At 43.0% G+C, this 57,671-nt stretch carries 42 protein-coding genes and 1 CRISPR repeat array (2 of these 43 cut by a window edge); of the genes, 28 read left to right on the top strand and 14 right to left on the bottom strand.

The genetic code is table 11. The features are described from left to right. Positions 1–1,964 carry the 5' portion of a calcium-translocating P-type ATPase, PMCA-type gene (locus ACHZBG_RS00795; protein ID WP_320127530.1) on the bottom strand. 652 nt of this gene lie to the left of the window's left edge, so the window shows 1,964 of its 2,616 coding nt (coding positions 1–1,964); the start codon lies at positions 1,962–1,964; its stop codon lies off the left edge, out of view. Between the two features lie 18 nt (positions 1,965–1,982). Further along, a complete protein-coding gene (locus ACHZBG_RS00790; protein ID WP_320127529.1) occupies positions 1,983–2,702 on the bottom strand; it encodes a TetR/AcrR family transcriptional regulator in 720 nt (239 codons plus the stop codon). Between the two features lie 700 nt (positions 2,703–3,402). Between ACHZBG_RS00790 and cas9 the strand changes: the two genes are divergently transcribed. The 5 genes from cas9 to ACHZBG_RS00765 all read left to right on the top strand — a co-directional run bounded on the left by cas9 (position 3,403) and on the right by ACHZBG_RS00765 (position 14,068). After that, positions 3,403–6,711: a type II CRISPR RNA-guided endonuclease Cas9 gene (cas9, locus tag ACHZBG_RS00785; protein ID WP_320127528.1), complete on the top strand. Its 3,309-nt coding sequence runs from the start codon at positions 3,403–3,405 to the stop codon at positions 6,709–6,711. 10 nt (positions 6,712–6,721) lie between these two features. Further along, positions 6,722–7,657, top strand: coding sequence for a type II CRISPR-associated endonuclease Cas1 (gene cas1, locus ACHZBG_RS00780; RefSeq protein WP_320127527.1), 936 nt, complete (start codon positions 6,722–6,724; stop codon positions 7,655–7,657). Positions 7,658–7,668: 11 nt separating this feature from the next. Continuing rightward, complete coding sequence (cas2, locus tag ACHZBG_RS00775; RefSeq protein WP_320127526.1) at positions 7,669–7,977, top strand: CRISPR-associated endonuclease Cas2; 309 nt, start codon at positions 7,669–7,671, stop codon at positions 7,975–7,977. 66 nt (positions 7,978–8,043) lie between these two features. Then, a CRISPR array of direct repeats spans positions 8,044–9,266; the repeat unit is 36 nt; unit sequence ATCAAAGAATATCAGAGATAGCGGTCAACCTGCAAC. Between the two features lie 525 nt (positions 9,267–9,791). Continuing rightward, entirely contained in the window at positions 9,792–11,144 is a 1,353-nt protein-coding gene (gene brnQ, locus ACHZBG_RS00770) for a branched-chain amino acid transport system II carrier protein (RefSeq protein WP_320127525.1), read from the top strand. A gap of 239 nt (positions 11,145–11,383) precedes the next feature. Continuing rightward, a complete protein-coding gene (locus tag ACHZBG_RS00765; RefSeq protein ID WP_320127524.1) occupies positions 11,384–14,068 on the top strand; it encodes an EAL domain-containing protein in 2,685 nt (894 codons plus the stop codon). A 20-nt stretch (positions 14,069–14,088) separates the two neighbouring features. Here the strand turns inward: ACHZBG_RS00765 and ACHZBG_RS00760 are convergent, their stop codons facing one another. The 7 genes from ACHZBG_RS00760 to trpB are packed head-to-tail and all read right to left on the bottom strand — an operon-like array spanning position 14,089 to position 20,549. Beyond that, positions 14,089–14,697 (bottom strand): phosphoribosylanthranilate isomerase, encoded by a 609-nt coding sequence (locus ACHZBG_RS00760; protein ID WP_320127523.1) that lies wholly within the window; start codon positions 14,695–14,697, stop codon positions 14,089–14,091. Next, positions 14,694–15,476, bottom strand: a complete 783-nt coding sequence (gene trpC, locus ACHZBG_RS00755) for an indole-3-glycerol phosphate synthase TrpC (protein WP_320127522.1) — start codon at positions 15,474–15,476, stop codon at positions 14,694–14,696. Before trpC ends, ACHZBG_RS00760 begins: the two co-directional genes overlap by 4 nt. A 1-nt stretch (position 15,477) precedes the next feature. Then, positions 15,478–16,491 (bottom strand): anthranilate phosphoribosyltransferase, encoded by a 1,014-nt coding sequence (trpD, locus tag ACHZBG_RS00750; RefSeq protein WP_320127521.1) that lies wholly within the window; start codon positions 16,489–16,491, stop codon positions 15,478–15,480. Then, positions 16,488–17,066 carry an aminodeoxychorismate/anthranilate synthase component II gene (locus tag ACHZBG_RS00745; protein ID WP_320127520.1) on the bottom strand — a complete coding sequence of 193 codons (579 nt, stop codon included), beginning with the start codon at positions 17,064–17,066 and terminating at the stop codon, positions 16,488–16,490. Before ACHZBG_RS00745 ends, trpD begins: the two co-directional genes overlap by 4 nt. Further along, the gene (trpE, locus tag ACHZBG_RS00740) at positions 17,063–18,538 is read right to left on the bottom strand and encodes an anthranilate synthase component I (protein WP_320127519.1); all 1,476 of its coding nucleotides are present in this window, start codon (positions 18,536–18,538) and stop codon (positions 17,063–17,065) included. Before trpE ends, ACHZBG_RS00745 begins: the two co-directional genes overlap by 4 nt. 57 nt (positions 18,539–18,595) lie before the next feature. Next, a complete protein-coding gene (gene trpA, locus ACHZBG_RS00735) occupies positions 18,596–19,372 on the bottom strand; it encodes a tryptophan synthase subunit alpha (RefSeq protein WP_320127518.1) in 777 nt (258 codons plus the stop codon). Further along, on the bottom strand, positions 19,365–20,549 hold the full coding sequence (gene trpB, locus ACHZBG_RS00730; protein ID WP_320127517.1) for a tryptophan synthase subunit beta: 1,185 nt from the start codon (positions 20,547–20,549) through the stop codon (positions 19,365–19,367). The genes trpA and trpB overlap by 8 nt, the downstream gene beginning before the upstream one ends. A gap of 618 nt (positions 20,550–21,167) precedes the next feature. On the opposite strand from trpB, the gene ACHZBG_RS00725 reads away from it, so the two are divergent. From ACHZBG_RS00725 to ACHZBG_RS00695, 7 genes are all read left to right on the top strand, one after another. Next, positions 21,168–22,289, top strand: coding sequence for a hypothetical protein (locus ACHZBG_RS00725; protein WP_320127516.1), 1,122 nt, complete (start codon positions 21,168–21,170; stop codon positions 22,287–22,289). 401 nt (positions 22,290–22,690) lie between these two features. Beyond that, positions 22,691–23,524 (top strand): ABC transporter permease, encoded by an 834-nt coding sequence (locus ACHZBG_RS00720; RefSeq protein WP_320127515.1) that lies wholly within the window; start codon positions 22,691–22,693, stop codon positions 23,522–23,524. After that, a complete protein-coding gene (locus ACHZBG_RS00715; RefSeq protein WP_320127514.1) occupies positions 23,517–24,317 on the top strand; it encodes an ABC transporter permease in 801 nt (266 codons plus the stop codon). Before ACHZBG_RS00720 ends, ACHZBG_RS00715 begins: the two co-directional genes overlap by 8 nt. Positions 24,318–24,347: 30 nt before the next feature. Next, the gene (locus tag ACHZBG_RS00710) at positions 24,348–25,358 is read left to right on the top strand and encodes an ABC transporter ATP-binding protein (RefSeq protein ID WP_320127513.1); all 1,011 of its coding nucleotides are present in this window, start codon (positions 24,348–24,350) and stop codon (positions 25,356–25,358) included. Positions 25,359–25,429: 71 nt separating this feature from the next. Beyond that, entirely contained in the window at positions 25,430–26,494 is a 1,065-nt protein-coding gene (locus tag ACHZBG_RS00705) for an ABC transporter substrate-binding protein (protein WP_320127512.1), read from the top strand. Positions 26,495–26,496: 2 nt separating this feature from the next. Beyond that, a complete protein-coding gene (locus tag ACHZBG_RS00700; RefSeq protein ID WP_320127511.1) occupies positions 26,497–28,188 on the top strand; it encodes an adenine deaminase C-terminal domain-containing protein in 1,692 nt (563 codons plus the stop codon). Then, a complete protein-coding gene (locus ACHZBG_RS00695) occupies positions 28,185–29,507 on the top strand; it encodes an amidohydrolase (protein ID WP_320127510.1) in 1,323 nt (440 codons plus the stop codon). The genes ACHZBG_RS00700 and ACHZBG_RS00695 overlap by 4 nt, the downstream gene beginning before the upstream one ends. A gap of 81 nt (positions 29,508–29,588) precedes the next feature. On the opposite strand, the gene ACHZBG_RS00690 is transcribed toward ACHZBG_RS00695, so the two are convergent. After that, positions 29,589–29,867: an RNA-binding protein gene (locus ACHZBG_RS00690; RefSeq protein ID WP_320127509.1), complete on the bottom strand. Its 279-nt coding sequence runs from the start codon at positions 29,865–29,867 to the stop codon at positions 29,589–29,591. Positions 29,868–30,358: 491 nt separating this feature from the next. Here ACHZBG_RS00690 and ACHZBG_RS00685 point away from each other — a divergent pair, with 491 nt between their 5' ends. The 8 genes from ACHZBG_RS00685 to ACHZBG_RS00650 all read left to right on the top strand — a co-directional run bounded on the left by ACHZBG_RS00685 (position 30,359) and on the right by ACHZBG_RS00650 (position 42,980). Beyond that, the gene (locus tag ACHZBG_RS00685) at positions 30,359–31,606 is read left to right on the top strand and encodes a DNA repair exonuclease (RefSeq protein ID WP_320127508.1); all 1,248 of its coding nucleotides are present in this window, start codon (positions 30,359–30,361) and stop codon (positions 31,604–31,606) included. Next, positions 31,603–35,058, top strand: a complete 3,456-nt coding sequence (locus ACHZBG_RS00680) for a hypothetical protein (RefSeq protein ID WP_320127507.1) — start codon at positions 31,603–31,605, stop codon at positions 35,056–35,058. Before ACHZBG_RS00685 ends, ACHZBG_RS00680 begins: the two co-directional genes overlap by 4 nt. A gap of 187 nt (positions 35,059–35,245) precedes the next feature. Beyond that, positions 35,246–35,854, top strand: coding sequence for a TetR/AcrR family transcriptional regulator (locus ACHZBG_RS00675; protein WP_320127506.1), 609 nt, complete (start codon positions 35,246–35,248; stop codon positions 35,852–35,854). 21 nt (positions 35,855–35,875) lie between these two features. Next, positions 35,876–37,159 (top strand): MFS transporter, encoded by a 1,284-nt coding sequence (locus tag ACHZBG_RS00670; protein ID WP_320127505.1) that lies wholly within the window; start codon positions 35,876–35,878, stop codon positions 37,157–37,159. A 265-nt stretch (positions 37,160–37,424) separates the two neighbouring features. Beyond that, entirely contained in the window at positions 37,425–38,954 is a 1,530-nt protein-coding gene (locus ACHZBG_RS00665; RefSeq protein WP_320127504.1) for a PucR family transcriptional regulator, read from the top strand. A gap of 116 nt (positions 38,955–39,070) precedes the next feature. Then, positions 39,071–40,336, top strand: coding sequence for a cytosine permease (locus tag ACHZBG_RS00660; RefSeq protein ID WP_320127503.1), 1,266 nt, complete (start codon positions 39,071–39,073; stop codon positions 40,334–40,336). Continuing rightward, positions 40,336–41,427 carry a DUF917 domain-containing protein gene (locus ACHZBG_RS00655; protein ID WP_320127502.1) on the top strand — a complete coding sequence of 364 codons (1,092 nt, stop codon included), beginning with the start codon at positions 40,336–40,338 and terminating at the stop codon, positions 41,425–41,427. Before ACHZBG_RS00660 ends, ACHZBG_RS00655 begins: the two co-directional genes overlap by 1 nt. Continuing rightward, entirely contained in the window at positions 41,427–42,980 is a 1,554-nt protein-coding gene (locus ACHZBG_RS00650) for a hydantoinase/oxoprolinase family protein (RefSeq protein ID WP_320127501.1), read from the top strand. The genes ACHZBG_RS00655 and ACHZBG_RS00650 overlap by 1 nt, the downstream gene beginning before the upstream one ends. Before the next feature lie 216 nt (positions 42,981–43,196). On the opposite strand, the gene ACHZBG_RS00645 is transcribed toward ACHZBG_RS00650, so the two are convergent. Beyond that, positions 43,197–44,534 (bottom strand): C1 family peptidase, encoded by a 1,338-nt coding sequence (locus ACHZBG_RS00645; RefSeq protein ID WP_320127500.1) that lies wholly within the window; start codon positions 44,532–44,534, stop codon positions 43,197–43,199. Positions 44,535–44,691: 157 nt separating this feature from the next. Between ACHZBG_RS00645 and ACHZBG_RS00640 the strand changes: the two genes are divergently transcribed. Next, the gene (locus ACHZBG_RS00640; RefSeq protein ID WP_320127499.1) at positions 44,692–45,279 is read left to right on the top strand and encodes a methyltransferase domain-containing protein; all 588 of its coding nucleotides are present in this window, start codon (positions 44,692–44,694) and stop codon (positions 45,277–45,279) included. 36 nt (positions 45,280–45,315) lie between these two features. After that, positions 45,316–46,044 carry an HNH endonuclease gene (locus tag ACHZBG_RS00635; protein WP_320127498.1) on the top strand — a complete coding sequence of 243 codons (729 nt, stop codon included), beginning with the start codon at positions 45,316–45,318 and terminating at the stop codon, positions 46,042–46,044. A 71-nt stretch (positions 46,045–46,115) separates the two neighbouring features. On the opposite strand, the gene feoB is transcribed toward ACHZBG_RS00635, so the two are convergent. From feoB to ACHZBG_RS00620, 3 genes are read right to left on the bottom strand one after another with little or no spacing between them, the layout of a single operon-like run. After that, on the bottom strand, positions 46,116–48,296 hold the full coding sequence (feoB, locus tag ACHZBG_RS00630) for a ferrous iron transport protein B (RefSeq protein ID WP_320127497.1): 2,181 nt from the start codon (positions 48,294–48,296) through the stop codon (positions 46,116–46,118). A gap of 29 nt (positions 48,297–48,325) precedes the next feature. Continuing rightward, positions 48,326–48,547 carry a FeoA domain-containing protein gene (locus tag ACHZBG_RS00625; protein WP_320127496.1) on the bottom strand — a complete coding sequence of 74 codons (222 nt, stop codon included), beginning with the start codon at positions 48,545–48,547 and terminating at the stop codon, positions 48,326–48,328. Positions 48,548–48,560: 13 nt separating this feature from the next. Beyond that, on the bottom strand, positions 48,561–48,773 hold the full coding sequence (locus tag ACHZBG_RS00620; RefSeq protein WP_320127495.1) for a FeoA family protein: 213 nt from the start codon (positions 48,771–48,773) through the stop codon (positions 48,561–48,563). Between the two features lie 662 nt (positions 48,774–49,435). Between ACHZBG_RS00620 and ACHZBG_RS00615 the strand changes: the two genes are divergently transcribed. From ACHZBG_RS00615 to mglC, 6 genes are all read left to right on the top strand, one after another. Next, positions 49,436–49,828, top strand: a complete 393-nt coding sequence (locus tag ACHZBG_RS00615; protein WP_320127494.1) for a (deoxy)nucleoside triphosphate pyrophosphohydrolase — start codon at positions 49,436–49,438, stop codon at positions 49,826–49,828. A 2-nt stretch (positions 49,829–49,830) separates the two neighbouring features. Next, positions 49,831–52,800, top strand: a complete 2,970-nt coding sequence (locus tag ACHZBG_RS00610) for a DEAD/DEAH box helicase (protein ID WP_320127493.1) — start codon at positions 49,831–49,833, stop codon at positions 52,798–52,800. A gap of 205 nt (positions 52,801–53,005) precedes the next feature. Beyond that, on the top strand, positions 53,006–54,223 hold the full coding sequence (locus tag ACHZBG_RS00605) for an ROK family transcriptional regulator (RefSeq protein WP_320127492.1): 1,218 nt from the start codon (positions 53,006–53,008) through the stop codon (positions 54,221–54,223). Between the two features lie 197 nt (positions 54,224–54,420). Beyond that, positions 54,421–55,461 (top strand): galactose ABC transporter substrate-binding protein, encoded by a 1,041-nt coding sequence (locus ACHZBG_RS00600; protein WP_320127491.1) that lies wholly within the window; start codon positions 54,421–54,423, stop codon positions 55,459–55,461. A gap of 441 nt (positions 55,462–55,902) precedes the next feature. Continuing rightward, entirely contained in the window at positions 55,903–57,405 is a 1,503-nt protein-coding gene (locus tag ACHZBG_RS00595; protein WP_320127490.1) for an ATP-binding cassette domain-containing protein, read from the top strand. A 12-nt stretch (positions 57,406–57,417) separates the two neighbouring features. Beyond that, positions 57,418–57,671: the beginning of a galactose/methyl galactoside ABC transporter permease MglC gene (mglC, locus tag ACHZBG_RS00590; RefSeq protein ID WP_320127489.1), read on the top strand. 766 nt of this gene lie beyond the right edge of the window; the window shows 254 of its 1,020 coding nt (coding positions 1–254); it begins with the start codon at positions 57,418–57,420; its stop codon lies off the right edge, out of view.

Raw genomic sequence — 57,671 nt, 5'->3', positions numbered from 1 at the left:
GCTTCAACGATGGTTGCAAAGTTGTCGTCAGAGAGAGTCATTGCCGCAGCTCCTTTTGCCACATCGGTACCAGTGATGCCCATGGCACAACCGATGTCTGCTGCCTTGAGGGCGGGAGCATCGTTTACGCCATCGCCAGTCATGGCCACTACCTCTCCCTTTTCTTGCCAGGCGCGAACGATTCGTATTTTGTCCGACGGGGTGACACGGGCATAGACACTGATTGACCGGACCTGCTTCTTTAGCTCTTTGTCGCTCATCTGTTCCAATTCTTTTCCCGTAATTGACTTTTCATCCGCATTGAGGATACCCAGTTCCTTGGCGATTGCCCCTGCGGTGATGACATGGTCGCCGGTGATCATGACTACCTTGATGCCTGCTTGTTTGCAAAGTTTGACAGCCTCGGCCGCTTCCTTGCGTGGGGGGTCGATCATTCCTACCAGTCCCATGAAGGTCAGTCCCGATTCAAGTTCTTCGCTTGTTACCTTTGCTGGTACTTTATCGATTTGCTTGTAGGCAACAGCGAGAAGGCGAAGGGCTTTTGCACTTAGGGTATCTACTTGGGAACGAGCATTTTCTATATCGCCTGAGGTACACCGTTCGCAAAGCATGTCGAAAGCTCCTTTTACGATGACGATATTCTTTCCGTCGATGGAGTTGACCGTAGTCATGAGCTTTCGGTCAGAATCGAAGGGAATGGCTGCAAGGCGAGGACAACGCTCAGTCAGTTCGTCTTGGTCAATGCCATTTTTATGGGCACCGACAATTATGGAAATTTCCGTTGGATCTCCCATATGGCTTTCTTTTCCATCGACGAATTCTACCTTTCCATCACAACAAAGGGTTGCATAGGAAAGAAGAGTCCTGATGCTTTCGGAGTTTTCTGATGAAATGTCTTCCAGCGCATTGCTTTTGCTGTCATAGGCTTTGGTCAGTGTCATGCGGTTCTGCGTCAAGGTGCCTGTCTTGTCTGAGCAAATGACTGAGGCACTACCCAGGGTTTCGACTGCAGGGAGCTGGCGCACGATGGCATTGTGTTTTGCCATACGCTGGACTCCGATTGCGAGGACGATGGTTACGATCGCCGGAAGGCCTTCAGGGATTGCAGAGACAGCAAGGGAGACGGAAATCATGAACATGTCCAAGATAGCCATCTTGTCCAGGATCCCAATGCCGAAGATTACTCCACAGGCTGCCAGGGCCCCTATTCCCAGATATTTGCCAAGTTGGGCAAGTTTGAGTTGTAGGGGAGTCGTCTTGTTGTCATCAGCGTTTTCCAGTAGGTTTGCAATTTTTCCCATTTCGGTTTTCATGCCGGTTTCAGTTACCACGGCTTTTGCTGACCCATAGGTAATGCTGCATCCAGCATAGAGCATGTTGAAACGATCTCCGAGAGGTGAATCGGAAGCAACCGTGGCCTCGCTGTCTTTCTCTGCGGCTAAAGATTCCCCGGTGAGGGCAGACTCATCGGATTTCAGATTCGAGGATTCAATGATCCTTGCATCAGCCGGGTTTATATCGCCTGCTTCAAGGATGATGATATCACCTGGAACTAGCAGGGACGCTTCAATAATGGATTCCTTGCCGTTTCGTATTATCCGGGAATGAGGAGAGGAAAGAGTTTTTAGAGCATCCAAGGCTTTCTCTGCCTTGTTTTCTTGCATAACCCCGATGACAGCATTCAAGATGACGATGAGCATGATTAAAAGGGGTTCGAAGAATCCTTCTTTCTCATGGAGGGCGATACCAAAGGAAATGATAGCTGCAATGATAAGGATGATGATCATGACGTCCTTGAATTGCAGCAGGAAGCGTTGAAAATTCGATTTCCGTTTCTTCTCCCTGAGGACGTTCTTTCCGTATTGTCCAAGGCGTTCCTTGGCCTCGGAATCGGAAAGGCCTGTCTTGGCATCTGTGCCAAGAGAAGAGAGTATATCAGAGAGTTTGTCGAAATGTGGTATCACAAAAGTACCTCCAAATGGTTAGTTGTTTGCGTTATGCAAAAGCAGATCTGTTCCGGATACAAAGGCCATAGTGTTGGTGTGGCATGAGCGTAGGAAACTGTCGATGAGTGTCTGGTTTTCTTTGTTGCTTAATGTCTTGTAATCATCAAGATAGGCAGCAAAATTTACGATAGGAATGATGGTGAAAAAGAATTGATGAAGAGTCATTTCGCTGGTATAGGTAAAATCCTGGTCAGCTTTGTAAATGGTTTTGTAGATTGTGTTTTGATCATCTTCCTGTATTACCTTTAGAAATTTAAAGAGCCCGTTGCTATATTTACTATCGTTTTTCAAGGATTCAAGCATCAAAATACGCAAGACAGCCTTCTTGTCTATGGCATAATGCAATACCGATAGATAGTAATCCTCCAATCTTTCTATAAACTCGTCCAGACTTTTCTTGTCAATGAACCTGAGGCAATCAGTGAGGATATCCAATCGTTTTGAGCTAATCATCTCAACCATGGTTTCTTGGACAAATGAAAGAGTTAAATCGGTCATTCCTGCAAAGAGTGAATCGATTGCAGTATCGAGAATTTCCTCTTTGTTCTTGAAATAATAGTAAATCAGGGCTTTGTTTACTGTAGCTTCGTGGGCTATCAAGTTGACACTGGTCCCGTCGAACCCTTTTTGGGAAAATAGTTCAATTGAAGTCGTGAGAATTCGTTCCCTTGTTTCCGGTCTTTGGTTTTTGTTCATACCCATTCCTTGTTAACTAACCGTTCGGTTAATATACATGCCAGTGACACTACTCGTCAAGGGTGATGATCAGGAGGGGAGGCTATTGTTCTCATGAAAAAAGTATTGATATCCTATTTATCAATACTTAATAATTGATTTTGATTTTTTTGGTTGATCTAGGAAAATTTTGTACTAATATCAGTATTTTCAAGAAAATACATGGTGCCATGGTTTCTTCATCGTTACTAAAAATTGGATATTTTGGTAATAGAAAAGTTTAGGTTCTTTTGTATTATAAGTTAAGGATATTGCTATTATCATGAGAACCTGTTTGGACTGGTTCATAAGCCGCTAGACCAGGCTTGTTTACAAAAAAAAGAATGGCCGAAGCCATCCTTCTCATTTTGTGACTGTCATAAACAGTCTTGTTAGCAAGTTTCGACCGCTATCTTTGATATTCTTTAAATTAACCATAGTTTACCTTTTTTATTCTGTCAAGAAAGAATCTGGTGTTTTATCCTCATTTCATAGAACCTCCTATATTTTAATAATAAGGATTCATGGTTTCTGAGTTTTGGAAGTATGGATATCTAAGAAAAAGAGACTTAGCCTTTTCTATAATTTCGTTAGAGAAACCTTATTTATCACTGCAAGTGTTGATGTTGTGTTACAATTTATAACGATTAGTTAACGATTAAAACTTGAGGAGTGTTTTGGTATGCAAAAATATCGGTTGGGACTTGATACCGGGACTAATTCAATAGGTTATTCAGTTATTAGCCTTGGGGATAAGAATGAGCCAAAAGACATTTTGGACATGGGCGTCAGAATTTTTTCTGATGGACGCAACCCCAAGGATAATCAACCACTGGCTGTTGCCCGCCGATTGGCCAGAGGGGCAAGAAGACAACGAGACCGAAGGCTTCAACGAAAGAAATTGTTATTGAACCAATTGATTAGAGATGGACTATTTCCTGAGAATTCATCAGAGCGTCAGGGCCTGAAGGAAATGGATCCCTATCGGCTTAGGAAAAAGGCACTTGATTATAAACTATCGGCGTATGAACTCGGGAGAGCTCTGTTTCAATTAGGGACTAGAAGGGGATTTAAAAGTAATCGAATTACGGATGAACCGGAGAAAAATAAAGTTTCAAATTCAGAAAAACTTTCCCAAACTGATAAAATCAGTCGATTGGAAGAGGAAATCGTAAGTAATCATTGCAGGACACTTGGTGAATATCTCAATTTACGAATTGAGAGAAACCAGGGGATTCGTTTTCGTAACGGAGAATTTGATTGCTACCCATCCCGTGAATTGTATCAAAAAGAGTTTTGGGAAATAAAGAGGAGTCAGTGTTTGGAGTTCCCTGATGTTGACTGGAATCAGATAGAGAAAATTATTTTTTTCCAAAGGCCTCTTAGAAAACAGGAAAGAGGAAAATGCCAGTTTTATACCGATGAGGATCGCGCCTATTCCATATTACCTTCTGCTCAAAGATTTCGAATAGCAAGTGAAGTCAATAATTTGAAATTTTCTGATCTGGATGGCAATACGTTTACCCTGAGCGATATTGAAAAAGATTCATTGATTGATTTATTACAATACTGCAGAACCATGAGTTTTGGAAAAATTAGATCAAAATTATCGATTGACCTTGCTACGAAATTTAATCTTGAAGATGAAAGACGAAGTGGCATGCAGGGGAATGAAATATCGGTTAACATGCGGAATGCCGAGTGTTTTGGTCCTGCTTGGGATGTTTTGTCGATTGAAACCCAAGATGAAATTATTGAGACTTTGCTAGAATCGGAAACCAATGAAGAAGTGTTTCAATATCTCGATATTTTTGGGCTTACTCCTGAGCAGAAACAGAAAATGGCTTCCATGAAATTGGGGAAAAAGATAGGCAAATTATCGGCTCATTTTATGCTAGATTGTACCTTGTTAATTGAAAAAGAACATATCAGATATGACGAAGCTGTTGCAAAAATGCATTTCAATCATAGCTATAATCCAATTATCGATTTGAGAGGGAGTTTACCCTATTATGGACAGATATTGACTGATACGGTTCTCGGTGCAAATTCTGAAGCCCCTGAATCTGATCCTGAGATAAAGTATGGGAAGATAGCAAACCCAACAGTTCATATTGCACTTAACCAACTGAGAAAAGTTGTAAATGCCGTGATTGTTGAGTATGGGGCGCCGGAACAGATTGTCGTCGAATTATCACGCGATATAGCTGATAGCGCTGAACTTCGGCATGAACATTATGTTAAGCAAGCTGAGAGAGAAAGAACTAATACAAAGATAACGGAATTGTTAAAACAAGAGCCATTCAATCTTTTGCATCCATCAGCATGGGATATTAAAAAATATAAATTATGGGAAGAGCTCCGCGATAAGCAATTAGTAAGTCGATGCCCGTATTGTGGAGAGGTCATTCCTGCCAGCAAGCTGTTTGCTGAAGAAATTGAAATTGAACACATCCTTCCCTATTCCAGGACCCTTTTGGATTCAATGAGCAATCTGACGCTTTCCCATCGAAAATGCAATCAGACAAAGAAAGAATTGACTCCATATGAGGCATTTGGACATGACCCTGATGGGTATATCTGGAAAGAGATTAAAGATAGAGCTGATAATTTGCCAGCGAACAAACGGATTAAATTTACGCAGGATGCGATGGACGATTTTGAAAACGATAGTAATTTCATTGCACGGCAATTAAATGACAATCGTTATATGTCGAAGGCTGCATGTAAGTATCTATCCTGTGTTTGTTCCCAAAATTCTGTTTGGAGTATTACTGGTCATGATACCAGTTTTTTACGTGCTCGGTGGGGACTGAATACCATACTTAACAATGAAGGAAATTTTAAAAACAGAAATGATCATCGACATCATGCGATCGATGCCTTGGTAATTGGCCTAACTGATCGGAGCCTGCTTCAAAAGCTTGCCGATATCAACAAGAATCGTACAGGAATTTCCTTGGAGACTCCCTCCTGTCCCTTTCCTTATGAGTCTGTTCTGAACCATGTGAAGGATATAGTTGTCTCGTTTAAGCCAGATCATGGATATGAGGGCCGGATATTCAAAGAAACGGCTACAGGTTTGAAAATGAAAAGGACGTATAAGCCTCTTTCATCTTTAATGGAGGCAGAGGTTCTTTTTTTGGAAAACGAGAAATTGAAATTGTATTTTACTGGCTGTATTGAGAAGGGTTCGTCGTTTAGAAAAGTGAAAGATCAGTTGATGAAGGATTTCAAGGAAAAACTATCGGGGGATGACCCAAAAGTGATAGTTCTGGTCCCCACATGGGTAACAAGAGTAAAATTATCTGAATTATCTAAACAGGATATAGAGGCCCATAGAGTATTTAATTCAAAATTAGAGAAACTGATTTATGAAAGAACCTTTGAACACCTCGACGATAAGAAAAACTTGAAAGGTGTACTTGAGAGCTTGTCAAAAGAATTGAATATCAAACGTGTCAGATATGTACCCAAAACTCAACTCTATTCACAAATACAATCAGTTCCGAATAAATGGTATGAGAAAGATGGGGTGTGTTTCATGACTGTCTGGGCAATTCCTGCTCACAAGGGAGCAAAGAAAAAGGTTTTCAAGGGACAATTCATTAGCTACCAAGAGGCTTATGATTTTAATTCAGGGAAATTGAAATTCTTTCCAAAACCGCATCCTGCCGCTAAAAAAATAATGACTATATATAAAAATGATGTGGTAAAAATAACGAACAAGGATGGAGTGAGCTATCTTGCAAGAATTGCAGGTTTTTCTACACAAAACGACAGTATGGATATTCAACCAATTTGGGCTGCCTCAACAATCGGTGAGTGGAGAATCTCTGCAAATTCACGAGTTTCAAAAGATTTGCCCATTTGGAAAAACGTCCATGCTGATGGACAGAATTTTGTTCGGGTAAATTCACTTTTGGGGAATAATTCTCTTGAGGTTCTGCGAATTTCTCCAAATGGGAAAATATTAAAACACGGAGAGTAGGAGAGCAAAGATGGTCAGGAAAGTTGTTGAGATATCAAAGGATGGATTGTTTTTAAGTCTTGAACGAGGCTTTTTGATTGTATCTGAAGGTTCTCAGCGACTTGATGCCGTGCCTCTTTCTGATATTGCGGTTTTACTAGTTACTGCCCAAGGTACCTATTTCTCAAAGCATATATTGCTTGCGCTGACTTCGAATGGGGCAGCAATTATCCTATGCGGAAAAAGCTTTAAACCTGAAAGTATAATTTTGCCTCTGTTTGGAAATTATGAATTTTCAGGAAGGCTAGATACTCAAATTGCAGTTTCAATGCCCTTGAAAAAACAATTATGGAAAACAATCATTCAAGAAAAAATCAAGAATCAGTCTTTTGTTTTGCAGATGTTTGGCAAGGATTCAACTGCCCTATTACTTGAGAACTATTCAAACCAAGTTTTGTCAGGAGATTCGAGCAACCGTGAGGCGATTGCTGCCAAGGCCTATTGGAACGCTCTTCTTGGAGATGATTTTATTCGTGATCCCAATCTTCCCGGAATAAATAGTTTCTTGAATTATGGCTATGCCATTTTAAGGGGAATCATTGCACGAGCGGTTTGTTGTGTGGGATTGCATCCCTCTCTTGGTATTTTTCACTGTAGCAAGGTTGATAACTACCGTTTGGTCGATGATTTGATGGAACCCTTTCGACCACTTCTTGATTGTTTGGTTATCCAATTACCTGAGGCTATCGTTGGAGAAGAGCTGACACCCAAACTCAAAAAGAAAATTTATCAGATTGCCTGGACGGATGTAATTGTCGAGAAGGGGAAATCGCCCTTAATAAAAGCAGTTGAGTATTATGCTTATTCTCTCTATCTCTCGTATAAGGAGAAGCGAAATATTATATGTATTCCAGCATTACAAAGAAACGCAAATCTACTAGACCAAAGCTCTCCTTTACCTTTTTAAGTGGATACCGAATGATGTGGATGTTTGTGTTGTTTTATTTACCAGTCGTTGAAAAAGAGGATCGCAAGGCTGCTACTGATTTTCGAAAATTTCTTCTTGATGAAGGATTTTCGATGTCTCAACTTTCAGTATATTCGAAGCTTCTTTCAGGGAAAGAAGCGGTTGAACAATATTCTCATAAAATATGGAAAATTCTTCCAACACAGGGAAAAGTTGATATTATTTGCATTACCGATAGACAATATGAAAATATAATTTCTTTTAGTGGTAGAACAAAATCTGAGCCAAAAATGGTAAATAAACAGTATTTACTCTTCTGAAAAGGGCATATTTTTCCTATGTTTCGTAGTATAATTTATTTTGATAAAATAAATTATAAAACTTCTATCAAAGAATATCAGAGATAGCGGTCAACCTGCAACTTAGCAGGGGAGCGCAAACATTGGTTGTTCATCAAAGAATATCAGAGATAGCGGTCAACCTGCAACCATAGCCGACGTATCCCGAAAGCCGAATGAATCAAAGAATATCAGAGATAGCGGTCAACCTGCAACGGATGAGTTAGTAGCTTATAGTCTTGCATTATCAAAGAATATCAGAGATAGCGGTCAACCTGCAACAAATAAATAATAATATATAAAAAACAAATAATCAAAGAATATCAGAGATAGCGGTCAACCTGCAACAAGACATACCGTTGCCCGAATTTGCACAGGATCAAAGAATATCAGAGATAGCGGTCAACCTGCAACGGGTTGGTGAGACACGAGACAAACAGTATTATCAAAGAATATCAGAGATAGCGGTCAACCTGCAACAGCTACGGCCATAGATAATTTGGCTGATGATCAAAGAATATCAGAGATAGCGGTCAACCTGCAACTAGAGAATACCACCACTTTTTGTTGCTTCGATCAAAGAATATCAGAGATAGCGGTCAACCTGCAACTAGAGAATACCACCACTTTTTGTTGCTTCGATCAAAGAATATCAGAGATAGCGGTCAACCTGCAACCCGCAACTACTACGGCACAAGAAATCAAGTATCAAAGAATATCAGAGATAGCGGTCAACCTGCAACCGAACTTCAAAATGTTCCTTCAAGGATTCTATCAAAGAATATCAGAGATAGCGGTCAACCTGCAACAAATCTCATTCGTATACCGCTTCCCGTTCCATCAAAGAATATCAGAGATAGCGGTCAACCTGCAACGAACCTGCTGTTCCATTCACGTGTTTATGGATCAAAGAATATCAGAGATAGCGGTCAACCTGCAACCCAAGGCCCTGCATCACGATCTTTGGGATCATCAAAGAATATCAGAGATAGCGGTCAACCTGCAACATATCAGAGCTTCCAACTACTGCGGCAGTGATCAAAGAATATCAGAGATAGCGGTCAACCTGCAACTCGTATACCGTATACCCAACATATGCCAGAATCAAAGAATATCAGAGATAGCGGTCAACCTGCAACACATTTGTCCCGTTCTTTACTTCGGTTCCCATCAAAGAATATCAGAGATAGCGGTCAACCTGCAACCCGCATCGGTCACGATGCAAGGGACTGTCTATCAAAGAATATCAGAGATAGCGGTCATTCAATAATTGATGTGTCACTGTTTCATGTGTAGTGATAATCTATGGATATCAATTGTTGTTATAAACAAATTGTCTCACTATTTATCAATATTGATAAATTCACGTATTGGAGCTAGCTCTTCAAGGTTCTCTTGATTCATCGCTTAACACTTTTTTTCATTGGATCAGATTTTTCAAATTAATTTTCCTTTGGATAGATTGAAGATGATTAGTCGAGAATCTTCAGGTCGTTGTTATTTTCTTTGCTTTCTCTGAAAAATTGGAATCCATCCTAGGAAACTTTATAAAAACTTGCAATTTCTTCAATGATCAAGACACAGCTGTTTTTTAAGAGACAGATATAAAAGAAATATTGCCAGCTGAGATACTGACCTCTTTGTTGAAGACCTGGAAAGTTGCTGAGGTGCTAACAATTGAATAAAGCAGATCTTTTATAATGGAAATTGTTATCGATACATCATAAATCACTTGCATTTTGCTGTGCTTAGATGTAGGAAAGACTGGTTGCTTACGTTGTAAGGGAGTGGTTTATATGGAAAAGAAGCTTTCTCTTTCTTCCTATGTGTTGGTAGGATCTTTGCTTTTTGGTTTATTCTTTGGTGCCGGGAATTTGATATTTCCTGTACACATGGGACAAGAGGCAGGATCTTCTGTTTTTATTGCCACCTTGGGTTTCCTTATTACTGCCATAGGGCTCCCTTTTCTGGGTGTCGTAGCCATAGGAGTCTCGCAAAGCTCTGGTCTCTTTGAACTCTCCAGTAGGGTACATGCGATCTATGGGTATGGTATGACCCTCTTGTTGTATTTAACCATTGGGCCTTTCTTTGCTCTTCCCAGAACCTGCACGGTATCCTATGAAATAGGTTTTTCCCCTGTTATACCTGAATCCTACAGAACATTGGGACTTCTTATCTTTACTCTTTTATTTTTCTTGGCAGCCTTGTTTTTCTCTCTTCGCCCCAGCCATATCCTCGATTGGGTTGGAAAGATTCTCAACCCTCTCTTTTTGCTCTTCCTTGCCTTTCTTGTCATTGCCAGTTTCGTGCATCCTATGGGAATTGCTTCAGGCGCCGAAGTTCAGTCCTCATATACAACGACTCCCTTTTTCAAGGGATTTCTGGAAGGCTATAATACGATGGATGCCTTGGCCTCCCTGGCCTTTGGAATAATTGTGGTCCAAGCCTTGAAGAACCTCGGAGTAACCAGTTCAAGAGGGCTTGCCTTGGGAACCATCAAGGCAGGGGCCGTGAGTATAGTCCTGATGGGCTGTATCTATGCCTGTCTTGCCTATATCGGCTCTACCAGCCTTGCGCAATTTTCCCTTTCCTCCAATGGTGGCATTGCACTATCTCAAGTAGCCAAGTATTACTTTGGCTCTTGGGGAAGCCTCCTGTTGGCTTTGATCGTAACCTTTGCCTGTTTGAAGACAGCCATTGGCTTGATTACTGCATGTGCAGAAACCTTCAAGACTATATTTCCCAAGTTGCTCGGATATAAAGGATATGTAATCATATTCACCGTTGTTTCTGCCTTGATTGCAAATGTAGGACTTACCGAAATAATTTCCCTTTCCATTCCTGTTCTTATGTTTCTCTATCCCTTGGCTATTTCCTTGATAATCCTGGGACTGCTTTCTCCCTTGTTTCACAATCGACAATGTGTATATGTCCTGACGACCGGATGTGTTTTTTTGGTAAGTATCGGAGCCTTCCTGCAGGCATTGCCTGCTACCTTTGGTCAAATACCTATAGTGCAAGGTGCTTTGTCTTTCTTTCACACCTATGTTCCTTTTTTTAGCTTGGGGATGGGATGGGTTGTGCCTTTGCTAGTAGGTTTGAGTGTTGGCTGGTTGATTTCCTTGGTAACCAAACCAAAAAAGAAATGACTAAAACTTAAGGCTTGTTGGCATTTGAATCAAGGGTATGTACTTATTATATATTGTGATAGATCCTTGAAAATCCTTTGATTAACCCTTGGGTAACCATATACAAGAAAAGTTTATTAAACTCTTAATCTTGACAATGAGATGATTATCATCAAAGAATTATATATAGGGGAGTTTGTTATACCAATAGTTTTCGCCAATAGATGGAGTACAAAAGACAAGGGGGATATCAGCCTTCCATGCAAATAAAACTAAAGGACCTCAAGAGAATTTTGTTGGGTTTGGTTTTTTTTATCATTCCCTTGGAGTTCTTTTTTATCTTTGCCTATACAATCTATGCCAACTCCGTCGAGCGAGAGGCTTATTCACGGATTGTCTCCGAACAGGAAAAAGGCATTTATCTTGTTGCCAATCTTCTGGAACAAAATTTTGCGCACTACATATCAGATTTACAGGTTGTGTTCAATTCAGCTGAATTCTCTTCCTATATCCAAGATTCAAGCGAAGCCAACAGGGAGAATGTAGAACAATTATTTTTACGGATAGGCTCAATGAAAGATGATATCAAGCAGATTCGTTTTTTGGATAAAGAGGGCAAAGAAACAATTCGCGTGAACCGAGAGGGGAACCTTGTATTGGCTGTACCGAAGACTGAGTTGCAGGATAAGCGTGCGAGTGTATATTTCCCAATTATCAAGACATTGGCTCCCCATGAGCTCTATATATCAAACATGGATCTTGCAGTCGAGAAAGATACGATTGTTGAACCGTATGAGCCCATTCTTCGCCTCGGTTATCCTGTATACAAGGGAGAAGAATTCATTGGGACTGTCCTTATAAATTTTGATGGATATCATCTGCTTTCTTTTTTCCCCGATTACCAAACTTCACTCTTGAAAAATCTTTCCCTTGGCCTGATTGACTCCAGTGGTTCCTGGATGGTTAAAGACAAGGAGTATATATTTGGCTTCCATTATAAAATCGATAAAGAGAATAATCTTTTTCTTATGGAGCCTGCCTTCAAGAATGCCCTTGCCTCAGTAAGCGAAGGGGCTCTTGAAGTGGGAAATCTTCGATATGCCTTCCATACTGTTACACCTGTTTTGGATTCCTCCATCCCCTGGTATCCAGGTGGAGATCGGTTTTGGACCGTGGTAAGCTATTTTGACAAAACCCTGATTCCCATCCTGGACAGCAATTACTTGTTGACCAATCCCCAGATTGAATGGATTGCTGTAGCACTTATCTTTATCCTCGGCGTGCTCTATTTATATTTTTTTTCCCAACGAAAAAATGATAGATTGCAATTGATGATAAGTTCCATCGTTTCAAATTTTGCCCATGATGGAATTATTGTTACCGATAAGGATCAAAGAATTACCTTTTGCAATAAGGCCTTTGAGCACTTGGTTGGGTATACCCAGGACGAACTCATAGGGAAGACGCCCAAGATATTTTCCTTTGAAACTTTTTTGGCTAATAAAAAGAATTTTACCGGGCTCTCTTACTTCACGAAAAAGAGAGCGATTTGGGACAAAAATCGTGAGGGCAACTATTTTTTGACCAATTTGGTCGTTTCGGAAGTTAAGGGAAATAAAAAGACTCCTGAATTCTACGTGGGCTTCTATACCCAGGTTCGGCAGAATTATTGCGAGAAAATTGATTTTACCTTACCCGAGAATGAAATTTATTCACAACCTATTTTCTTCTTGAAAGAAAAGATAAAACGAGAAGAGCCAATTTTTTGTATTTTGTTGCAAATTATGAATTATCCAGATATCGAAGCAAAGTATCTTCCCGGAGAACAATATGAATTCATGAATTTCATGCTGAAAGAATTCTCAAAGTTTGTTGGGAACAGTGATCCTATTGTCGTCTATTCTCCTGATACGTATCTGTTGACTATCACAGATTGCCAGACTCCCCGGGAAGTTGAATTAAAACTGGAAAATATGCTGTCAACGTTTGAGAAACCGATAGCGTTTGGTTCCCTGCAATGTGATGTACAGATAAGTTGTGGCGTTTCAGGATATCCTCAATGTGGTGGCAATCCTCAGGAACTACTCAATAATGCTTGCTTGGCAAAACAGTTATTGAAGAATGATAGCCCTGTCAAATATCAGTTTTTCAATCAGGAAGTGCATGCCTTGTTTATAAGGAAGCATCAGATTCTGGGGTCCATTTCTGCTGCCTTTGCGAATAAGGAACTACAATTGTACTTTCAGCCTCAAATCGAGATTTCCACAAACAAGATTATTGGAGCAGAAGCTCTTATCCGTTGGAATAGCCCTCAATTGGGTTCTGTCTCACCTGGTGAATTCATTCCCATATTGGAAGAAAACGGTCTCGTCGCCATGGTCGGGAAGTTTGTAATCAAGGAAGCTGTTCAATTTCTCTCTGACTATGGAAGTAAATTGCAGCAATTGGATACATCCTTTAGGCTGGCAATAAATCTTACGGCAGAGGAACTATCCAACCCCTCTATCATCGATTTAATTGGAAATGAACTGGAAAGAATGCAAGTTCCCGCTTCCTTGCTATCTGTGGAACTTACCGAACGATCATCCATAGAAAACTTCAAGAAAGCTGGGCAAGTAATCGATAAGCTTCAGCAAATGGGACTTTCGATTGCGATTGACGATTTTGGTACAGGATTTTCTTCCTTGGTCTATCTTTTGGAGTTATCGATGGATAAGATAAAGATTGATCGTGCCTATATCATGAATTACCGAGAAGCCGAAGCTGTTACCATCATCAAGACTATTATTCGTATGGCTGAAGAACTGAGGATTCCTGTACTTGCAGAAGGTGTGGAGACAGAAGAACAGCTGCAATTCCTCAAATCCGTTGGCTGTGCCCAGTATCAAGGGTTCCTTTATTCCAAAGCTGTTCCGGCAGAAGATTTCATGCAATTGTCTTTCTAGATACCTATATCCCTTATGCTTTATGTATAGTTCCTAGCATGGGCTATGCTGACAGCCTCTTTCATGAGAGACAGGTCTTTGCGTCCATCCTTTTCCAAACCGCTACTTAGATCAACACCAAAGGGGTCGGTTGCCCTTATTGCTTCTCCAAGGTTGCTTGGGTTCAAGCCCCCTGCTAAAAAAAAGGGTGTAGGGCAGTGTTTTGTAAGCTTCCAATCGAAGGTCTGTCCTGTGCCCCCTTTGCCTGTGTCAAGGAGAAGGTAGTCTGTATCAAAGTTTGTAAGCAGAGAATATTGACCCGTTTCTTGCATGTTGATGGCTTTGATGATGGGTGCTTGGATTTGTTTCCTCAATTCCTGAATATATCGAGCGTCCTCATCTCCATGAAGCTGTACTAAGGAAATGATACCTTCCTGAACGATACGTACGATTGTCTCTATCGTTTCATTGACAAAAACTCCGACAGAACGAATTTTGGGGTTGAGCTCTTTGTTCATTTCCCAAGCCAATTCAGATGATATCCTTCGTTTGCTCGGTGCAAAGACAAATCCTACATAATCTGGCATGGCTTCGTTCGCATAGTCAATGTCCTGAAGGTCCATCAGACCACATACTTTGATTTTTGTCATCCCTTGAATTCCTGTATCAGGGCTCGCTTGTCTTTTGCTCGCATCAAGGTCTCTCCAATCAAGACGGCATCGACTCCATGTTGGCGAAGGATTGCCGTATCTTCCTTGTTTCGTATTCCGCTTTCGCTGATAAACACAACGGAGGGAGGAACCAAATCCCGTAGTCGTATACTTGTTTCGATATCGACCTGAAAAGTTTTCAGATTCCTATTGTTTACTCCGATGATCGAGGAACCCAAGGCCAATGCCCGTTTGACTTCATATTGGTCATGGACTTCCACCAAGGCATCCAGTTGCAACTCATTGCAAAGGGCAAGATAATTGGCAATTTGCCAATCTGAAAGAAGGGCACAGATAAGAAGAATTGCCGAAGCACCCAGAAGCTTTGCCTCATAGAGTTGGTAAGGCTTCACCGTGAAGTCTTTTCTGAGCACTGGGACGGAAACCTTTGTTGCTATAGTCGAAAGATGTTCATCACATCCCAAGAATCTTGAAGGTTCGGTCAGTACACTGATGGCATCGGCCCCTCCTTCTTCATATTCCCTTGCAATCTCGAGATAGGGAAAATACTCGGCAATGGCCCCTTTGGACGGAGAGGCTTTCTTGACCTCGCAAATAAGGGAGAGTCCTTTTTTTTGCAGGGCCTTTCGAAAGGCAAAGGCTTCCAAGGGCGATGAGAAAACCCTTGCCTGTTCCTTTATATTCTCCAGGGGGATGTCCTTTTCTCTTTGCTGGTACCTTACTTCTGTTGCCTCTGCCAATTCCTGGAGAATATTCACCTTACACCTCGTTGGAAAGACGGATGAAGGCTTCAAGTTTTTCTTTTGCCTTTCCGCTATCTATTGCTTGGGTTGCCAAAACAAGGCCTTCTTCAATGGAAGCCACCTTCTTGGCGATATACAGCGCACAGGCAGAATTGAGTAATACTACATCTCGTTTGGGTCCTTGGAGCTCACCGTTCAGTATATTCCTGGTAATAGTTGCGTTTTCAAAGGCATCTCCACCCAGAAGATCTGCTTTGTTGCAACGTACCATGCCGAATTGTTCAGGGGTGATTTCGTAATTTGTAAAGGCATGATTTCGCACCTCGCAAATCGTAGTGGGGCCGCACATGCTTATTTCATCCAGTCCATCCTGCCCATATACCACCATTCCGTCGGTAACCCCAAGATTTGCCATAACCTGGGCAAGTGGTTGTACAAGATTTTCGTCAAAGACCCCCATGAGTTGCATGGTTGCCCCTGCAGGATTTGCCAAGGGCCCAAGTATGTTGAACACCGTCCTGATTCCCAGTTCCCTTCGAATGGGGGCCACATATTTCATGGCTATATGATAGTTCTGGGCAAACAAGAAACAGATGCCGATGGTGTTGAGCAGTTCCTTGCTTTTAGCGGCACTGACTCCAATATTTACTCCCAGGGCTTCCAGTACATCGGCCGAACCACATTTTGAGGAGGCAGCCCTGTTTCCGTGTTTTGCAATGGGTACTCCACAGGAACTGATGACTATGCTGCTGGTAGTGGAAATATTGAAGGAATTCGATTTATCTCCGCCAGTACCCACGATTTCCAGAACAGAGAGATTGTGGAGCAACCGAATGCAGTGCTGGCGCATGCCCTCGGCGCTTCCTGTTATTTCCTCAATTGTCTCGCCCTTGAGAGAAAGGGCAGTCAGAAAACTGCTCATCTGTACTGGTGTTGCTTTTCCGTCCATGATTTCGTTCATCACGTCTTTTGCTTCTTTGTAGGGCAGGTCATGTCCCAGACTTAATTCCTTGATAGCTTCCTTGATCATTGTATCCCTCCGATTCGTAAAAAATTGGCAAGTATCTTGTTCCCTTGGGGGGTCATAATGGATTCTGGATGAAATTGCACTCCGTATACCGGGTATTCTACATGTTGTACAGCCATTATCTGACCATCATCACTAGTACTGGTAATTATCAAAGAGGATGGCATGGTGTCGTCGATGGCAGCCAGCGAATGATACCTTGCTGCCAGAATCGTATCCTCCAGGCCCTCGAAAAGTGGACAGGTTCTTTCGATATGCAACTTCGATTGCTTTCCATGCATCAGGTGTCTTGCATGTGATACCGTTGCCCCGTAGGCGACACAAATGGCCTGGTGTCCAAGACATACTCCCAATATGGGAATCGTGGGTCCCAATTTTTGAATCGTCTCAATGCAGACTCCTGCATCCTCACATTTTCCGGGGCCCGGAGATATGATGATTCGCTCAGGTTGCAAGTCCTGTATCTGTAAAACAGATAATTCATCATTGCGTATTACCCTGATATCGGGATTCATGGAACCAACCAGTTGGAACAGGTTATAGGAAAAACTGTCATAGTTGTCTATCAATAAAATCATTGCAATCCTCCCGATACTGCTTCAATGGCTTCTGTAACCGCTTTAGCCTTATTGATGCATTCCTGATATTCACTCTTTGGGTTGCTATCGGCAACGATACCTGCGCCGCTTCTGACAAAGACTTTTCCATTTTTTTTATAAGCTATGCGAATGGCTATGCAGGTATCCATGTTTCCGCTAAAGGCAATATAGCCGATCGCACCTCCATAGATACCTCTCTTATTATTCTCCAAGGTGTTTATAATCTCGCAAGCCCTGAGTTTAGGGGCCCCGCTGAGCGTTCCGGCCGGTAGTATCGCTTCAATGGCATCCAAGGCATCCTTGCCCTGTTTCAACATTCCCCTTACAGTGGAACCAATATGCATGACATGGCTGAAATGCTCTACGGTAAGATATTTTTCAACAACTACCGAGCCAAATTCGCTTATCTTGCCCAAGTCATTCCTGCCCAGGTCTACAAGCATATTGTGCTCGGCCAGCTCTTTTTCGTCACAAAGCAACTCTTTTTCGAGCTGGGCATCTTCCAGTTCATTTTTCCCCCTGGGACGGGTTCCCGCCAAAGGAAAGGTATGCAATATTCCCTCCTGCAAGTTGACCAAGGTTTCTGGGGAAGCTCCCGCGATCTCGACGTCACATCCACTGAAATAGAACATATAGGGAGAGGGGTTTGTGGTGCGAAGATATCGATAGGTATCGAGCAAACTTCCTTCGAAGGGGGCACTGAGCCTATTGGAAAGTACCACCTGGAAGATGTCGCCTTCATAAATATGGTTTTTTGCCTTTTCTACCATTGTACAATAGGTTTCTTCATCAAATAGGTTTTCCATGGGACCGAGCAACCGTCCTGTCTGGTGGGTTGTCGCCATCTTTGAGGTAATGAGATTTTTCAAGGCTTCCAATTGCAAAATTGCTTTTTGGTATCCGGTTTCCAAATCCTTGGTTTGCATATTGGCAATCAGAATGATTTTTTGACGGTAATTATCAAAACAGATTACCTTGTCAAAAAGCATTAGGTCAACATCCTTGAATTGTTCATTATCCTCAGCATCCAGAATGAGGGAGGGCTCACTATATTTAAAATAATCATAGGAAAAATAGCCTACAAGTCCACCGGTAAAAGGAGGAAGGGAAGGCAGGATGATGCTTCTGTGTTTTTGGAGGATAGAACGGATTTCTTGGCTGGGAGTGGACGTCTTGAGAGTAGTTATTCCCCTCTCATCGGTTATGGTGAGGCAATGGTCTACACAGGTAATCTCCATACTGGGATTGAACCCCAGAAAGGAATAACGTCCCCATTTTTGTCGGTCATCGACACTTTCCAGCAGATAGCAATGACTACTGGTTTCCTTAAGGGTCTCAAGAACCGTTATCGGTGTATGGCGGTCGCTGAATAATTCGGTCGTGATAGGGATGAGATCCCCTTCATTTGTTGATGCAATTGTTTTTGCTTGATCCAGGGTAAGACTGTACATAGAAGCTCCTTTCTCTTTAACACCGGAAAAGATGTAGGTCGGAAAATATCTTGAATCTTACATGTGGGTAATGGCAGTCTTCATTTTTCGTATAAAAACAGAGACTGGTTCCACACAGTCTTGGCCATATTGGCCTACCAGTCGTACTATTGCCGAACCAACAATGACTCCATCGGCAAATGTAGCCATTTGTCTGGCCTGTTCCTCGTTGGAAATTCCAAAACCTATGCAGCAGGGGATACCGGTGGCTTTCCTTGCTGAAAAGACCATTTTGCTTGCAGCTTCTCCCAAGGAGGTCCTTTCTCCTGTCACTCCCAAGGAAGAGACACAATATAAAAAACCTTCTGCCGTACTGGCTACCTTGGTGATACGATCGCAACTGGTAGGGGCAATCATGCTGATAAGTGTAACTTCATTTCTTGAACAATATTCCTTCAGTTCATCTTGTTCCTCAAAGGGCATGTCAGGAACGATGATTCCGTCGATACCCACTTGGTGACAACGTGAAAGAAATCTATCCTTGCCATAGGTGAAGATTGGATTTATATAGGTCATGAACACCAAGGGAACTGAGATTTGGGAGCGAATCTGTTCGACCATGGAAAAAATCTTATCTGTTGTAGTTCCGGCACGGAGGGCTCGTTCATCGGCCTCCTGGATAACCTTCCCCTCTGCAATAGGATCAGAGAAGGGGATGCCCAGTTCGATAAGGTCGGCACCACTTTCTGCCAGGGCAACGATGAGTTTTTGGGTCGTCTCCAGATTAGGGTCCCCGCAAGTAATAAAAGGAATGAAAGCTTTTCCATGGGAAAAGGCGTTATCTATTCTATTCATAGAGGGTTTCTCCTTTATAACGGGCAATTGCGGCAACGTCCTTGTCGCCTCTTCCTGAGAGATTGATGACTATAATCGCATCTTGTTCCATGGTAGGAGCCAGTTTCTTGGCATAGGCAACTGCATGGGCGCTTTCGATGGCAGGAATAATTCCCTCTATCTTGGAGAGATATTCGAAAGCTTCGACGGCCTCCACGTCTGTGATAGGTACATAAGAAGCTCTGCCTTTTTCAAACAGGTCGGCATGTTCCGGGCCAATGCCAGGATAATCGAGGCCTGCGCTTATTGAGTAGACTTCAGCGATTTGTCCGAAGGAATCCTGGCAGAAGAGACTTTTCATTCCATGAAAGATCCCTACCGAACCCGTAGCGACGGTTGCGGCATTTTCAAGAGTATCGACACCCCGACCAGCTGCTTCACAGCCAATTAACTGAACAGAGGGTTCCTCAATGAAATCGTAGAACAATCCCATGGCATTGGAACCTCCTCCCACGCAGGCCAAAAGGACGTCAGGTAGTTTTCCTTCCTTTGCCAGTATTTGGCTCCTGACTTCTTCGCCAATGATTTTTTGGAAATCCCTGACCATGGTGGGGAAGGGATGTGGGCCCATTACCGATCCCAGTACATAGTGGGTGTCATCTATACGTCTGGTCCATTCCTTCATAGTCTCGTTGACTGCATCCTTGAGTGTCATGGTTCCGCTGGTAACCGGATGTACCGTAGCACCGAGTAGTTTCATTCTATATACATTCAGGGCTTGTCTATCGCAGTCAACCTTGCCCATGAAGACTTCACATTCCAGTCCCATCAGGGCTGCCACCGTAGCTGTTGCTACTCCGTGTTGCCCTGCTCCAGTTTCGGCAATGACGCGCTTCTTGCCCATTTTCTTTGCAAGCAAACATTGTCCGAGGACATTGTTGATCTTATGGGACCCCGTGTGGTTCAAATCCTCACGCTTGAGATATATCTTGGCTCCTCCAAGATCCTTGGTCATGTTCTCGGCATAGGTGAGTAAGGAAGGTCTTCCTGCATACTCCCGATAGAGGGTTGCAAGTTCTTGCTTGAACTGAGGGTCTTCCTTGAAATGGGAATAGGCTTGTTCAAGTTCAATGACGGCATTCATCAAGGTTTCCGGTATGTACTGGCCTCCAAACTGGCCAAATCGTCCCTGTTTCATCTGAGCCTCCGTTGAAAACGATCGTATATGTTTCTATGAATAGAATCAATAGGGGAGTGGAATTTTTGTCGTCTTCCAGAAAAAATAGGATATTCAAGGACAACTTACCTCAAATATGCAGGTTCAGTATCGATAATGCATAGCTGGAATAATGTCTTTTGGTATCCTATCAAAGATAATTGCAAAAGAAGATTTGAGGACAAATAAGGAAGTCCCTGCTTAAAAAGACTATAAGGATATCCTGATAAATTAAACATTTTAATGAATGCAGTTCTGTGTGAAATTTTGTAAGATTATATGAAAGAAAGAATAATTTGTTTTTATCAAGAAATTGAGTGGAAACCCACAAAACAAGAAAGTATGATTTGTATTTATAAAAAAAGCTTTATCGAGTAGTTCAAATTAAAAAAATGATTTAAGCTAAATAAAGAAAGGGTTATTCTGCTTGTCTTAAGCTTGGAAGAATTTCATTGTTGATAAACGAAGATAATTCTTGAAGGTAGGACTTCCTTTTGAAATTTAAGGGTTTATTTCACCTATGGTTGCTTTCTCCTGATGGAAATTGTGAGGGGTAACCAGATACCAACAGGTATCGGTGAATTACGATAGGAGAGTCAGATGAGACTGTGGGCAAAATTCTGCTTGGGTATTTTAATTTTTTCTTGCTTTTCTGTAAGTTTTGCCTCAGAAGTTTTTACTGCTTCGTATACTGAGGACTTTGATACCACAATCTATAATATAGCTGATTTTGGTATATCTTCATGGGAATACTCTATTGCTTGCCATGTCGGTACTCTTGTGGTTTCAAGGGTAGCTGGGTATAGTGATTCCCTCAATGGATTACGATTGGAGCGCTCCGGGAATTTTGGTAATGGAAATGAGTTTTTTTTGAAATCAACGAAAAAACTTAATGGATCCAGGCAGTTCGGTTCCCAATTGTTGGCAAAAGTGACCTCAGGGTCAAGTACGACTGTCCAGAAAATGAACCAGGGAACAAATGATCCTTTCCGCCCACAAGTATACAAATTTACCCAGTTTCCCATAACAATTGAATTCTATCTGGGAATACGTAATATACAAGATATGTACAGTGTACAAGGTGTGGGATTTCAATTCAAGAATGGTTACAATCTTGGTTCCTTTTGTCTATATACCAATAATTTACCGACTTATTGGCAATGGTGGTGGGATCAGGATGGAAGCAATCAAACCCAGATAGCTGTCAATGGTGCAACAAATCCCCTTCCGTTTTTCTCTGTCGACTATAATGTAGGTTCCAATTATTATATTAACCGTGAGAGACCCGATGTACGTATCAATGCACTTTTTTCCATCATTCAAGGGGATACGGAAAAAAATCTGGATATTGAAGATATTACCACTCCCTGGCCACGAAAAGTCGGAACTGCCAGTCTTGAGCTGGAAGGGACTCCCAGCTCAAGGACCTATGGAGTGACCCTCACATTTCAAGATGGAAATGGAGGAACAGGGAACAATTTCCTTCTAAAGGATGAAACTGAGGCTTATTCCATCCCTTTTTCCTTGTATCTTGATGGTGGGGAAGTCACGAATTCAATACCTATACTCTGGGATGGCCTATCTGCAGATTCTACCGTAACCAAGGCAATTACTGCTGCTCCTGTTAATTTGTCAGAGTCCCAGAAACTCCCCGCTGGGACCTATTCCGATACGGTCATCGTTTCCATTACACCTCAAGACTCTAATTTGGCTGTGCAGTGAAACAGGAAGGAATGAGTGATGCGCAGGCGAAACCTTCTCTTGATCGGGAAGGTTTTTTCAGATGTTCAACAAAATTTTCCTTGTTTTTATTTGAAGATTGGTTTATTAAGTTTTCAAATTTAAAAGAGAAAGAATGTCAGTGAGAGCAAAATTAGAAAAGATCATGCACTTAGTTTTTAATTCTTTGATACTATTCGAGAACTGCTGTACTTATAGCCACACTTTTTCTGTTTTTGTCAGGAACAGTTGACACTCATTGAATTTTTTGGATATACCTTTCTAACCAAGAGTAAGCTTTTATACAAATTTTATTTTTTTTGCTAACATTATAGTGCGTGGTTTCTTGTTTTCCGTTGTAAACATGATGAAAAGTATGGATGGATCATTCGGAGATTAACTTGATGAAGAAAAGCAGTTTTCTTATTTCCGTTGCACCCTTTGTTTTGCTTGCAGTCGTATGCCTGCTTGTTCCTCTTCTCTTTACCATTGTTCCCAGTTTTTTTATTCCTGGTTTCAGTGTTTCCTATTATACGAAATTTTTTACAGATTCTTTTTCCAGGGGCATTTTCTTTCGCTCGCTGCGTCTTTCCCTTATAACTACTATCATTTGTATAGGAGTGGGATTACCTACTTCCTATTACATCAGTCTTATGAAAGAAAATAAGCGTAGAGTTTTGCTATCCTTGGTTTTGTTTCCCCTATTGACCAACGCCGTGGTAAGAGGTTTTGCCTGGATTAGCATCCTAGGAAAAAATGGAATGATAAACAAATTTCTGCTTGCCCTGGGACTCATCGATTCCCCATTGAAATTGCTGTATACCGATTTTGCCATTGTGATTGGTTCTGTATATCTGTTTTTACCTGTCATGATCTCGACACTGGCTTCGGTGATGGAGAATATCGGGGATGATGTCGTTGAGGCTTCCTATAGCCTTGGGGCACCTCCTATCGCAACCTTTTTCAAGGTAATCATCCCTCTTTCTTTTTCAGGGGTATTGGTTGCCGGAGTCATGGTATTCGCCGGTACGATAAGTGCCTATACCACACCGACCTTATTGGGTGGTAATCAGAATATGATGTTGGCTACCTTGTTGTTCCAACAATCCAATACTTTGTCCAATTGGACCAATTCGGCAGTCATTGCCTTTATTATGATCTTGGTAAGTCTGGGAGTGATGAAATTGTTCAATATCGTTGCTTCCAAGCTTGATAAACGAGGAGAAAACAATGTATAAGCACCGTTTTCTTACCGTGATAGCTTATCTGGTCTTTGCTTTCATTTTTCTTCCTCTCCTTTTGATTGTGATTACCTCCTTCAATAGTGCCGATTCAATTACGATTCCCTTGCAAGGGTTTAGCTTGCAATGGTTTGTCAAAGTGTTTCATTCAAGATCCTTGGTAGGTAGTTTCAAGAATAGTTTGATTCTGGCCATATTGGCCTCGGTTATCGGCATTATCTTTGGCTTGATAAGTTCCGTGGCTTTGATCAAGCGACCTGGAAAGGTGAGCAATTTCTTGCTTACTATATTTCTTTCTCCTTCCTTGATCCCCGGTATTGTCATTGGGTATGTATTGTTCCGTTTCTTGGTAGTAATCCTTGCGATCCCCTTGAATATTGCCTTGATTCTCGGGCATTTGCTGGTAGTCATGCCTTATTGTGTAAGAATAATCAGTGCAAGTCTCAAGGATGTGGATGAAAGCATGGAAGAGGCTGCAAGGTCGTTGGGATGCACTCCTATAAAAGCTTTTCTGAAAGTAGTTCTTCCCAATCTGAAACCGGCAATTCTTTCTGCTTTTATGCTTTCATTCATCAATTCATTCAATAATATCCCGGTCTCCATGTATCTGAAGGGACCCGGAATGGATACCTTGCCTTACTCGATGATGAACTATATCGAATATAATTATGATCCTACGGTAAGTGCCCTGTCCGTAATGCTTATGATGATGACTTTGCTTTTCATGATTATCATGGATAGGTCAATGAGTGGACAACGAACGAAGAGTAAACTTGCCCAGGGTGAATAGGTAGGTTGCCTGAATATCAGGGAGGATAGTATGGGGTTTGGTGAGTTGAGGCATATTGATGTCTCCTATGACAAAAAGAACTTGATTCTGGAAGATTTGAACCTCGATATCCATGAAGGGGAGTTACTATCCTTGCTTGGGCCTTCTGGGTGCGGCAAGACAACCACTCTGCGGGTGATTGCAGGGCTTATAGAGGCAACTGGTGGTACCTTCGTTCTTGATGGCAAGGAGATGACCCATGTTCCCGTACATAAGCGGGATTTCGGGATTGTCTTCCAAAGTTATGCTCTTTTCCCCCATCTGACTGTATTTGACAACATTGCCTTCGGGTTGAAACTACGGAAGCTTTCTTCTGAGTTGATTGATTTACAGGTTTCCAAGATGGTGGATATCTGTGGAATTACTGGCCTTGAAGGTAGGTTCCCCAAGCAACTTTCAGGGGGACAAAGACAGAGAGTTGCCTTGGCCCGGGCCTTGGTCATTGAGCCGAAATTGTTGTTGCTTGATGAACCCCTTTCCAATCTGGATGCACAGCTTAGGCTTCAGATGCGTTCCTCCATCAAGCGAATCCAACAAGAGTTGGGAATTACTACCATATTCGTCACGCATGATCAGGAAGAGTGTTTCTCGATCTCGGATCGAGTTGCCATCATGCAAAAAGGAAAGATCGAGCAGTGCGATAGCCCTGAGAACATCTATACCAACCCCGCCACCGAGATGATAGCCCGGTTTGTAGGATTCAAGAACTTATTTTCCCTTGAGAATGCGAAGGAAGCGGTAATCCAGATTCCAAAAGAACATAATGATGCCAAACTTTTTTGCATCAGACCAGAGGACATCTTGATGGAGGCTCCTGACCTTCCAGATTCCTTGGAGGGAACAATCGAGGTTCGTACCTATCTGGGAAAGGGCTACCAATATGAGGTAAAGACTTCAATTGGCATGGTCGTCGTGTCCAGTAGCATTGAACCTGCTTATACCGTAGGGACTTCGGTATCCGTTAGGTTCCCCAAGGGTAAGCTGGTATTTCTGAAGCGCTGAGTCCTGGAGCCTTCTTGATACTTCCAGGTACGTGATATTCCTGCCTAAGGGCAGAGAAAATGGAGAGGACTATGAGAAAACTACATGCTGCAACTTTGGTAACAGCCCTTTTGGTTCTGTTGTTCCCCGTGGCTCAAATTAGTGCCCAGGGTGCAAAGGAAGCCACGAGCGCACCTCGTGAACTGATCATTTCTACCTGGGGGCTCTCGGAAGATTCCCTATGGGCCGAGGTCTATGAACCGTTTGAAAAACAGTATAACGCCAAGGTTGTCCTTGATACCGGCAATGCCCAGGAACGTTATACCAAGCTTTTGAGTGACCCGAATTCAAAGGTAGATGTAATCGAATTGGCACAGAAGAATACTGCTGACGGTGTAACTGCCGGTCTGTTTGCACCGATTGCCACGAGCGACATCACTTCCTACAATGATTTGATCTCTGGGGCTCAGGCAATGATCAAATCAGGCAGTGGAGCTCCCTATACCCTTAACAGCATCGGTATTATTTACAATCCCAAGGCTGCTGGTATGGAGATTAAGTCCTGGGAAGATCTCTGGAATCCAGCCTTGAAGGGAAAGATTTCCATTCCTGCTGTCACTACGACTTTCGGACCAGCTCTGCTTGCCATGGCCAGTGACGTAAAGGGTGTCGATTTTTCCACGGATAACGGAAAAACTGCTTTCAAGGCCCTTGCGGAACTCAAACCCAATGTACTGCGCACCTATGCCAAGACCAGCGATGTTGCAAGTCTTTTCAAGAATGGGGAGATTGCCGTTGCAGTTGTAGGGGATTACGGTGTTCCTGTAATTGCAAAAGCCGACCCTGAAGCTGTGTACATGGTTCCTTCTTCCGGTACCTATGCAAACTTCAATGTTATCAACATCAGCAAGAATTCCAAGAACAAGGACCTTGCCCTTGCCTATATCAATTACAGGCTCAATGCTGAAACTGAACTGCGCACAGCAAAGGCACTCAATGAGGCACCGGTCAACAGCAAGGTTGTCCTTACCCCTGAACTTGCCGCAAACAAGACTGTCGGTGAAGTGGCTGCCAAGGCCAAGATGGTTGATTTCTCGTTCGTGAATCCTTTGATGGCTGACTGGGTGGATCAGTTCAACCGGTTGATGAACAACTAGGGATGACAACGCTCAAGAATGTCTGGATTTACAATACGGCCTACCGAGCCTTCGATTTCGGTTCCCTTGAGTTCGACAAGACCATCACTCATGTCGAACGACAATTTGAAGAAGAGGGCACGGGTGCCTATGCAATAATTCCGGGGTTCATTGATATTCACATGCATATCGAGTCTTCCATGACAACTGTATCGGAATTCTCGAATGCGGCATTGCCCCATGGCACGACAACCATCGTTGCCGATTGCCATGAGGTTGCCAATGTCTTCGGAGTGGAAGGTCTCCAGGCTTTTATGGACCTTCCATCCGTTCTGGATGTATTCTATGCAATTCCTAGCAGTGTTCCTGCAACCTCTGCTGAGCTTGAAACCAGCGGAGGATTCATTGACTCTGAACAAGTCATTCAACTATGCAAACGAGACGATGTGATTGCCCTTGGGGAAATCATGAACGCGAATGACTTGTTTTCCGAGTCGCCCAACAGAACCAAACGTATCATTGAGACTTTTAAAGCTTGCAAACCAGGTTTTCCCATTGAGGGTCATTGCCCGAAAATAAGTGGAGAACAGCTGAGCAGATTCATTGCAGGTGGGGTCGATTCCGACCATACCGAACAAACTCCTGAATCGATCAGGGAAAAAATCTCGGCGGGAATGTTTCTGGAAATCCAGCAAAAGAGTGTCAAGAAAGAGACGGTCGAAGCTCTCTGCGATGAGTATCTTGCAGGCAAGTTTTGTTTTTGTACCGATGATGTAATGCCAGATGTGTTGCAAGCAAAGGGACATCTGGATGCGGTGGTTAAACAAGCCATTTCATACGGAATGTCCATAACAGAGGCCATCTATGCATCAACCTATTCTCCTGCAATGCGAATGCGTCTGTTCGATCGTGGGCAGATAGCCCCAGGCAAGATTGCCGATTTATTGGTGATTGACGACTTGGAAACCCTTCATATCAAGGCAATTTTCAAGAATGGGGTCATGATCTATGATTCGTCCAATGGTCTGGTGACACCTATGAAGCTTCCTCTCTTGCCGGAAAAATACCTTCATTCCATAAAAAGACAAAAGATAGGGACAAAAGATTTTGATTTGTCCTGTCCTGATGGAAAACATGATATTCTCATCATAGAGAAGGACAGTGCTACGACCTTCACCAGAAAAGGAAGGCAGTCTGTCATGGTACAAGACAATGCCTTCGATTTTTTCGCCTCAGGCTTGAATGTCATTGCCTGCGTGGAACGTTATGGAAAGGAATCCCCGATAAAACCGGCATTCCTGAAGAATGGATTGAAAAAGAGTGGAGCCATCTGCAGTTCCTGGGCACATGACAGTCACAATCTCCTGGTCCTTGCTACGAGCGTCGAACTGGCTGTCAGGGCCGTGAACCTGGTCATCGAGAATCAGGGAGGGATTGCCTTGGTCGATGAGAAGAAAGAATCATTTGTTCCCCTTGCCTATGGGGGAATTGTCTCGCTTGAACCTATGCCCAAGTTGGCGAAACGTATCGAGGGAGTAAGAAAATGGCTTCAACTTCATGGCTATGAAGCCAAGGAAGAGGTCATGAATTTTGCGGTCTTGGCTCTGCCGGTATCCCCTGAGTTGAAAATCAGTGACAAGGGTTTGGTCGATGTGCTGCAAAAACGTATTCTCGACTGGCGAACCTACTGGAATGAAGAAGGAAAAATCTCATGAAATATGTATTGCGTCATGCCACAATCCTTACGATGGACGAGTCGATGACAGTCATTGAGAATGGAGCCTTGGCCTTTGATGGCGATACACTTGTCTATGTGGGTAAGGATGCAGAACTACCTTCTTCGTTGCTTGCCACCTGTGATGAGGTGGTGGACCTTGCCGATGCGTTAATCCTGCCTACCTTCATCAATGCCCATACTCATATGGGAATGATAGCTTTTCGTTCCTTGGGAGATGACAGCCCCGATCGATTGAGGCGTTTTTTGCTACCTTTGGAAAATGCTTGCATGAATGAGGAACTGGCCGTTGCCTCCTCTCGGTTGGCCATTGCTGAAATGCTCCTTGCCGGTATCGGAAGTGCAGTTGATATGTACTATTTCGAAGATGCTGTTGCCAAAGTTGCCAAGGAGATGGGGTTTCGACTCTGGGCAGGTGAGACCTTGATGGAAGATCCTCACTGTGACGCCCGAAACGGTAGGGAAGGGTTAAAGAAGGCTGTTCGCTTGATTGAACAGTATTGTGACGATCCTCTTATTACTCCGATTATTGCTCCGCATGCTCCCTATAGCAATTCCCTTTCGGTCCTGAAGGAAGCTCAAGCGCTTGCCCATGAGTATGGGCTCCTATGGACAATGCATCTCTCCGAAATGGATTTTGAAATGGAAAAATATGCAAAGGAATACGGACTTTCTCCAATTGGTTTTCTGGAAAAAGAACATTTGCTGGACAGTTCCTTACTTGCTGCCCATTGCATTCATACAAGTGATGAGGATATTGCTCTTTTGGCAAAGAATGGAACCAAAGTAATTCACTGTCCTGGTGCAAATCTCAAGAGTGCAAAAGGAATCGCCAGGTGTCCTCGAATGCGACAAGAAGGAGTTCTTGTAGGGTTGGGGACTGATGGACCTGCTAGTGGCAATACCCTTGAGGTTTTTACCCAGATGAAATTGTATGCTATTTTGCATAAGAATGTCTTGAAGGACAGAACTGCAATTCCTGCAAGTTCAGTGGTGCCACTCTGTACGAGTGAAGCAGCCAAAGTTCTGCATGCCGAGAAGAACATAGGGAGTCTCGTTGTCGGAAAAAAGGCCGATATTTTGGTCTTGGAGTTGGAAAGTCCCAACATGATTCCTTGTTTCGATCCGTATTCGGTAATCGTCTATAGCAGTGGGGTGCAGAACGTACAACATGTATTTGTGAATGGAAGGTGGTTGGTTCGTGATCATGAACTGAGAGATGTTTCTCTTACTTGGCTTCGAGAAGAGTTTTTCCGTGTTGCACAACCTTTCTTTGAGGAAGCAAAAAAGCGTTCTTGACTGAAAAAAACATAAACGGAGCCATTGCTGGCTCCGCTACGTTACTGAATCATGGATTTCCGATCGTACTCCAACCGAGAACTAGTAACGGTTGTTGTTGTATGAAGGACGGGGCTTTGCAATTGCTTCGTTGACACGAAGGTTACGGCCATCCAGATCCTTGCCATCAAGCTGGGAAATAGCAGCTTCAGCTGCGGAATCCTCTTCCATTTCTACGAAACCGAACCCCTTGGGGCGACGGGTCTCGCGGTCAATGATGATATTTGCACTAAGTACGGTACCGTACTGTGCGAACAGGTCCCGAAGTTCTTCTTCGGAGGTGTTGTAACTCATGTTACCAACATAGATTTTCTTTGCCATTAAAAGCATCCTTCACAGGCTATTTTGCCTGTACAAAAAATTATTGCCTTATTTGGCGCAGTCTTGAACATTTTAACCTGTCTGCGAAAGGGATTCAGTAACGAATACGTACATTCATGAGATAGGGTAACGGACTAGCTGCAACTCAAAAAATTAAAGCAATTTGACGGTAGCATACGTATAAGCAATTGTCAATTGATTGATATGAAGGAAAATTTGAGGCAAACAACTCCATAATAAGTGAAGAATCTGGTCTTAAAGTTAACTTACCGTAAAAAAAATATATTTATTGAGTTTTTCCCTAATTGATTTCTTTTAAATTATGTATATCCGAAATCATTTGGCTTTATAATTTATAATCGAGAGTAATTATTTTTCCTTGATTTTCGTTTGAAATCACAAAAATGACAGATTTGTGGTATGGTAGAACCATTACAGGCTGTCGTTTTGCGAACTGACGAACACCTATTGGTTTCAAAAAGGAAGGTCTCATGAGAATTATCGCATGCTCAGATATACATATTGGTAGGATTCCTGCCGTTCAAGGACGTCAGAATCTGAATGGTCATGTCGGTTGGGACGCAATCGTGGAGAAAGCCATTGCCTTGGAAGTCGATGCCTTGGTGTTATCAGGTGATATCGTTGAGAAGGACAATGCCTGGTTTGAGGCATATGGCCCTCTGGTAAAGGGTTTGGAAAATCTCAAGAAAGCAGGTATCGAGGTCTTTGCCGTAGCAGGGAACCATGATGCAAATATTTTTCCCAGGCTTGCCAAGGAAGAGAAACAGGTCCATCTGCTCGGACTCAAGGGAACTTGGGACCATATCGATTACAACGGAGTTCGTTTTATTGGATGGTCCTTCCCCCAAAGCGTCTATGCTGCAAATCCCCTTGATTCATTTGACCCAAGTCTGTCTGCTTTTGCAGGACCCTGTCTTGGGTTGCTCCACTGTGATGTCGATGGCCCACTTGCCGGAAAATATGCCTCGGTACCCTCAAATCAATTTGAAGGCACCAATCTTCCCCTATGGGTGCTTGGGCATATTCACGCAAAGAAGCTAATCAATAACAAAGCAGCTTTCTATTGTGGTTCTCCCTTTGCTCTGGATTCATCTGAAACAGAGGAACATGGAATCTGGTTGTTGGAAACAGTGGGAGAGAAATCCTGGAAAGATCCACAGTTTATCCAGCTGTCTCCCTGGCTATTTTGCAACTGTGAAGTTTCCTTGGAGGGAATAACCTCTTTGGAAGAATTGCCGGAATATATTACAAAAGCCATGCGGGAGAAAGCATCTTCAAAACTAGCTTCACTGTTCAATGGAGACCTTTATTGCAAACTTGCATTCACAGGAACTGTTCCCCTTGGTTTTGAACTCCAAAACTCCCTGACTCCCGAGAACTTGCAAGAACTTGTAATTCCTCTTGAGGAAGGTTGCTCTGCCTATGCACTGGATTCCTTTGATGATGCTACGACCTTTCAGGTAGACCTGAAAAGTCTGGCCCAGGGAGTGGGCCCCATTGCCTTGTTGGCGAAACAACTTCTTGCTATGGATACTCTTCCAGGGTTGTTGGATGAAGTGAGGGACATCGAAGAAAAAAGTCATAATTTACCAGCATTTCAGCAATTGAGGAATGTTGCAGGACCGGATATGACAGACACTCCTGAAAAGCTGGTACAAAAAGCAGGGATGATCCTATTGCGTTCCATGCTGAAGAATATAGAAGGCGAAACTGTATGAGCAAAAAAATTTGGATCAAGAAGGTTGTCTTGCAGCGAACCCCTGGTTTTGGAGTGGGAGAATTTCCTCCTATTGAGGATTTGACTGATGGGTTGAATGTAATATGGGGCCCGAATGGTGTCGGGAAATCCAGTCTTTCCAAGTCCTTGTGTGCCCTTCTTTGGGAGCGAAAAGGGTCTGCTAATATAGAAGCGGAAGGAACCTTGGAATCCCCGGAAGGTCCTTGGATGGCAAAACTTGATCAAGGCGTACTGAAACAGACTCGTCTTCTTGATAACCAAACCACGCCCTTGCCTGGTCGGTCCAATGATCTTAGTGATAGTTATTGGTTTCCTCTTCATGTCTTGTTGCAAACCAAGGAGACAGGGGAAACCTTTCTTGCCCAGGTAAAGAAAGACATGCAGGGCGGTGTTGACCTTCAACTTGCTTGTAACCAGGTCAGAGGAAAACGTACGTGGACAAACGCTTCCAACAAAGCCTCCAAGAATCTGCGAGAATCCCTTGAGGCCTTGAAAATTGTTACTATCCAGCAGGAAAGTCAGAAGGATATTACCCTGGATATTGCCAAACTGGAAGAATCGGTCAATTCAGGTGCAACGCTTCGCAAGAAGAAAACCGAACTGGAACAGGCCAAGCAAATTCTGGAAACCAGGAGGGAAATCCAGAATTTGGAAGACCTGATGGCTTCTTTTCCCAGTCAGGTCTCTTTGGTAGATGAAAAATCGCCTGCCAGATTGCAGGAATTGAGAGAACTGGTCGAAGGGAAAGCATCAGATCTGGAAAAAGAACTGAATGAACAAGAAAGGGTGAAAAAGCTCTATGAAGCCTGTGCAATCAGCAAAACCCAATATGATGATGTTTCGTTACCTGAAAAACTTCAATCCTCGTTGACGAACTGGGAAAATGCAAAAAACCAAGTTGAAACCAGCCAAAGGTCCTGGGAACAAGAAACTGTAGCCTTGCAGGAGTGGGAAGTACAACATTCCTGGATCGTGGAAAAGGTTCCGCAGCCACAAAAGCTCAAGGATATGGTTGTAGTGTTGAAGAATCTTGCCAATACCTGCGAGCCACTTCGTATTGCAGTTGTTTCCGGGCAAGACTATGAAGCTTCCTTGGGAAAACCCGAACAAGAAACTGCAAATGATGCAAGCCTTTCTTCTTTGTCCGTCCGGCTCGGAGATTGGATGAAATCTTATAATGAACTGGAAGCTACTCCTATGGGATCTGTGGTTCCGAAGAACCTCAAAAAACGAGTTATTTTGACAGGATTGCTGGGAGCTTTGGTGATTCTGTTGCTTTCGTTCTTGCATCCTCTTGCTTCAATTCCCGGTTTTCTTGTTTTGGCAGGTATCCTATGGAAGCTGATACCCAATACCAAAAAAAACAACGATATGGTTCAGAAGTCTGAAGCTCTCAAAGCTCTCCAGATCCAGATTGAACAGGAATTGGCCACGCTTCAGGATTTTTCCCTAGACACTTGGTCGAGTGACGCCTGTCTTGCCCTTCAAACAGCCTTGGGCAGGCAATTGGTCGAGAACCAAGCAGTGAGGGCAAGAAACCAGGCAAGAAAAATTGCCAGGGGAAATCTGGAGAAATCACAAGAAAAATTACGCCGATGGCAAGAAGCTTGGCAAGAGGCCTGCAATGATCTGGGCATTTCAGTAGAGAATCCAACGCTTTTTGGGGCTGAATTTTTCCATTTTTCCGAGCATTTGAAGAAGTGGGCTGATTTAAAGGAACGAGTTGCAGTAGCCCAGTCCGATTTAAATCTGTCCAAGGTTGCCTATGAAAAGGCCCGTGCTCAATTGCAAGTTATTTTGGATATCCAAGAGTGTGATATCCCAACGCTCCAGGGAAATGCCGAGAGTTTGAAAAAGCGGATACAGAAGGCTCATGAGTTGCAAGAAACTCTTGACAGTAGGGAATTGCGTATTGCTGATTTGCAAGTTTCCCTGAAAAAACAACGTTCAGCCTATGAAGAATTCTGGAAGAAACTGGAGATTCCCTTCGATGATGAGAAAACCTTGCAAGAGGTTGCAGCAGTAGTTCCCCGATGGCGAGACACGCGACAGGATTTGCAAATTCGCAAAAGACAGGAAGCTGATTTGGTGAAAACCTCTTCCAAGGCCGAATCTCTTGCTGCTGAAATGGTTTTTGAGGATGTTGTTGACCAGATAGAAACGCTTTCCACTCAGTTGGGAGAGTTGGAAAATGCAAGGCAGAAACTGGGTGCTTTGCAAAACCAATATGCTCATTTACTGGATGGCTCGGAGATGGCCACTGCCATGCTTTCAAAGAAAGAGGCCGAGCAGGCCTTGGAAGTCTTGAGGCAGCAAGAGACTCTTGCCAATGTAATCGGCTTGTTGACCGAAAGGTTATCCGAACAGGCCCAGAAGGTTTATCAACCACAAGTATTGGTAACAGCCAGCGAGTGGATGAAGCGAATTACCCAAGGAAGATATACGCTTTCGGTAAACGACGAGGGGTTCTTTGCCCTTGATACGGTTCAGACCAAAGCCTTCAAGCTTGACGAACTTTCCAGCGGTACGAGGGTTCAGTTATTGTTTGCCGTTCGTATGGCATTCATTGAGTCCCTGGAACTATCGAGTGGGTTGCATTTTCCTATTTTTCTGGATGAACTCTTGGCAAACAGTGATGAAAAGAGGGCTATGGCCATCGCCCAGGCCATCAAGGAAATTGCCACTGATCGCCAGGTTTTCTACTTCACGGCACAACGTGATGAAGTAGAGAAGCTACGATCGTTGGAAGTGGAGTCTTTCCATGAAATTGCCTTGTATGACTTGAAAAGAAAATATGCCTTGGATAAAAGTCCCCGACCTATCTTCACTTATACGAAACCTGAGGTTCCTAGCTTTGACGCAGACTATGAGCGGTATGGCCAAGTATGTGAGGTTCCGGGCCCAAGTCTTTGGGAGCCGATAGAAAAACTGCATAGCTGGTATCTGGAGACTGACAGCGAGAGGCTGAAGAACCTTCTTCTTGGTGGTTTGACCCAGATAGGCCAAGTAATAACAACGTTGGGAGCCAAGGATTCCGTGCTCAAGCATCGGTATGACTTATTAGAAAAGGGACAGAAATTGGCTAGGGAAGGTCGTTGCAAAACCCTCAGGGCAAGTGATCTTGAAGATGAGGATCTGAAGCTTAGCAGGAAGCCCCAATACTGGAAACAGATAGTGGACCTGGTCAGCGAAAATAACTTGGACGGAAACGCCCTGTTGGAAGCAACAGATACCAAGGCAGTGACGCGATTCAATGCAGAGAACAGGCAAATACTCTCTGACTGGCTTTATGAGCATCAATTTGCCACCAGCGAGACGCCATACTCCAAGGAAGCTATTCTTGACAAGCTCTATGCCGCTGACCCCACCTTTACTATAGATAGTGAAGACAGGCTGGTAGTGCAGAGGTGGTTGGATGGAATTAGGATATGAAAATTGATTTTAAAAAAGGATTCTATACATTTTATTTATAATTCATTCCGATAGGAATGAAGAATCTAGCTTGCGTTAAGAATTATCTATTTTGCAGGTAAGCGATATATTGACGCTATTGATAAAGTAGAGTATTATCATATAACTATAGACCGACCGTCGGTCTATAGATGAAAAGGACAATCCAATGCGTGTACTGAAAGAACCAGAAGAGAGAAGAAATGAGATACTGGATGCTGCCTATGAGCTTTTCTTTGAGAAAGGGTATGACAACACGAGTGTGCTGGACATCCTTGAAAAGGTAGGGATAGCCAAAGGTACTCTTTATTATTATTTCAAATCAAAAGAAGATATCATGGATGCGATAATCGAACGGATCATTGCAAAAATGCTGTCCAAGGCAAATGCAATTGTCCTTGACGATTCACTTTCAGTACATGAAAAATTGTTGCGTACCTTGATGTCCCTCCACCTCAATGAAGAGAAGGGCCAGATGGTGATGGATCACATCCATAACCCCCAGAATGCGCGCCTGCATAAAAAGCAATTGGACGCGATAACTCATGGAGTGACGCCCATACTCACCCTGATACTTGAAGAGGGAATAGCCCAGGGATTGTTTTCGACACCATTTCCCTATGAAAGTGCAGAGATGCTGCTTATCTATTCCGAGATGACCTTTGATCATCCAGAAGGAAATATTGCCAGAAAAATAGCTGCCTTCATCTGCAATATGGAACGAATTCTGGGGGCTGAAAAAAATAGCTTCTCATATATGACCCAGTTGTTCAACTGAACCTCGATAGGATACATCTGAATGGACGAAGACAATAAATCCTTTAAAAAATTTCTTTTGCTTTGGTCGGGGAAACTGGTTTCAGCAATAGGGAGCGGTTTGACTTCTTTTGGCCTTGCCGTCTATGTATTCCAGAAAACAGGAAGTGCCACTCTTATGGCCTTCATCACCCTCTTGGCTTTCGTGCCTAATCTTTTGCTGGGTCCGGCGGCAGGGGTTCTTGCAGACCGCTATGACCGACGACTGCTCATGATCCTGGGCGATAGTCTCTCAGCCCTAGGCCTTATCTTCATCTTGATATGCATGCTTATCGGCGACGTACAGCTGTGGCAAATCTATGTCGGCGTAACCATAAGCTCAATATTTTCTTCACTTCTTGAACCTGCCTACAAAGCTACGATTACCGATTTGTTGACTGAAGAGCAATATGCAAAGGCAAGTGGCCTGGTACAATCGGCAAGCTCCTCAAAATTCCTTATCTCTCCTATTCTGGCAGGCTTCTTGCTCTCAATTTCAGATATCAAACTGTTGCTGGTCATAGATATCTGTACCTTCTTTGTTACTGTGTCAGTAACCACCGTCGTGAGAAAAGGACTGACCTCCCATGTAAAAGTACATAAAAGTGTATTTTTCGCTGAGCTAAGGGAAGGGTGGACCGTAATCCATAGAAATCGAGGTATCTTTATTTTGGTTCTTCTTACTTCCGTAATCAATTTTTTCCTGAGTTTCATCCAAGTACTTTCCACTCCGATGATTCTTGCTTTATCCAATTCCGCAACACTCGGAATAGCCGAAACAATCTGTGCAACCGGAATGCTTGTTTCCAGTATTGGCATCGGGGTAATCGGCATGAAGGGAGGGTATGCAAGAACACTTTCCGTTGCATTATTCTTTACCGGTTCCTTCATGGCTTTATTCGGGTTGCGAGAAAATATCACTTTGATCTGCATCGCTGGTTTCCTGTTCTTTGCAACGCTTCCTTTCATAAATACATGCGTAGACGTATTGATACGGAAGAATCTGGATAACAGCGTGCAGGGAAGAGCTTGGGGCATTATCGGGGTTATCTCGCAGTTTGGTTGTGTGGTGGCTTTCGCCCTTGCAGGGATACTTGCCGACTATCTCTTCACCCCGATGCTTCTTCCTGGTGGATTGCTTGCCTCAAGTGTCGGAAAATTCATAGGTACAGGCGAGGGAAGGGGCATTGGTTTTCTCATTCTCCTCTCGGGTGTTTTTGTACTTATTACTTCATTTTTCCTAGCTGGCAGTAAATCCGTACGGAAGTTGGAGTATTCCCCTGTTTAGTAGGGTAATAATGAATGACCTCAGAAATAACAAGCTGATGAGTATAACCATTTTCCTTATTATCGATGGCAAGATGTACAGGAATTGATTCTTGCCAAATCTGATGGAAAGTGATGGATACAATGCGGGAGATTGGAATTTAAGATGCTATGTCTTTGAGTTTTATGCCTATAAGAAAATAATTTCTCCTCCATACGAATCTTCTTGTCTTCAAACCTATTCTGCAACCCTTTACAAAACAGCCATCTTTCTCTAGCGTAGCAACATGAGTGTACATGTTTCACAATTGTTGAAGTTGTCTTGCCTCAAGGATGCGAAGGTGGTCGCCGGGAAAAGAGCCTTGGAACGATCGGTAACCTCCGTATCCGTGTTGGAATATGCCGAGCCTACTGCCTTGCTTGATGAGTTTTTTGAAAAGAACCGATTCATAGGAAGTGAAATTGCCATTACTTGCTGGTACAATATCCGCGATGATGTCGATGCCCAGTGCAATATTCTCAAGTATCTTGCAAATTATGGGGAAGTAGGGGTCATCCTGTATTACCTGGGTATCTTTGTCAAGAAATTGGATCCTCGGGTCGTTGAGGTTGCCGATGAATATGGTATTGCACTCATTCTCATGCCTGAAGGAAGCATGAATTACCGCTACAGTGAGGTAATCACTGCCGTAATGGAAGCCATTATCAAGGACCGGACGGAACAAACGTTATTCTCGGGAGATTTATTGACCCAGATAACCCAATTGCCTGAACATCTGAGAACCATGGATACCCTTCTTTCCTTGCTCAGGGATCGCATTCATGCAAGTTTCTTGCTTACCGACCAGAATAACAAACTCCTCAACTCCGTTGCCTATCCCCAAAGTGCGGATGCCCTCCTTGCCCAGGGACTTGAGAATCACGCATTTCCCTCAGCCTGGTGGAAATATCAGGTGCGGATTACTGCAGGAAAGGGGCCTGCCATGTATTTGCAGATAATCAATACGGAGGGAGAGCCCTTCTCAAAAGAAGTTGTCAGGCAAATCGTTGAAGTGGTCCAACTATTCGTGAATATCTGGAATCCCCAGCACAATCAGTTCATTTCAGCCGAGATGGTCAGGACTATTCTTAGGGATGAGCCGATAAAAATGCGTCGCCTCGGGGAATTGTTTCATATCGATGTTGCTGCACTGCAGGAGATGTGGGTGCTTTGTCCCTTGGAAGGCGAGAAGGAACATGAAAAAAACAAGAATAGGCTTTCTCTGATAATGAAGGAAAACTATAGTACGTATGTTTGTGACGATTATGAAGAACAGACAGTTGCGTTTACCGATGGGAATTGTTTGGGAGCCCGAGAAGAAATAGCTCGCGAGCTGGAAGGACTGGGGTGCCAGATTTTTTCCATTCAGCACACACTTACCACTACAGAAGTCAGACAAGCCTATCTGTGCATTCAGGAAAGCAAGGAAGCCAGCAGGGCAATTTTTCCGGACAAGAAATTCTATACCGCCGAAGATATCGCCTTTGCCCAGGATTGTCTGGAATGTATCAAGCAAGGGCAGGATTCCATCGATAAAGCGACCCGCTATCTTCGTCCAATTGAACAATCAGAGGAAAGTAAACGAACCCTGTCTATCTTCTTGCTTGATTGTCAAGGAAACATCGCGAAGACTGCGGAAAAACTAAATCTTCATACAAATTCAGTTAAATATCGTGTGCAAAAACTCAATTCTCAGTTTGGATCTGATGTATTTCGTTTTCCTTTGCAGGCTTTTCTTGCCTTTGCTCTTGGAGTTTTACGGGTCCTTGAATCATAGTTTTTGTCCTTTTAGCCAAAATATTCGTTGTATTTTTTAGTCTAAAGCCAATGACAGGCAAAAAATCATTTTGTATCATCCTTCCAATACATCAAGTACTTGCAAGGAGAGAGCATATGAGTGAAAACAACACAGGTTTTGAAGTTTCCGCCTCACAGCGCCAAAGTTGGGGTAGTTTGGCCATGATTTGGATTGGCAGTATGATCTGCGTTCCCTGTTTGATGATCGGGGGATTCTTGGGAATGGGATTCACCCTAGGTGGCGTTATCCTTTGTGTTTTGCTTGGGTATGGGATTGTCTGTACGTACATGTGTTTCATGGGTATGGAAGGTTGCGATACAGGACTCCCCACTGTTTCGATGGCCGGTGCAGTCCTTGGGGAAAAAGGCGCCCAATACATTATCAGCCTCATGCTTGCCATAGCTTGCATCGGATGGTTTGGCATCCAAAGTGCCGTATGCGGATCCTCCTTCTCCTCAATGGTCGCTTCCATGACAGGCTTTACCATTCCTGCATGGCTCAGTTCCTCGGTATGGGGTATCTTGATGCTCCTGACGGCAATGTATGGCTACAAGGCCTTGAAATACCTGAATTACATTGCTGTCCCTGCCTTGGTTCTTGTTATGCTGTATGGTCTGTATGCCGCTTTCACCAAGAATGACGGAAGCGCCATCATTGCAAATTATCAACCTACCAACCCCATGAGTCTGGTAACCGGCATAAGCCTTACCGTAGCGACGTTCGCTCTGGGCGGGGTTATCAGTGGAGACTATTCAAGATTTGCCAAAAATAGAAAGGATGTAATAAAGTCCTCGTTGATCGGTGTCCTTCCTGCAGGCCTGGCCATGATTCTCATTGGTGCCGTGCTCTCCATCGTAACAGGACAATATGATATTTCTACAGTACTTGCCTCAGTGGGAGTCCCTGCCTTTGGCTTGATTTCCTTGGTTCTCGCAACCTGGACAACCAATGTTACCAATGCTTATAGCGGTGGTATTGCAGTCTCCAATCTCTTTGGGGTAGGGGAAAAGAAATTCAAGGTTGCCACGGCTCTTGCCGGTGGATTGGGAACTATTCTGGCTGCTATCGGACTTATGAGTAAATTCCAGGCTTTCCTGAATATTCTTACTGCTTTCATTCCCCCTATCGCCGGAGTGATCATTGCTTCCTATTGGATCATTGGCAAGGGAAATAAGGATAACGTGGTGGTCAAGAAAGGGTTTGCCTTGGATGGTATTATTTCCTTTCTCCTCGGTGCCGCAGTTGCCTATATAACCGGTAATGTATTTGTATTTTTCATTGGTCCCATAAACGGGATCGTCGTATCCATGGTTTGCTATATCATCCTTCACAGGATTTTTGAGAACAAGAAGGTTAAATAATGAGATTGATCGGACTGAAAGAAATTGAAGACATCGCCTTGGGAGCTTCCTTGCTGGGAGCCGGAGGCGGTGGAGATCCCTATATTGGAAAGCTCATGGCCATGAGTGCCATCCGGGAATTTGGGCCTGTGACGCTGCTCGATCCTGAAGAGGTCCCTGATGACGCGTTGGTAGTTCCCATGGCCATGATGGGAGCCCCTACGGTTTTGGCAGAGAAAGCAGCAAACGGCCGAGAGGCCAAGGCCTTGTACGATCTGGTAAGCAAATATTTCGGCAAGAAGGTCTTTGCCTTCATGCCAATGGAAGCCGGTGGCTTCAATAGCATGTTTCCTATTGTTTGCGCTGCTAGTCTGCATCTTCCCCTGGTTGATGTGGACGGAATGGGGCGTGCGTTTCCCGAGTTGCAAATGGTTACCTTTACCATCGGAGGGGTTAGTGCTTCCCCGATGGCTTTGACCGACGAAAAAGGCAATGCCGTCATCTTTGAAACCATCTCCAATAAATGGACCGAGGAACTTGCCAGATCTGTTACGATGAGTTGTGGTGGTTCTGTTGCTGTTGCCCTGTATCCCATGGATGGAAAGACTGTCAAGCAATATGGGGTAAAGAATATTGTTACCCGTTCCGAAAAATTGGGAAAAGCAATTCGCAATGTCAAGGAAAGCGGAGAGAAAACCCCTGAACAGAGTTTTCTGGAGTTTACCGGGGGCTACCGCCTGTTCAAGGGAAAAATAAGCGATGTCTTGCGTGAAACCCGCGGGGCCTTTAACTTTGGCACGGTCGTACTCGATGGAATCGCGGATTGCAAAGGCAAACAAGCCAAGGTCGAATTCCAGAATGAAAACCTTACGGCAACAGTAGACGGGACCATTGTGGCAACGGTGCCTGATCTTATCTGTCTTGTCGATACAGAAACGTTCTTGCCTGTCACCACTGATGCCCTCAGATATGGAAAAAGGGTATTGGTAGTGGGACTTCCCTGTTTTGAGATGTGGCGAACCCCCAAAGGATTGGCCTTGGTCGGTCCTAGGTATTTTGGTTGTGATACTGACTATATTCCGTTGGAAGAACGGGTCAAGGGGGTGTGTTAATGCAATATCGTCTGGGAATTGATGTTGGTGGAACCAATACAGATGCTGTCTTGATAGATGAGAACCTTACTGTCGTAGCGGATATCAAGCAACCTACCAGTGAAGATATCTATAGTGGTATCCTGGAAGCGTTGCACAAGATTCTGGAAATCTCCAAAGTCGATAAATCCTTGATCACCAAAGCGATGCTTGGAACGACTCAGTGCACCAATGCAATTGTTGAACGCAAGCATCTATCCAAGATAGGTATACTGAGAATCGGAGCTCCCGCTTCGGTTGCCATTCCCCCCATGGTGGATTGGGCTGAGTCCTTGAAAAGCATTGCCGTCAAGACAGTTGTCGTAGGTGGTGGCTATGAATATGATGGCAAGGAGATAGCTCCTTTTGATAAAGAGGCGGCCAGGGAATTCTTTGAAAGTCTCAAGGGCAAGGTGCATGCCATTGCCATCAGTTGTGTCTTTGCCGGAGTAAGGAATGAACAGGAACTGGAAGCTGCAACTCTATGCCGTGAGGTTATGGGAGAAGAGGTCCATATCTCCATTTCCAGTGAAATCGGATCGATGGGATTGGTGGAACGGGAAAATGCCACCATACTCAATGCTGCCTTGCACAAGGTTGCCAAAACGTTCACTGATGGCTTTGATGCTTCCCTGAAACAAGAAGGACTGGTAAACGCCGAGTTATATCTTTCCCAGAACGACGGTACCTTGATGACAATGGAACATGCCAGAAGGTATCCAATACTGACAATTGCCTGTGGACCGACGAACAGTATCAGGGGTGCGGATTATCTGTGCGATATTCAGGAATCAGTAGTCATTGATGTCGGGGGAACTACCACTGATATCGGGGTTATCCAAAATGGTTTTCCCAGGGAAAGTGGAATAGCTGTTTCCATAGGAGGAGTTCGCACGAATTTCCGTATGCCCGATGTCATTTCCATTGGTCTCGGGGGTGGTTCGATAGTTCGGCAACTTGAGGATGGAAGTGTAACGGTAGGCCCTGATAGCGTAGGGTACCAGATCACCGAAAAAGCTTTGATCTTCGGTGGTGATGTTCTTACTGCCACAGATCTTGCCGTCGCTGCTGGCATGGCAGTTCTCGGTGATCCTTCCAAGGTTGCTCATCTCGATACCCAATTGATACAAAACGGTTTGGCAACCATCAAGGCGATGGTTGAGGATAATCTCGATGCCATAAAGATTTCCTCAGAACCTATGGATGTAGTTCTTGTCGGTGGTGGCTCGATCATCATTCCCCAAGAACTTATTGGAGCCAAGAGCGTATTGACTCCCGAGCATTTCGGAACTGCTAATGCAATTGGCTCAGCTATAAGCAAAGTAAGTGGAACCTATGAGAAACTGGTTTCCTTTGACAAGACTCCACGAGCCCAGGCTTTGGAAGCGGCAAAGCAAGAAGCCATTGATTTGGCTGTTGCCAGTGGTGCTTTGCGAAAGACCGTTGAAATCATAGATGTCGAGGATGTTCCCTTGGCTTACTATCCTGGAAATACCAGTAGGGTAAAGATCAAGGCGGCAGGAGAGTTAGCTTAAAGAAATTGGTACAGGTAGGCGAATACACGAAAATACATATGCAATTGCTATAAAACATATGAAAATTTTGGATAATTTTACTGATGATGAATTTGAGAAGTTTTATGTGAGTAAGAGTAATTTGAAATAGTAAAGCGATACCCTCCAAACACGAATATGCTTGCAATGCTGTGCTTCGTTTGGAGGGTTTTTTCTGATCGCTTGGTTCTTGTCTTCTTACTTTGCCAGACTTCCCATGGGATCCCACGGTTTGAGAACGATTGGTTCCTGATTTATGGCTTCTCTTTGTTCTTTGCTCAGATATTTCTTGTTTACTACCACTTGGTAGGTATATTCATTGAACCAGTCATCGCTCATGACAAAATATCCTTTTACTCCGGGCTCCTCACCCCAGCTATTTTCGACTCTCCACCTGTTAGGTGTTCCGTTTTCATCAAGATTTACTCCGGTAAGCACCATTGCATGGGTCATCAGACTTTCCCCGTAATCGAGGCGTTGGGCCTTGTCCAAGGGAAAGGTGGTTGAAAATAAGCCTTCGAGATCATAGGTATCGAGAGCCATAAGTCCGCTGTCCTTGTCGGAATTTTGCCCTACGTCGGAACCAAACCAAACAGCCTTTCCATCTTGCATTTGCTTGATTGCCGCTTTTTTTAGTTCCTCGATGGGGAGATTGAGATACCGTACCGGTTTCCCTCCACGGACATTGCCCAGATATTGGACAGTATAGGTTTTCCCGAAAGGCTTGTCCGATGTGGGTGCGTTGATAAGGCTTACATAATCCTCGAGGTTCAGGGAAACATACTTCTTGTAAAATTCCTGAGGGGTAATCTTGGATATCCTGATGAACTTATCATCTTTATCCCTTGTCTCATAGGTGAATTCCTTTGGTGGTTTGCCCAAGGAAATGCAAAGCATGGTATAAATAGTCGACAACTGGGATTCTTTCAGCTTCCGAAGTTCCTCAAGGCTCTTTCCTTGGCTATTGGCGGTTCTCAATGCATAGGCGAATTCGCGAAGTTTTACCGTGAGTAACCTGTTCATACGATTGGTCTCGGAGGAGACTTTGCTTTCAGGCATCATTTCCTTGGGAACCACACCATATTTGGCTACCAGATCGGCAAACATATCCCATTGACCGCCATCACCAAGGGGATCCTTCAATAGATAGTTTATTACTCTGCCTTCCAGGGGTTCTTCCAAGGTTTCAATGATATTTTCCAAAAAATAGTTGGCTTTTTCCAACTTATCCCAGAACAGGGGATAAGCCTGGGAGAGTTCCATATTCTTCAGATTAAGTTTTTCCATGATTTCAAGACGCATGACATTGAGGGCAGCGAACATCCAGCAACGACCGGATTTCTTCTGGTTGGTCATTTCACCGGCTTCAATGCTGATGGAGAAGTTATGGGAATTTGCTACTACGGCTTCAACCGCTTTACAGCTTTCCAGAATTCCATTGGCAACAGTGGCATGCATGGCCACTTCGTTTTTCCTGTCTGCTTCAAAGGTACTTTCATAGTCCTTGAGATTGGAGAATTCAATATTTTCTTTCATTGCTTACCTTCTTCTGATATAAAATATAGATAATCTATTGCTGAACGACTATAAAACTAGCACAAATCGCTGATATTCGCATGTTTTATTTCATCTCTCGTATGTTTTGCCTTAGTATCGAAATTATTGCTATACTGCAAACCTTGGAGGAAACTCGATGAGTAATGCTGCTTCCTACTATGATGCCAACACTGAACAATTTCTTCAGTCCACCTTGGTCGTCGACATGACTGAACAATATAATTTTTTCCTTTCCCACTTGCCTTCAGGGTCAACGTTGCTAGATGCAGGGTGTGGCAGTGGAAGGGATAGCCTGGCTTTCACGCAAATGGGATATGCAGTCGAGGCTTTTGACCTTTCAAAGGCTATGGTAGAAGCCACCAAGCGCTTGGTGGCCATTCCCGTACGACAGATGGGTTTCAGTGATCTTGATTACCTGGACCATTTCGATGGTATCTGGGCAAGTGCTTCCTTGCTGCATGTTCCGCAAAATGAGATGTCAGCTACTTTCACGCTTCTATCGAAGGCCTTGAAGCCTTCGGGAATACTCTTTTGTTCCTTCAAGGATAGAGAACAAGATTTTTCCAAGGAAGGGCGATCGTTTACTTGTTTTACGGTACCCGCCTTCCAAAAGTTCGTACAACAGCAAGGTCAATTCGAGCTGTTGGAAATCCTGCAGACTACCGATTCCCGATCTGACAGGGCAGGGGAAAAGTGGATCAATGCAGTGTTGAGGAAACGGTAGGTATTTGAAGTATCTTTGAAAATCGAGGGATGCAATATGCAACAGGAATACTTTGGATTATATCTGAAAAATGTCAAAAAGGTAAAAGAAGCTACTCAGGAACATTACTTTCAATCCCTTCGCAAGATAACAGCGTTATTGAGAGAGGTAGGATATCCTGATATCGAAAGCCTCTATGATGTTGATTCTTATTCCCAGTTGCAGGAAATCAAGCAAGCTTTGAAAGAAGACCCTGGATTTGTTGCTCTTGATGAACGGGGACATAGAATGTATAGTGCCGGCTTTAATCGTTATATGGAATTTGCCGAGGGAAAGGACTTCTTGATGCATCCTTCTTCCCTTTCTCTTATCGATTGTCCTTGTCCGGTCAAGCAACCTTCCCTTATGAAACAGACTTTCCACCCCTCACGGGATAGAATAATGGTCAGGCAGGTTTTTCAGGCATCGGAGTACCATTGCGAGATCAATACCGGACACAAAACTTTCCTTGCCCAGGCTTCTGGAAGGCAATATGTGGAAGGGCATCATTTGATCCCTCTTGAAGTTCAACCAGAAATTGTATCCAGTCTGGATGTCTATGCGAATATCATTACCCTTTGTCCTACTTGTCATCGGTTTCTTCATTTTGGTATGCAATCTGACAAGGAAAAAGTTCTTTCGCAGCTATTTGAGACCAGGCAAGACAGGCTCAACGATTCTGGTATCAAGCTGGGAAAGAAAGAGTTCCTGGAATTGGTTGAACCAACCAAAGCCTATGCAGGATGAGCAAGAGGCAAGGTGCAGGCATTGCCCGCACCTTGCAAGAGAGGAGTGTATAGTTTGGAAAGAGAACTTGTCTATCGAGAGCTTGCCAATGAAGATTTGCTTTGTGTACCATATTTGATGGTCACTACATCTTCTGTGTAAGGGTTTTTCCTGAAAAGGAAATAGCCCAGGGTCAGAAGTAATGCAAAGGCCAGAAAGGTGGAGAACCCAAAGCCTGTTCCGGTGAACAGGCTTCCGAGTTGGAAAACAATGAATGCGCTGATATAGGCAAACCCTGTCATATATCCAATTGCTCCCCACGTCCACTTTGCATTGTTCATTTCCCTTTTTATTGCACCCATGGCAGCGAAACAGGGGGCGCAGAGCAGATTAAAGAGCATGAAGCTATAGGCTGTAAGATGCGTGAAATCCAATGCGAGAGCCGACCATATCTGAGATCCATCTTCTGCCAATTCAGCGAAGCCGTAGAGGACACCGAAGGTTCCCACCACATTTTCCTTGGCGATCAGACCCGTAAACGTAGCTACGGCAGCTTTCCAGGTCCCGAACCCAAGGGGAGCAAACAAAGGTGCGACGGTTTTCCCGATAATCGCCAATAAACTGGTATTATTATCTTCTACCATCTGGAAGGTTCCTTCGGCAAATCCAAAGCTCTGCAGGAACCAGAGTATGACCGCGGATACAAGAATGACAGTGCCGGCACGTTTGACAAAGCTCCAGCCGCGTTCCCAGGTAGATCTCAAGACATTTGAAGCTGATGGAATATGATAGGTGGGAAGCTCCATGACAAAGGGAGCAGGATCTCCGGCAAACATTTTTGTTTTCTTGAGCATGATACCACTGATGATTACTGCTGCAAAGCCAATGAAATATGCTGAGGTGGCAACCAATCCGGAACCTCCAAAAAGAGCTCCTGCAAACATTGCGATAATAGGCATCTTTGCGCCACAGGGAATGAAGCAAGTCGTTATGATGGTTATCTTTCGATCTCTATCTTGTTCAATGGTCCTTGAAGCCATGACACCAGGAACTCCACATCCTGAAGATATAAGCATTGGAATGAAACTCTTCCCGGAGAGTCCTACTTTCCTAAAGATCCTGTCCATTATGAATGCTACTCGGGCCATATATCCAATATCTTCAAGAATGGATAACAGGAAGAAAAGAATCAGCATCTGGGGAACAAAGCCAAGGACGGCTCCAACGCCACCTACTATTCCATCAATTGCCAAGCCTGATAACCACGCAACAATTCCGAGAGAATCCATCCAGGTTCGTAACCCTCCGCTTATTATTCCCCCGAATAGGGTATCGTTGGTCCAGTCTGTTACAAAATCGCCTACTGTACTGATTGATATATAGTAGACGAAAAACATGATAGCGAAAAATATCGGTAGGGCAAGAAGTCTATTGGTAACGATGCGATCAATCTTATCGGATGCTGAAAGACTATGGAGGGCTGCCTTCTTGTGAACAGTCTGTCCAATGATTTTTTCGATAAAGGCATAACGTTGGTTTGTTATGATGCTTTCAGAATCATCCTCCAGTTCTTTCTCGCAGTCTACGATGTGATTCTCAATATGAGCGGCAAGTTTTGCGTCCAAGTTCAACTCTGATTGAATTTTCTTGTCACGTTCAAACAATTTGATGGCATACCAACGTAGAAAATCCTTTTCCACCGTGTCTGCTATTGATTCCTCTATATGGGCAATCGCATGTTCAACGCTTCCTGTAAATACGTGAGGTGGTTCTCCCAGTTTTTTTTGCCTGGCAATCTCGATTGCCCAATTGGCAACACCAAGACTTCCTTCGCCTTTGAGTGCACTTGTTTCCATGACTCCGCAACCAAGGATCTCTCCAAGTTTTTTCAAGTCGATCCGGTCGCCGCGTTTGCGGACGATATCAATCATGTTCACTGCTATGATTACGGGAATTCCCAATTCGATCAATTGGGTGGTCAAATAAAGGTTTCTCTCTACATTCGTCCCATCAATGATGTTTATGATGGCATCAGGTTTTTCAGTGACTAAATAAGATCGTGTCACTACTTCTTCCAGCGTATACGGGGAAAGGGAATAAATTCCAGGTAAATCCTGAATTATTACCTCTTTATGCTCCTTGAGGCGTCCTTCCTTCTTTTCTACCGTAACTCCGGGCCAGTTTCCGACATACTGTGAACTTCCTGTCAAATCATTGAACATCGTAGTCTTGCCGCAATTCGGGTTTCCGGCAAGTGCTATTCGTAGTTCCATTATGGTTTCTCCTTGGTGTGTATTTTGTTTTAAAGAATCTCTACAATCGCAGCATCTTTTTTTCGAATGCTCAATTCATAGCCTCTAAGTGACAGTTCCATTGGATCGCCCAGAGGGGCGACCTTACGAATGAATACTTCGACGCCTTTGACCAATCCCATGTCCATAATGCGTTTCTTTACCGGTCCTTCTCCATGCAATTTGGCTACGACAACGGTATCGCCTACCTTTGCATCCTTGAGACTTCTCATATATGTGACTCCTTCAAATAAAAATTCTGTTTGCCATTGTTTGATCGATTGCGATGCGACTATCCTTGACTTGCATAATGAGGCTTCCCCCGAAGCGACTGACTATTGTTACATTTCCCTCAACCACAAAACCGAGTTCTGCAAGATGGAGTCGAACAGTATCCTTTCCCAAAATCTTGCGAATAGTAACCGTCTCACCAGTCTGAACCATTGTCAAAGGCATCATCGTATCCTCCTGATACATGGAGATAAAAAAGAGTATCTTGATAAGATTAAAAGTTAGCAATTGCTAACACATGTACACGCATTTTACTGTATATATAAAAAAAGTCAAGATAGTTTTTTAAAAATTAGGAACAGAAAATAAAGTATTGATTTTCTGCATGATTTTTCTTGAGCATTGCATTTTAAAATTTTTGTTTTTTATTTGATATGTATCAATGAAGAGGGAAGTGGGCAAAAAAGTAAGGAAAAACTCATTTATTATTCAAAAAACCTATTTTAAGTGATTTATAATGCCTTTCTATAGATATCCTTCTCAGTTCAATTCTTATTCTGATGTGCAATCTTCAAGTGATGCAATGAAAAATAGAAAATACTTATATTATGCCTATAAAGGAATGATATATGTGTATAGAGGAAACTAGGTAGCAGGATGAATATACGGTGGAAAAGGTTTAAGTGTTCATTAACCATTCAATGGAGATACTTGAAAGTTATACAAAGAAAACATTACAACGCTACTATAGATTCTCTTTCAGGCAATCTTCTATGGAAGACTTTATAAAATCGAATGGATGACCAAGAGAAAAAGTTCCCGGTTTTTTCTTTTAACCTGGAATAAATGCCGACCAGCTGCTAGGATGATCTGCAAGGGGTTTTATTGCAATGAAGCATATCAATGTTGCTGCCGCCATATTGATCAAGGACGGAAGGGTTTTCTCTGCCCAACGCAAGGATTTCGGCGAAATGGCCAAAAGATGGGAGTTCCCTGGAGGAAAGCTAGAACAAGGAGAGTCCGGAGAGGATGCCATCGTTCGGGAGATCAAGGAAGAACTTGCTACTGATATCCGAGTGGAAAAATATCTTGCGACTGTTGATTACCAGTATAAAACCTTTTCATTGACCATGAATGGATACCTTTGCGAGGTAGTATCAGGTGAGTTGTCGCTCTCTGAGCATCTGTCTTCAAGATGGCTTTCAAAATCAGAGTTGTATAGTGTTTCCTGGGCCGATGCAGATATTCCTTTGGTCAAATTAGTCGAAGAGCTACTGGTGTAGATATGGGAGTAAACAAGGTCAGGGAACAACTTCCTCAAAATCTCCATGCTGGTTTCATTGATGGTTCCATCCAGACTTATGGAAACTATCGACCCCGTCTTGTGCTCAATGATCCTCCCCGAAGCAAGGTATTGACTACACTCATTGAAGAACTCGACCAGTGTACTGAGTTTACCTTTTCTGTGGCCTTCCTTACCTCAGGAGGCGTTGCCATGCTCTTTCAGGCATTGTGTGATGCCCAGAAAAGGGGAGTAAAGGGGAAAATACTTACTACCGACTATCTGAATTTTACGGATCCAAAGGCTATACGTGATCTTTGGGAGAAATTTCCCAATATTGAAATCAAGATTTACTGTGGGAAACCTTTTCATGCGAAAGGGTATCTTTTTTACCATGGCAATGAAGATTATGCCTCTCTGGTCATCGGAAGTTCCAACCTTACCCATGAGGCTTTGGCTACCAATAGGGAATGGAATGTCCGGTTGGTTTCCTTGGGCAAAGGAGATTTACTGGTAAAAACCCAGGAAGAATTCAACGATGCCTGGAACTCAGCTGTAGAAATAAGCAAGGCCTGGCTCATACATTATGAAGAAATTTACAAGAACATACATAGGCATACTCCTTTTGTTCCACTTTATGGAGGACCTGACCTTCTTGGTGAACAAGAACCTATTGCTGGTATTATTCCCAATTCAATGCAAGATGAAGCGCTGAAGTCACTTACCTCGCTCAGAGTGCAAGGAAAAACCAAGGCCCTGCTTATCTCTGCAACAGGAACAGGCAAAACCTTTCTTTGTGCCTTTGACGTCAAATCCTATAAACCTGGGCGCTTTCTCTACATAGTGCACAGGGAACAGATTGCCACTGAATCAATGAAGAGTTTCAAGAAAATTGTAGGGCCTGAGGTCTCCTATGGCCTTCTTGGTGGAAGCGGGAAGGAACAGGATAGCCAATATATTTTTTCCATGATCCAGACCTTATCCAAGGACGAAGTCTTGCACTCGTTTACTCCGGACTGGTTTGATTACATCGTAGTTGATGAAGTGCATCGGTCTGGCGCAGAATCCTACAAAAAGGTTCTAAATTATTTCAAACCCAAGTTCCTGCTTGGCATGACAGCAACCCCTGAACGCTCCGATGGCTTTGATATCTATGCCTTGTTTGACAATACCATAGCCTATGAGATTCGGTTGAACCAAGCCCTTGAGGCCGACTTGCTCTGTCCCTTTCATTATTTCGGTATTTCTGATCTTGCCATTGACGGGAAGACCTTGGAGGATCTAGCAGATTTCTCTCATCTTCGGATAGCCGGGCGAGTAGAAAAAATACAACAAATAATCGATCGATATAGTATTGGGTTGAAAAGAAGACGTGGTTTGATTTTCTGCAGTCGTAACGAAGATGCCCTGATACTATCCGATCAACTCAATGACTTGGGATTCAGGACTCTGGCTCTAAGTGGAAAAGATACTTTTGTTTCCAGAAATGCTGCATTCAAGCGTCTGGAACTTGAAGAAGTACCTGACAGCCTGGAATATCTCATTGCCGTCGATATCTTCAATGAAGGCATTGATATTCCTTCCTTGAATCAAGTTGTCTTACTCAGACCTACTCAGTCGGCTATTATTTTCGTTCAACAGATTGGCCGTGGCCTGCGAAAGTTTCCTGGCAAGGAATACCTTACCATCATTGATTTTATCGGCAATTATGCAAATAATTTCATGATTCCCATTGCCTTGTATGGTGATACCTCCTACCGAAAAGATTCCCTGAGAAAAGTGATGAGCAGCGGGAGTCTTTCCTTGAGTGGGGTTTCCACGGTCAGTTTCGACCGCATAGCAAAGGAACGAATATATAAAGCTATCAATGAGGCATCTTTCTCTTCCTTGAAATTTCTCAAGGAAGAATATTTCAAAGTCAGGGCAAAGCTGGGAAAGGTTCCCGCTCTGTTGGATTTTATTCAGCTCAATTCCATCTCCCCTTTGTTGTTTCTCGAGAATTGCAAGAACTATGCAATTTTCAAGATGAAAGTCGAACCTGGTTGGTTACCCAAGCTATCAGCCTTGCACCTTCAAAGCCTTTCCTTCTTTTCGAAGGTGATTTGCCCGGGGCTGCGTCCTTACGAGGCTGTAATCATTTCTCTTTTTCTCGAGAGTTGCCAAGCAGTTTCTCTTGAGAAAATCATTGACCAAGTCGAGATGAATTATGGATTCAGGCCAGAAAGAAGAAAGCTACTCTCGGCTCTTTCTGTATTGGGGAATGGATTCTTCCAAAAATCGGCACGAAACAGATTTGGACAAGTATCCTATTGTTCGCTCTCTGGAAATACGGTCGTTCCATCCGAGACCTTTCTTTCCTTGTTGTCCAATGAATCATATCGACAGGAAATGGAAGATATCCTTCGACTTGGGGACTTTGAATATCGGCATGCCTATTTGGACAACAGGGATGAACAGGATCTGGTACGCTACAGCAAGTATACTCGCCAGGATGTTTGTCGCTTGTTGGGCTGGGCAAAGGACGAATCCTCTACAATCTATGGGTATAAATTGCATTATCCTACCATGACCTGTCCTATTTTCGTTACCTATGACAAAGATACTGAGTCCATTGACCCTAGCATCAATTACGAGGATGGATTTATTTCACCCTCTGAGTTTGCCTGGGAGACTCGTAACCAAGTCAAACTTGGCTCCAAGGAACCCAAGGCAATACGAAACGATGATCCTGAGGAAAGATTCAAAAAACTCTTGTTCATAAAAAAGAGTGATGATGAAGGTTCGTCTTTTTACTATATGGGCGAGATGGATTTTCTTTCCAATTGGGAGACAACCAAGCACAATAAAAAGGGGAAGACCCTTTCTGTGGTTGCAATGCGTTTCGCGATGAAAGAGAGCGTTGACGATGCACTCTATAAATATTTGGAAGAAGATTTTCTCCAGGTTCCTCAACTCCCTGTTGCCTGCATTTGACAGGTTTCCTGTTCCAAGGACCTGAATAGTCAAAATTACCTAAAAGTTTTGCAGGGTTCCTTCTGTAATAAATTGATTATCGGAATGATAACCGTATTGAAAATAATATTAATTCCTTTGCCTGTTAGGGACTTTCTCCAGAAAGCGATGCAACTGAAAAATACTTATCTTGTTAATAATCGATAACTGGGATAGTATTTTGGGCATGGTAACTTCAAATAAAGTAAATTTGCAGGAAATGAATCTACAAAAAATCCTGAAAGTCATAGTAGAGGAAAGAATTGTTTCCAGAGCGGATATTGCCAAGAAAACCAATATTACACCAGCGACAGTTTCTACACTTGTACAGATTCTTATAGATCGAAAGATCGCAAAAATGGGAAATTTTGCAAGTTCTACTGGAGGACGAAGGGCCGTATCAATAGAAATTGACAATGGTTCCCTCTATTGTTTGGGAGTTACGGTAAAAAAGAGAATGGTTACAAGCGCCATTGTGAGTCTTGCCGGAGATGTGATTGCAAGGCAGGAGAATTTGTATCCTGTTCCCAGTACTACTGAAAAAATATTAGGTACGTTGGTTAGTTCCATAGATGCTCTTCTGGAAATTGCCGAACAAAAAAAACTGAAGATAATTGGAATTGGGGTAGGTGTACATGGTGTTGTTGATTATCAAAATGGAATATCAGTATTTGCACCTGCTTTTCAATGGAAGAATATCCATATAAAAAAACTTCTTGAGGAAAAATATTCCTATCCCATTCTTGTGGACAATGATGTCAGGGTAATGGTCCTGGCTGAAAAATACTTGGGAAAATACAGACAACTGGAGAATTTCATTTTTCTGAGTCTGGATTCTGGAGTAGGCGGAGGTATCCTGATCAATGGCAAGGTCCTCAGGGGAGTGAGTTCGGCAGCTGGCGAAATTGGGCATATCAGAGTTCAGGAACAAGGCTATAAATGTGTTTGCGGGAATTATGGTTGTCTGGAGACTGTTGCTTCCGAGGTGGGGCTGGTCAGATGTGCCTTGGACGAAATAAAACTTGGTTATCCAACTCTCATTACTGAATACATTGAAAATGATGATCTAAGCAATGTAAATTTTGAAGTAATTTATCGAGCTGCGCTGGCCAACGATGCTTTAGCGCTACGAATCCTCCAAAAAATGGGTGATTATGTCGGGAATGCACTGGCCGATATCGTAAATATGTTCAATCCCGAGATGATAATTATTGGTGGCAAGATTTCTCTTGCCTGGGATCTTTTCAAGGATGAAATAAGAAAAACTGTCATATCCCAATCAATGACAGAATGTAATGAAGATGTCTTGATTGTCAAATCTTCGTTTGATGGGGCTGCAGGAGAAATTGGGGCTGCGGCACTTGTCATTAGCGATCTATTTGAGAAATCATTATTTAATGATTAAATAAATAAAAACAAACAAATTTAGACACATTTAAATAATTGCCAATAATTATGGTTTTTTTCTTGCATATTCTTGCAACTATGATATTCTTACAGTCAGAAAAGGAAATAACAGGTAGAAAAATGTATGTACTTAATTTATTAGTTAAACAAAGTATAACACTTTTTATCTGTTTTTCACAAAAAAGGAGAAAAGTAATGAGAACAAAAGTTTTGACGATTTGTCTGGCTTTATTGGCAGTCTGCTCAATGAGTGGGTTTGCAAATGGCCAAAGTGAAAGTGCCAAAGGTAAGGATTCCCTGCCTGTTATTGGTGCAACAATTTACAAATATGATGATAACTATATGTCATTTGTAAGAAAGGCCATTGAAAATGACGCACCGGGTAAGGCTACTCTACTTATTGCGGATTCAATGAACGATCAATCGAAGCAAAATGACCAGATTGATACCTATATTAATAAGGGTGTCCAAGCCCTGGCTGTCAATCTTGTTGATCCTGCAGCCGGTGGAACTATTGTGGCAAAAGCACGGAAGGCTGGTATTCCTATCATTTTCTTCAATAAAGAACCTGATAAAAGCGTCATCATGGGCTATGACAAATGCTGGTATGCCGGTATTACCTCTGCAGAATTTGGTATCCAACAGGGCCAGATGATCGTGGATGCCTGGAAAAAAAATCCCCAATGGGATAAAAATGGCGATGGAGCCATCCAATATGTATTGTTGAAAGGTGAGCCGGGACATCCAGATGCCGAAGTGCGAACTACCGAACCAATCAGAATTATCAAAGAAGCTGGAATTGGAGCAGATGAACTGGAATTGCAGACCGGTATGTGGGATGCTGCCAAGGGTAAGGACCTGATGGAAACTTGGCTTGCAAAACATGGTGATTCAATTGAATTTGTTATTTGCAACAATGATGCAATGGCTTTGGGAGCTGTTGAAGCTTTGAAGGCCGCCGGATATTTTACTGATGGGAAATACATGCCTGTTGTTGGGGTTGATGGACTTCCTGAAGCTATTACCTTGATTGAAAAAGGCCAAATGCTAGGAACTGTCCTCAATAATCCAAAAGCTCTTGGCGACGCAGCCTTTGAAATGGCTCGCAATGTAGCCTTGGGTAACGATCCTTGTGCAGGAACCGATCTGGTTTTGGGGGACCGAAAGGATGTTCGTGTAAATTGCGAAATAACAATGAAAGGCAATCTGCAAAATGCTATTGATGCATATAAATAATACGCTGGTTTAAAAATAGTATGCGAGGAAAAATCAATAGTTCTTCGCATACTTTTTGTTTGACCCGAATAAAAATAATTGGAGGATCCCTGTCATTACCAGTGGAAAGAATAAGAAAAAGAGACAAAGCAAGATACAAGGAATACTTTCTAAAGCAGATTCTCCCTATTGCCCGTTGATTTTCTTCCGGATGGCCCAATGGAAAAATTATTGCTTTGATAATTTGCCCTATAAGAGAAAAACCAAGGAACTTACTTTCTCCTTGATTTGAAATTAGCTTCCCGATAGCAAAAATCAGGTGAAGGATAGATCACAGGCCTGGAAAAAGATGAAAAATGATTTTTGCACAATTCTTGCTTATGACTTACTGATGTACACGTTATGAAATAATTGGTAGTTAAGGAAATGTTTCCTACTTAATTATATATGGAGAAATAAAGTATGGATGATAAAAAGACTCTTTTGGTTGCTGAAAATATTTCCAAGGCATTCCCGGGAGTCCAGGCACTGGATAAAGCTCGACTGAGTGTGATGAAGGGTTCTGTTCATGCACTTGTCGGTGAGAATGGTGCCGGTAAGTCGACCCTCATGAAATGTATATTTGGAATTTATCATATTGATGAAGGTGAAATTCTTCTTGAGGGAAAACCCGTTAGTTTTGAGAGTCCAAAACAAGCATTGGACAATGGAATATCAATGGTTCATCAGGAACTCAACCAAGTAGGACGTCTAAGGGTTATGGATAATATTTGGTTGGGCAGATTTCCAATGAAGATGGGCTTGGTGATTGATGAAGAAAAAATGCTGAAGGACACCCAAAAAATTTTCCAGAATTTGGAAATTGAGATAAATCCTTTGGAAAAAGTCGAGAAGTTGTCTGTTTCTGAGCGGCAGATGATTGAGATTGCAAAAGCAGCTTCTCAAAATGCAAAGGTAATAGTGATGGATGAACCTACCTCATCCCTTTCTGAAAAAGAGGTCGAGCATCTGTTCAAGGTCATAAGAAAACTGAAAAACCTGGATTGTGGGATAATCTATATTTCCCATAAGCTTGAGGAAATATTTTCCATCGCTGATGAAGTCACGATTATGAGAGATGGCAAATGGATAGCGACGGAAAATATCAAGAATATAACAATCGATAAGGTCATTGCCCTGATGGTTGGACGTGAATTAACCCATCGATTCCCTGAGAAAACCAATATAGTGAAAGATGTTCTGTTTTCTGTAAAAAATCTGGAACTGGTGTATTCCCCTCTTGTCAAGGATGTATCATTTGACCTCCATGCCGGAGAAGTGCTTGGTATAGCAGGACTTGACGGTTCAATGAGATCAGAAGTGATAGAAGGTATTTTTGGGTACAGAACCAAATCGAAAGGAAACGTATTTCTGAATGGAAAACCATGCAAAAACAATAATTGCAGGAATTCAATAAAAAATAAATTTGCCTTGGTTACGGAAGAAAGAAAATATGACGGCATTTTTTCCGGTATGAGTGTAAGGAATAATATTGTTATTTCGAATCTTGACAAGTATTGCACTAAAGGAATCCTAAGCTCTGCAAAAATGAATAAGGATTCTGGGTGGGTTGTCGAAAATCTCAATGTCAAAACTCCTTCTGAACAGACAAAAATGAGGACTTTATCTGGTGGAAACCAACAGAAAATTATTTTTGGGCGGTGGCTTCTAACCCAACCAGAGGTGTTTTTATTGGATGAGCCTACAAGGGGTATCGATGTTGGCGCAAAGTATGAAATTTATCAATTGATACTCAATCTTGCCAACGAGGGGAAAGGTGTCATCATGATTTCTTCTGAAATGCCTGAACTTCTGGGAATAGCCGACAGAATTCTTGTTATGAGTAACGGCAAGGTTGCAGGAGTTGTCGATGCAAAACATACCAACCAGGAAGAGATCCTTCGCTTGGCTGCCAAATATTTATAAAGAGGAAATTGTATGACTGAAAACAAAACGATGAAAAAGAGTTGGTCAAAAAAAGCAATCCAGACAACTCTCATGAATAATGCAATATATATAGTTCTTTTTGTCTTGATTGTAATAATTACAATGGTAGATCCCACTTTTCTATCGTTGAAAAACTTCAAGTTCATTTTTACCCAAGCTTCGACAAGAATGATTCTTGCATTAGGTGTCAGTGGAATTATTGTCTTGGCTGGATGTGATTTGGCTATTGGCCGTTTTGTTGGGTT

Origin of the sequence: uncultured Sphaerochaeta sp., assembly GCF_963676625.2 — a bacterium.
Classification (GTDB): domain Bacteria; phylum Spirochaetota; class Spirochaetia; order Sphaerochaetales; family Sphaerochaetaceae; genus Sphaerochaeta.
The sequence above is the reverse complement of the archived record's forward strand: the minus strand, read 5'-3'. Positions and strand labels throughout refer to the sequence as shown.

Coding starts and splice junctions, on each gene's coding strand:
- ACHZBG_RS00715 (WP_320127514.1), top strand. CDS start 23,517: ATGTATAAGCACCGTTTTCTTACCGTGATAGCTTATCTGGTCTTTGCT.
- trpA (WP_320127518.1), bottom strand. CDS start 19,372: ATGAATAGAATAGATAACGCCTTTTCCCATGGAAAAGCTTTCATTCCT.
- ACHZBG_RS00680 (WP_320127507.1), top strand. CDS start 31,603: ATGAGCAAAAAAATTTGGATCAAGAAGGTTGTCTTGCAGCGAACCCCT.
- ACHZBG_RS00745 (WP_320127520.1), bottom strand. CDS start 17,066: ATGATTTTATTGATAGACAACTATGACAGTTTTTCCTATAACCTGTTC.
- cas1 (WP_320127527.1), top strand. CDS start 6,722: ATGGTCAGGAAAGTTGTTGAGATATCAAAGGATGGATTGTTTTTAAGT.
- ACHZBG_RS00640 (WP_320127499.1), top strand. CDS start 44,692: ATGAGTAATGCTGCTTCCTACTATGATGCCAACACTGAACAATTTCTT.
- trpE (WP_320127519.1), bottom strand. CDS start 18,538: ATGTACAGTCTTACCCTGGATCAAGCAAAAACAATTGCATCAACAAAT.
- ACHZBG_RS00710 (WP_320127513.1), top strand. CDS start 24,348: ATGGGGTTTGGTGAGTTGAGGCATATTGATGTCTCCTATGACAAAAAG.
- ACHZBG_RS00645 (WP_320127500.1), bottom strand. CDS start 44,534: ATGAAAGAAAATATTGAATTCTCCAATCTCAAGGACTATGAAAGTACC.
- ACHZBG_RS00765 (WP_320127524.1), top strand. CDS start 11,384: ATGCAAATAAAACTAAAGGACCTCAAGAGAATTTTGTTGGGTTTGGTT.
- ACHZBG_RS00660 (WP_320127503.1), top strand. CDS start 39,071: ATGAGTGAAAACAACACAGGTTTTGAAGTTTCCGCCTCACAGCGCCAA.
- feoB (WP_320127497.1), bottom strand. CDS start 48,296: ATGGAACTACGAATAGCACTTGCCGGAAACCCGAATTGCGGCAAGACT.
- ACHZBG_RS00790 (WP_320127529.1), bottom strand. CDS start 2,702: ATGAACAAAAACCAAAGACCGGAAACAAGGGAACGAATTCTCACGACT.
- ACHZBG_RS00695 (WP_320127510.1), top strand. CDS start 28,185: ATGAAATATGTATTGCGTCATGCCACAATCCTTACGATGGACGAGTCG.
- ACHZBG_RS00675 (WP_320127506.1), top strand. CDS start 35,246: ATGCGTGTACTGAAAGAACCAGAAGAGAGAAGAAATGAGATACTGGAT.
- trpB (WP_320127517.1), bottom strand. CDS start 20,549: ATGAAACAGGGACGATTTGGCCAGTTTGGAGGCCAGTACATACCGGAA.
- ACHZBG_RS00760 (WP_320127523.1), bottom strand. CDS start 14,697: ATGACAAAAATCAAAGTATGTGGTCTGATGGACCTTCAGGACATTGAC.
- trpD (WP_320127521.1), bottom strand. CDS start 16,491: ATGATCAAGGAAGCTATCAAGGAATTAAGTCTGGGACATGACCTGCCC.
- ACHZBG_RS00600 (WP_320127491.1), top strand. CDS start 54,421: ATGAGAACAAAAGTTTTGACGATTTGTCTGGCTTTATTGGCAGTCTGC.
- ACHZBG_RS00670 (WP_320127505.1), top strand. CDS start 35,876: ATGGACGAAGACAATAAATCCTTTAAAAAATTTCTTTTGCTTTGGTCG.
- ACHZBG_RS00655 (WP_320127502.1), top strand. CDS start 40,336: ATGAGATTGATCGGACTGAAAGAAATTGAAGACATCGCCTTGGGAGCT.
- ACHZBG_RS00720 (WP_320127515.1), top strand. CDS start 22,691: ATGAAGAAAAGCAGTTTTCTTATTTCCGTTGCACCCTTTGTTTTGCTT.
- ACHZBG_RS00725 (WP_320127516.1), top strand. CDS start 21,168: ATGAGACTGTGGGCAAAATTCTGCTTGGGTATTTTAATTTTTTCTTGC.
- ACHZBG_RS00595 (WP_320127490.1), top strand. CDS start 55,903: ATGGATGATAAAAAGACTCTTTTGGTTGCTGAAAATATTTCCAAGGCA.
- ACHZBG_RS00620 (WP_320127495.1), bottom strand. CDS start 48,773: ATGATGCCTTTGACAATGGTTCAGACTGGTGAGACGGTTACTATTCGC.
- ACHZBG_RS00685 (WP_320127508.1), top strand. CDS start 30,359: ATGAGAATTATCGCATGCTCAGATATACATATTGGTAGGATTCCTGCC.
- ACHZBG_RS00700 (WP_320127511.1), top strand. CDS start 26,497: ATGACAACGCTCAAGAATGTCTGGATTTACAATACGGCCTACCGAGCC.
- ACHZBG_RS00705 (WP_320127512.1), top strand. CDS start 25,430: ATGAGAAAACTACATGCTGCAACTTTGGTAACAGCCCTTTTGGTTCTG.
- ACHZBG_RS00690 (WP_320127509.1), bottom strand. CDS start 29,867: ATGGCAAAGAAAATCTATGTTGGTAACATGAGTTACAACACCTCCGAA.
- ACHZBG_RS00650 (WP_320127501.1), top strand. CDS start 41,427: ATGCAATATCGTCTGGGAATTGATGTTGGTGGAACCAATACAGATGCT.
- ACHZBG_RS00665 (WP_320127504.1), top strand. CDS start 37,425: ATGAGTGTACATGTTTCACAATTGTTGAAGTTGTCTTGCCTCAAGGAT.
- brnQ (WP_320127525.1), top strand. CDS start 9,792: ATGGAAAAGAAGCTTTCTCTTTCTTCCTATGTGTTGGTAGGATCTTTG.
- ACHZBG_RS00610 (WP_320127493.1), top strand. CDS start 49,831: ATGGGAGTAAACAAGGTCAGGGAACAACTTCCTCAAAATCTCCATGCT.
- ACHZBG_RS00635 (WP_320127498.1), top strand. CDS start 45,316: ATGCAACAGGAATACTTTGGATTATATCTGAAAAATGTCAAAAAGGTA.
- cas9 (WP_320127528.1), top strand. CDS start 3,403: ATGCAAAAATATCGGTTGGGACTTGATACCGGGACTAATTCAATAGGT.
- ACHZBG_RS00605 (WP_320127492.1), top strand. CDS start 53,006: ATGGTAACTTCAAATAAAGTAAATTTGCAGGAAATGAATCTACAAAAA.
- cas2 (WP_320127526.1), top strand. CDS start 7,669: ATGATGTGGATGTTTGTGTTGTTTTATTTACCAGTCGTTGAAAAAGAG.
- ACHZBG_RS00625 (WP_320127496.1), bottom strand. CDS start 48,547: ATGAGAAGTCTCAAGGATGCAAAGGTAGGCGATACCGTTGTCGTAGCC.
- ACHZBG_RS00615 (WP_320127494.1), top strand. CDS start 49,436: ATGAAGCATATCAATGTTGCTGCCGCCATATTGATCAAGGACGGAAGG.